This is a genomic window from Tardiphaga sp. 866_E4_N1_4 (assembly GCF_052076075.1).
Lineage (GTDB): Bacteria > Pseudomonadota > Alphaproteobacteria > Rhizobiales > Xanthobacteraceae > Tardiphaga > Tardiphaga robiniae.
This window is the reverse complement of the sequence record NZ_CP197242.1, coordinates 4,367,097-4,424,767: the sequence shown is the minus strand read 5'-3', so window position 1 is coordinate 4,424,767 and position 57,671 is coordinate 4,367,097. Positions and strand designations below refer to the sequence as shown.

The 57,671-nt window shown below is 62.9% G+C and carries 51 protein-coding genes and 1 tRNA gene (2 of these 52 cut by a window edge); 21 read left to right on the top strand and 31 right to left on the bottom strand.

Translation table 11 applies throughout. From position 1 onward, the window contains the following. On the top strand, positions 1–4 hold the final stretch of the coding sequence (locus AB8B20_RS21420; protein WP_120288098.1) for a septation protein A. The gene continues 596 nt to the left of window position 1, outside the view; only the last 4 of its 600 coding nucleotides appear in the window; its start codon lies off the left edge, out of view; its stop codon occupies positions 2–4. Positions 5–171: 167 nt separating this feature from the next. Here the strand turns inward: AB8B20_RS21420 and AB8B20_RS21415 are convergent, their stop codons facing one another. The 13 genes from AB8B20_RS21415 to rimP form a co-directional block, all read right to left on the bottom strand. Further along, entirely contained in the window at positions 172–918 is a 747-nt protein-coding gene (locus AB8B20_RS21415) for a superoxide dismutase (RefSeq protein WP_309941256.1), read from the bottom strand. Between the two features lie 136 nt (positions 919–1,054). Beyond that, complete coding sequence (locus tag AB8B20_RS21410) at positions 1,055–2,299, bottom strand: MFS transporter (RefSeq protein ID WP_439073692.1); 1,245 nt, start codon at positions 2,297–2,299, stop codon at positions 1,055–1,057. Beyond that, positions 2,296–2,625, bottom strand: a complete 330-nt coding sequence (locus AB8B20_RS21405) for a hypothetical protein (RefSeq protein WP_089266447.1) — start codon at positions 2,623–2,625, stop codon at positions 2,296–2,298. The genes AB8B20_RS21410 and AB8B20_RS21405 overlap by 4 nt, the downstream gene beginning before the upstream one ends. A 1-nt stretch (position 2,626) precedes the next feature. Next, on the bottom strand, positions 2,627–3,190 hold the full coding sequence (locus AB8B20_RS21400; protein WP_439073694.1) for an isochorismatase family protein: 564 nt from the start codon (positions 3,188–3,190) through the stop codon (positions 2,627–2,629). Positions 3,191–3,219: 29 nt separating this feature from the next. Further along, positions 3,220–3,672, bottom strand: coding sequence for a MarR family winged helix-turn-helix transcriptional regulator (locus tag AB8B20_RS21395; RefSeq protein WP_093757902.1), 453 nt, complete (start codon positions 3,670–3,672; stop codon positions 3,220–3,222). 170 nt (positions 3,673–3,842) lie between these two features. Further along, entirely contained in the window at positions 3,843–5,990 is a 2,148-nt protein-coding gene (gene pnp, locus AB8B20_RS21390; RefSeq protein ID WP_068734149.1) for a polyribonucleotide nucleotidyltransferase, read from the bottom strand. Positions 5,991–6,298: 308 nt separating this feature from the next. Continuing rightward, positions 6,299–6,568 (bottom strand): 30S ribosomal protein S15, encoded by a 270-nt coding sequence (gene rpsO / locus AB8B20_RS21385; protein ID WP_068734145.1) that lies wholly within the window; start codon positions 6,566–6,568, stop codon positions 6,299–6,301. A 2-nt stretch (positions 6,569–6,570) separates the two neighbouring features. After that, positions 6,571–7,731, bottom strand: a complete 1,161-nt coding sequence (gene truB, locus AB8B20_RS21380) for a tRNA pseudouridine(55) synthase TruB (protein ID WP_093757901.1) — start codon at positions 7,729–7,731, stop codon at positions 6,571–6,573. Then, positions 7,728–8,144, bottom strand: coding sequence for a 30S ribosome-binding factor RbfA (rbfA, locus tag AB8B20_RS21375; RefSeq protein WP_068734171.1), 417 nt, complete (start codon positions 8,142–8,144; stop codon positions 7,728–7,730). The genes truB and rbfA overlap by 4 nt, the downstream gene beginning before the upstream one ends. 168 nt (positions 8,145–8,312) lie before the next feature. Further along, complete coding sequence (infB, locus tag AB8B20_RS21370; RefSeq protein ID WP_439073697.1) at positions 8,313–11,096, bottom strand: translation initiation factor IF-2; 2,784 nt, start codon at positions 11,094–11,096, stop codon at positions 8,313–8,315. Positions 11,097–11,105: 9 nt separating this feature from the next. Next, positions 11,106–11,894, bottom strand: a complete 789-nt coding sequence (locus AB8B20_RS21365) for an RNA-binding protein (RefSeq protein WP_439073698.1) — start codon at positions 11,892–11,894, stop codon at positions 11,106–11,108. A 16-nt stretch (positions 11,895–11,910) separates the two neighbouring features. Continuing rightward, positions 11,911–13,515 (bottom strand): transcription termination factor NusA, encoded by a 1,605-nt coding sequence (gene nusA, locus AB8B20_RS21360; protein ID WP_068734140.1) that lies wholly within the window; start codon positions 13,513–13,515, stop codon positions 11,911–11,913. 3 nt (positions 13,516–13,518) lie between these two features. Beyond that, positions 13,519–14,298 (bottom strand): ribosome maturation factor RimP, encoded by a 780-nt coding sequence (gene rimP, locus AB8B20_RS21355; protein WP_093757899.1) that lies wholly within the window; start codon positions 14,296–14,298, stop codon positions 13,519–13,521. A gap of 362 nt (positions 14,299–14,660) precedes the next feature. On the opposite strand from rimP, the gene AB8B20_RS21350 reads away from it, so the two are divergent. Continuing rightward, positions 14,661–15,764: a DUF2336 domain-containing protein gene (locus AB8B20_RS21350; RefSeq protein WP_089266433.1), complete on the top strand. Its 1,104-nt coding sequence runs from the start codon at positions 14,661–14,663 to the stop codon at positions 15,762–15,764. Here the strand turns inward: AB8B20_RS21350 and AB8B20_RS21345 are convergent. Then, positions 15,741–16,694 carry a LysR family transcriptional regulator gene (locus tag AB8B20_RS21345; RefSeq protein WP_439073701.1) on the bottom strand — a complete coding sequence of 318 codons (954 nt, stop codon included), beginning with the start codon at positions 16,692–16,694 and terminating at the stop codon, positions 15,741–15,743. The genes AB8B20_RS21350 and AB8B20_RS21345 overlap by 24 nt on opposite strands. Positions 16,695–16,812: 118 nt before the next feature. Between AB8B20_RS21345 and AB8B20_RS21340 the strand changes: the two genes are divergently transcribed. Beyond that, positions 16,813–17,814 carry an aldo/keto reductase gene (locus tag AB8B20_RS21340; protein WP_439073703.1) on the top strand — a complete coding sequence of 334 codons (1,002 nt, stop codon included), beginning with the start codon at positions 16,813–16,815 and terminating at the stop codon, positions 17,812–17,814. Between the two features lie 57 nt (positions 17,815–17,871). On the opposite strand, the gene AB8B20_RS21335 is transcribed toward AB8B20_RS21340, so the two are convergent. After that, a complete protein-coding gene (locus AB8B20_RS21335; RefSeq protein WP_439073705.1) occupies positions 17,872–18,672 on the bottom strand; it encodes a HesA/MoeB/ThiF family protein in 801 nt (266 codons plus the stop codon). A 234-nt stretch (positions 18,673–18,906) separates the two neighbouring features. Here AB8B20_RS21335 and AB8B20_RS21330 point away from each other — a divergent pair, with 234 nt between their 5' ends. Further along, complete coding sequence (locus tag AB8B20_RS21330) at positions 18,907–20,268, top strand: serine protease (protein ID WP_439073707.1); 1,362 nt, start codon at positions 18,907–18,909, stop codon at positions 20,266–20,268. A 30-nt stretch (positions 20,269–20,298) separates the two neighbouring features. Here AB8B20_RS21330 and AB8B20_RS21325 read toward each other — a convergent pair whose 3' ends face one another. Together AB8B20_RS21325 and AB8B20_RS21320 are read right to left on the bottom strand one after the other, a co-directional pair. Then, positions 20,299–20,976: a PilZ domain-containing protein gene (locus AB8B20_RS21325; protein ID WP_338117628.1), complete on the bottom strand. Its 678-nt coding sequence runs from the start codon at positions 20,974–20,976 to the stop codon at positions 20,299–20,301. A gap of 165 nt (positions 20,977–21,141) precedes the next feature. Next, positions 21,142–21,939: a class I SAM-dependent methyltransferase gene (locus AB8B20_RS21320; protein ID WP_120287745.1), complete on the bottom strand. Its 798-nt coding sequence runs from the start codon at positions 21,937–21,939 to the stop codon at positions 21,142–21,144. A gap of 182 nt (positions 21,940–22,121) precedes the next feature. Between AB8B20_RS21320 and rutA the strand changes: the two genes are divergently transcribed. Beyond that, positions 22,122–23,222, top strand: coding sequence for a pyrimidine utilization protein A (gene rutA / locus AB8B20_RS21315; protein ID WP_439073709.1), 1,101 nt, complete (start codon positions 22,122–22,124; stop codon positions 23,220–23,222). 48 nt (positions 23,223–23,270) lie between these two features. Here rutA and mutM read toward each other — a convergent pair whose 3' ends face one another. Further along, on the bottom strand, positions 23,271–24,176 hold the full coding sequence (gene mutM, locus AB8B20_RS21310) for a bifunctional DNA-formamidopyrimidine glycosylase/DNA-(apurinic or apyrimidinic site) lyase (RefSeq protein ID WP_439073710.1): 906 nt from the start codon (positions 24,174–24,176) through the stop codon (positions 23,271–23,273). 94 nt (positions 24,177–24,270) lie between these two features. On the opposite strand from mutM, the gene ubiE reads away from it, so the two are divergent. The 11 genes from ubiE (at position 24,271) to trxA (ending at position 41,457) form a co-directional block, all read left to right on the top strand. Then, positions 24,271–25,032: a bifunctional demethylmenaquinone methyltransferase/2-methoxy-6-polyprenyl-1,4-benzoquinol methylase UbiE gene (ubiE, locus tag AB8B20_RS21305; protein WP_120288096.1), complete on the top strand. Its 762-nt coding sequence runs from the start codon at positions 24,271–24,273 to the stop codon at positions 25,030–25,032. Next, positions 25,029–26,597, top strand: coding sequence for a 2-polyprenylphenol 6-hydroxylase (gene ubiB / locus AB8B20_RS21300; RefSeq protein WP_093757889.1), 1,569 nt, complete (start codon positions 25,029–25,031; stop codon positions 26,595–26,597). The genes ubiE and ubiB overlap by 4 nt, the downstream gene beginning before the upstream one ends. Positions 26,598–26,658: 61 nt before the next feature. After that, positions 26,659–28,119: a bifunctional phosphopantothenoylcysteine decarboxylase/phosphopantothenate--cysteine ligase CoaBC gene (gene coaBC, locus AB8B20_RS21295; RefSeq protein WP_439073712.1), complete on the top strand. Its 1,461-nt coding sequence runs from the start codon at positions 26,659–26,661 to the stop codon at positions 28,117–28,119. Then, a complete protein-coding gene (gene dut, locus AB8B20_RS21290; RefSeq protein WP_439073714.1) occupies positions 28,116–28,580 on the top strand; it encodes a dUTP diphosphatase in 465 nt (154 codons plus the stop codon). Before coaBC ends, dut begins: the two co-directional genes overlap by 4 nt. Positions 28,581–28,752: 172 nt before the next feature. Further along, positions 28,753–31,275 carry an ATP-binding protein gene (locus AB8B20_RS21285; RefSeq protein ID WP_439073716.1) on the top strand — a complete coding sequence of 841 codons (2,523 nt, stop codon included), beginning with the start codon at positions 28,753–28,755 and terminating at the stop codon, positions 31,273–31,275. Positions 31,276–31,286: 11 nt separating this feature from the next. Beyond that, on the top strand, positions 31,287–32,810 hold the full coding sequence (tsaE, locus tag AB8B20_RS21280; RefSeq protein ID WP_439074058.1) for a tRNA (adenosine(37)-N6)-threonylcarbamoyltransferase complex ATPase subunit type 1 TsaE: 1,524 nt from the start codon (positions 31,287–31,289) through the stop codon (positions 32,808–32,810). A gap of 274 nt (positions 32,811–33,084) precedes the next feature. Then, positions 33,085–33,402 carry a PilZ domain-containing protein gene (locus AB8B20_RS21275; RefSeq protein WP_068734110.1) on the top strand — a complete coding sequence of 106 codons (318 nt, stop codon included), beginning with the start codon at positions 33,085–33,087 and terminating at the stop codon, positions 33,400–33,402. Positions 33,403–33,561: 159 nt separating this feature from the next. Continuing rightward, a complete protein-coding gene (locus AB8B20_RS21270) occupies positions 33,562–34,284 on the top strand; it encodes a nucleotidyltransferase family protein (protein ID WP_089266886.1) in 723 nt (240 codons plus the stop codon). A 68-nt stretch (positions 34,285–34,352) separates the two neighbouring features. Further along, complete coding sequence (addB, locus tag AB8B20_RS21265; RefSeq protein WP_439073718.1) at positions 34,353–37,547, top strand: double-strand break repair protein AddB; 3,195 nt, start codon at positions 34,353–34,355, stop codon at positions 37,545–37,547. After that, positions 37,544–41,035 (top strand): double-strand break repair helicase AddA, encoded by a 3,492-nt coding sequence (gene addA, locus AB8B20_RS21260; RefSeq protein WP_439073720.1) that lies wholly within the window; start codon positions 37,544–37,546, stop codon positions 41,033–41,035. The genes addB and addA overlap by 4 nt, the downstream gene beginning before the upstream one ends. A 101-nt stretch (positions 41,036–41,136) precedes the next feature. Beyond that, positions 41,137–41,457: a thioredoxin gene (gene trxA / locus AB8B20_RS21255; protein ID WP_068734104.1), complete on the top strand. Its 321-nt coding sequence runs from the start codon at positions 41,137–41,139 to the stop codon at positions 41,455–41,457. 242 nt (positions 41,458–41,699) lie between these two features. Here the strand turns inward: trxA and AB8B20_RS21250 are convergent, their stop codons facing one another. From AB8B20_RS21250 to aroA, 12 genes are all read right to left on the bottom strand, one after another. Continuing rightward, the gene (locus AB8B20_RS21250; protein WP_439074081.1) at positions 41,700–42,440 is read right to left on the bottom strand and encodes a metallophosphoesterase family protein; all 741 of its coding nucleotides are present in this window, start codon (positions 42,438–42,440) and stop codon (positions 41,700–41,702) included. A 57-nt stretch (positions 42,441–42,497) separates the two neighbouring features. Further along, the gene (locus AB8B20_RS21245; RefSeq protein ID WP_439074082.1) at positions 42,498–43,829 is read right to left on the bottom strand and encodes a bifunctional folylpolyglutamate synthase/dihydrofolate synthase; all 1,332 of its coding nucleotides are present in this window, start codon (positions 43,827–43,829) and stop codon (positions 42,498–42,500) included. Then, complete coding sequence (gene accD, locus AB8B20_RS21240; protein WP_439065473.1) at positions 43,826–44,755, bottom strand: acetyl-CoA carboxylase, carboxyltransferase subunit beta; 930 nt, start codon at positions 44,753–44,755, stop codon at positions 43,826–43,828. Before accD ends, AB8B20_RS21245 begins: the two co-directional genes overlap by 4 nt. A 105-nt stretch (positions 44,756–44,860) precedes the next feature. Then, positions 44,861–45,697 carry a tryptophan synthase subunit alpha gene (gene trpA / locus AB8B20_RS21235; protein WP_089266406.1) on the bottom strand — a complete coding sequence of 279 codons (837 nt, stop codon included), beginning with the start codon at positions 45,695–45,697 and terminating at the stop codon, positions 44,861–44,863. Next, positions 45,694–46,911: a tryptophan synthase subunit beta gene (gene trpB / locus AB8B20_RS21230; protein ID WP_093757880.1), complete on the bottom strand. Its 1,218-nt coding sequence runs from the start codon at positions 46,909–46,911 to the stop codon at positions 45,694–45,696. The genes trpA and trpB overlap by 4 nt, the downstream gene beginning before the upstream one ends. Next, positions 46,911–47,567, bottom strand: a complete 657-nt coding sequence (locus AB8B20_RS21225) for a phosphoribosylanthranilate isomerase (RefSeq protein WP_439074083.1) — start codon at positions 47,565–47,567, stop codon at positions 46,911–46,913. The genes trpB and AB8B20_RS21225 overlap by 1 nt, the downstream gene beginning before the upstream one ends. Before the next feature lie 57 nt (positions 47,568–47,624). Then, a complete protein-coding gene (locus AB8B20_RS21220; RefSeq protein ID WP_439074084.1) occupies positions 47,625–48,014 on the bottom strand; it encodes a LapA family protein in 390 nt (129 codons plus the stop codon). An 87-nt stretch (positions 48,015–48,101) separates the two neighbouring features. Beyond that, positions 48,102–48,413 carry an integration host factor subunit beta gene (locus tag AB8B20_RS21215; protein WP_089266402.1) on the bottom strand — a complete coding sequence of 104 codons (312 nt, stop codon included), beginning with the start codon at positions 48,411–48,413 and terminating at the stop codon, positions 48,102–48,104. Between the two features lie 161 nt (positions 48,414–48,574). After that, a complete protein-coding gene (gene sppA, locus AB8B20_RS21210; RefSeq protein WP_120287731.1) occupies positions 48,575–49,555 on the bottom strand; it encodes a signal peptide peptidase SppA in 981 nt (326 codons plus the stop codon). 200 nt (positions 49,556–49,755) lie between these two features. After that, positions 49,756–51,459 carry a 30S ribosomal protein S1 gene (gene rpsA, locus AB8B20_RS21205; RefSeq protein ID WP_068730324.1) on the bottom strand — a complete coding sequence of 568 codons (1,704 nt, stop codon included), beginning with the start codon at positions 51,457–51,459 and terminating at the stop codon, positions 49,756–49,758. A 262-nt stretch (positions 51,460–51,721) separates the two neighbouring features. Next, complete coding sequence (gene cmk, locus AB8B20_RS21200) at positions 51,722–52,360, bottom strand: (d)CMP kinase (protein ID WP_439065469.1); 639 nt, start codon at positions 52,358–52,360, stop codon at positions 51,722–51,724. Between the two features lie 110 nt (positions 52,361–52,470). After that, entirely contained in the window at positions 52,471–53,820 is a 1,350-nt protein-coding gene (gene aroA / locus AB8B20_RS21195; RefSeq protein WP_176454678.1) for a 3-phosphoshikimate 1-carboxyvinyltransferase, read from the bottom strand. A gap of 147 nt (positions 53,821–53,967) precedes the next feature. Between aroA and AB8B20_RS21190 the strand changes: the two genes are divergently transcribed. Both AB8B20_RS21190 and AB8B20_RS21185 read left to right on the top strand, forming a co-directional pair. Continuing rightward, positions 53,968–54,381, top strand: a complete 414-nt coding sequence (locus AB8B20_RS21190) for a TIGR02300 family protein (RefSeq protein WP_068730321.1) — start codon at positions 53,968–53,970, stop codon at positions 54,379–54,381. Positions 54,382–54,462: 81 nt separating this feature from the next. After that, a tRNA-Ala gene (locus tag AB8B20_RS21185) sits at positions 54,463–54,538 on the top strand. Between the two features lie 69 nt (positions 54,539–54,607). Here the strand turns inward: AB8B20_RS21185 and AB8B20_RS21180 are convergent. Then, positions 54,608–55,066, bottom strand: coding sequence for a MarR family winged helix-turn-helix transcriptional regulator (locus AB8B20_RS21180; RefSeq protein ID WP_439074085.1), 459 nt, complete (start codon positions 55,064–55,066; stop codon positions 54,608–54,610). A 161-nt stretch (positions 55,067–55,227) separates the two neighbouring features. On the opposite strand from AB8B20_RS21180, the gene AB8B20_RS21175 reads away from it, so the two are divergent. From AB8B20_RS21175 to ugpB, 3 genes are all read left to right on the top strand, one after another. Then, on the top strand, positions 55,228–55,653 hold the full coding sequence (locus tag AB8B20_RS21175) for an organic hydroperoxide resistance protein (protein WP_089266392.1): 426 nt from the start codon (positions 55,228–55,230) through the stop codon (positions 55,651–55,653). Between the two features lie 222 nt (positions 55,654–55,875). After that, on the top strand, positions 55,876–57,084 hold the full coding sequence (locus tag AB8B20_RS21170) for a CaiB/BaiF CoA transferase family protein (RefSeq protein WP_175369402.1): 1,209 nt from the start codon (positions 55,876–55,878) through the stop codon (positions 57,082–57,084). A 167-nt stretch (positions 57,085–57,251) separates the two neighbouring features. After that, positions 57,252–57,671 carry the start of a sn-glycerol-3-phosphate ABC transporter substrate-binding protein UgpB gene (gene ugpB / locus AB8B20_RS21165; protein ID WP_439074086.1) on the top strand. It continues 894 nt past the right edge of the window, so only the first 420 of its 1,314 coding nucleotides appear in the window; the start codon lies at positions 57,252–57,254; its stop codon lies off the right edge, out of view.

The window sequence follows — 57,671 nt, the reverse complement described above, 5'->3', positions numbered from 1 at the left end:
GTAGAAACGGCTCTTACTTAACCTCGCCCCGCTTGCGGGGAGAGGTCGGGTTGCGAGCGCAGCGAGTAATCCGGGTGAGGGGGAGCCAGTGTTTCACTCGCTAGCTCCCCCTCACCCGTCGCGGACTTCGTCCGCGCCACCCTCTCCCCGCAAGCGGGGAGAAGGAAAACACTACACCGCCAGCGTGCCGGCCTTTGCCGCCGCATAGCGCTCGCCGACCTTGGTCCAGTTGACCGTATTCCACCACGCCTTGAGATAATCAGCGCGACGGTTCTGGTAGGTCAGATAATAAGCATGCTCCCAGACGTCGTTGCCCATCAGCGCGCGCTTGCCGTCCATGATCGGATTGTCCTGATTCGGACGCGTCTCGATCGACAGCTTGCCGTCCTTGTCGACGATCACGAACACCCAGCCAGAACCGAACTGACGGCCGCCGGCGGCGTTGAAATCGGTCTGGAATTTCTCGAGGCCGCCGAGGTCGCGATCGATCGCCGCGAGCACATCGCCTTCCGGCTTGCCGCCATTCGGGCCCATGATCTGCCAGAACATGGTGTGGTTGGCATGGCCGCCGAGATTGTTGCGCACGCCGGTGCGGATCGCGTCAGGCACGCTGTTGAGATTGCCGAGCACCTCGACCAGCGGCTTCTCGCCGATCACCGGGGTATCCTTGGCAAAATTGTTCATGTTGGCAACGTAGGCGGCGTGATGCCTGTCGTGATGGATCTCCATCGTCTTGGCATCGATATGCGGTTCAAACGCCGTGACCGGATAGGTCAGCGGCGGCAGGATGAATGGCGCATTGCCGGCAGTAGGGGTGGCCGGCGCAGCCGCCTGGGCGAAAGCAAGACGGGGCGCGACGGCCGCGGCAGCGATGCCGGTCGCAGCGAGCATGAGATGGCGTCGGGACATCGATGACATGGGGCTTCTCCCTTGAATATGGACTGCTACGTCTGGCAAATACGCACCGCATCTCTGGCAGTTTCGTGTGCGGGCATTGTGACGCAGCGCGACATAGCACATCACAGGTCTGAGATACCGTCTCACATGGGGCGAATCATGATCCACCGGGCCGGACGCTGCGTTGGCCGTCGCGGTGCTTCAGGAGATAATGCAGGCCGACCAGGGCCGCAGCCATTCCCGAGATCGCGCCGATGGCTAGCGCCCAGCGCGGACCGAATCGATCAGCGGCCCAGCCGACAATCGGCGCACCGATCGGCGTACCACCAAGTGCAATGGCCAGCAGGATCGCCATCACGCGACCACGCATGGCCGGCTCGGTCGAGAGCTGCACCAGGCCGCTGGTCGAGGTGGTCACGGTTTGAGCTGCAATACCGATGACAATCAGCGTGAGACCGAACAACCAGTAACTCGGCATCGCGGCGGCGAGGACGAAGCCTGCACCAAACACAGCGGTACCGACGATCAGAAGACCGATGCGCGGCCTGTCGCGCCGCGCTGCCAGCAGCGAACCGATCACCGACCCGATCGCCATGACCGATGTCAGGACGCCATATTGACCGGCGCCGGCATGAAATGCCGTGACCGACATGGTCGAGATGAAAATCGGAAAGTTCAGACCGAAGGTGCCGATCAGGAACAGCATCAGCAAGATGGCTTTCAGGTCCGGCCGTTTCCAGACATAGCGAAAGCCTTCGACCAGACTGCCGCGGCCACCTGCAGCACGCTGCGCCGGATACATCTCATCGGCGCGCAGCAGCATGAGGGAGCCAAGCACCGCCATGAACGAGACCGCATTGAGAATGCACACCCATCCGGAGCCGACATGGGCAATCAGGAGGCCGGCAACCGCCGGACCGATCATCCGCGCCGCATTGAACGAGGTGGAGTTGAGCGCGACGGCATTCGACAGATCCGCCTCGATGACCAGTTCGGAGACGAAGGTCTGCCGTGCCGGAAAATCGAAGGCCGCAACGCAGCCGAGCAGAAACGCAAACACATAGACATGCCAGAGCTGGACGTGACCGCTGATCAGAAGCAGTCCCAGCCCGAGCGCCAGCACTCCCATCGCTACTTGCGTCGCGATCAGCAATTTGCGGCGATCCAGATGATCGGCGGCATAACCCGTGAACGGCAACAGCAGAAGCATCGGCCCGAACTGCAGCGCCATCACGATGCCGACCGCGGTGGCGTTGTTGTCGGTGAGTTGCGTGAGCACCACCCAGTCCTGCGTGGTACGCTGCATCCACGAGCCGATATTCGACACCAGCGCACCACCTGCCCAGACGCGATAGTTGAAACCGCGCAGCGAGCGGAACGTACCGGTGGCCGATATACTCATGAACCGAGCGGTGTGTTGCCGCCGTGAAGGCGCCCGAACAGCCGCGCCGTAAAGATCGCCATCAGCAGAGCGCCAAGACCGAAAGCGGTGACATCGATCGTGGAATGCAGATCGAAATCGCCGACGCGGACGACGAGGAGATAGCCGATCACCAGGTTGACGAAGCCCCAGATCACGTTGACCGTCGAGGACGACAGTCCCTTGCCCGGCGGCTTCGCGAACGGACTTTGAAACGGCCGGCCGGATACGCCGCTCACGAGGTGCGGGATCACATTGATGAGGAAAGCGCCACCGAAGAACCAGGCGAGATAATGAAGCCAAAGCATCTCACGCACTCCGTTTGTCGAGCAGGTTGATGACGTCCTGCGTGGTGCCGGTCTCACCGAGACGGGGGAAGACCTTGGCGATGCTGCAATCATGCGCTTCGGCGCGCATATCCGTCATCGCATCGACGGCGAGCGTGACGTTGAAGCCCGCTTCATAGGCTTGGCGCGCAGTGGCTTCGACACCGGTCCCCGTCGCAACACCGGCGATGACGACTTGCGTGACACCGCGCGACTTCAGTTGCTGTTGGAGATCGGTCGTGGCGAACGCGCCCCAGCTGTGCTTGGTCACGGTGATATCGCGGGGTTGCTGATCGAGTTCGGGGATGAGATCGGTCCAGTCCTCGGCAAGCGGCACCGATCGGCGCGGCTGCTCGGTGCGGCCCGGCGCACCGCCGGCCACGTTGACGAGCACGACCGGCAATTCGCAGGAGCGAAACGCGTCGAGCAGCACACGTGTCTGCTTCACGACGTCCCCGATCGGATGCACCGTCGGCAGCGCGACGATGCCTTGCTGCAGATCGACGACAACAAGTGCCGTGTTCAGATCGAGCGTGGTGAGTGGCATGGGGCTGTCCTTTGAATGCGGTGGCGCGATCAGGCGTCGACGATGCGCTTGAGTAACCCGATACTGCCGGCAAGCTGATCCTGCTCCACGGCGGTCAGGGTTTTCTGGATGGCGTGGAACAGCCAGTCCTCGCGGGCGGCGCGACCGACACGGATCCATTCCTTACAGGCTGGGGTGAGCGCCCAAATGGTCTGGCGACCGTCATTCGGATCCGGGGTGCCGCTGACCAGCCCGGTGGTCTCCAGCGCCGCCACCGTGGCGCCCATGGATTGCGGCCGCACGCCCTCGGCGCGAGCAAGGTGGGTCACCGTCGCCGGGCCGTCGCGATCCAGCCGGCTCAGCACCGCCACCTGGGACATCGTCAGGTCGCCGATGCCGGCCTTTTCACGCAATCTGCGCTTCACCTGACCGATCAGGTCGCGAATCTCGGTCGCCAATGCCAGCGCCCGGGCATCTTCGGGGTTGTCATGATGGTCCGTCATGACCTCGGACTACAGGATACGAAGGAAAACTACAAAGGAAAGCTTCATATCTGCCGATCACATCGCCGTGTCGTTTCAAACCTCGCAGTGATGGCGGCAGGTGTCTTGCCGCACCTAAACAAAAAGGGCGGCCTCACGGCCGCCCTTTCGTAATTCGCAATGTCGCGAAATTACTCCGCTGCAGTCGCGCCTTCGGCGGCCTTCTGCTTGGCTTCGAGATCTTCACCGGTCTCCTGATCGACAGCCTTCATCGACAAACGCGTCTTGCCGCGATCGTCGAAGCCGAGCAGCTTGACCTTGACCTTGTCGCCTTCCTTGACGACGTCGGAGGTCTTCTGCACGCGGCCGCCAGCGAGCTGGCTGATGTGAACCAGACCATCCTTGGCGCCGAAGAAGTTCACGAATGCACCGAACTCCATGACCTTGACCACAGTGCCTTCATAGATCGCGTTGAGCTCCGGATCCGAAGCGATCGACTTGATCCACTTGATCGCAGCCTTGATCGACTCACCATCGGATGAGGCCACCTTCACGGTGCCGTCGTCTTCGATGTTGACCTTGGCGCCGGTCTTTTCGACGATCTCGCGGATCACCTTGCCGCCGGTGCCGATCACTTCACGGATCTTGTCGGTGGCGATCTTGAAGGTTTCGATGCGCGGCGCGTATTCGCCGAGCTCGGCACGGGCGTTGTTGAGCGCCTTCGACATCTCACCGAGAATGTGAATGCGGCCTTCCTTGGCCTGACCCAGAGCGACCTTCATGATCTCTTCGGTGATACCGGCGATCTTGATGTCCATCTGCAGCGAGGTGATGCCGGTATCGGTACCAGCCACCTTGAAGTCCATGTCGCCGAGGTGATCTTCATCACCCAGGATGTCCGACAGAACCGCGTAGCGTGCGCCTTCGAGGATCAGGCCCATGGCGATACCCGCCGTCGGACGCTTCATCGGAACGCCCGCATCCATCAGCGCCAGCGAAGCACCGCAAACCGATGCCATCGACGACGAACCGTTGGACTCGGTGATCTCCGACACCACGCGCACGGTGTACGGGAATTCGTGGTGACCCGGCAGAACCGGATGGATTGCGCGCCAGGCGAGCTTGCCGTGGCCGATTTCGCGACGCTTGGTGCCGCCCATACGACCGGTCTCGCCGACCGAGTAGGGAGGGAAGTTGTAGTGCAGCAGGAACGTCTCTTTGTACGTTCCCGACAGCGAGTCGATGTACTGCTCGTCTTCACCGGTGCCGAGCGTGGTCACGACCAGCGCCTGGGTTTCACCGCGGGTGAACAGCGCCGAACCGTGGGCGCGCGGCAGCACGCCAACTTCGGCGACGATCGGACGAACCGTCGTCAGGTCGCGGCCGTCGATGCGCTTCTTGGTGTCGAGGATGTTCCAGCGAACGATCTTCGATTCCAGTTCCTTGAACACGCCGGCGATGCGGAGCTTGTCGTATTTCGGCTCCTGACCTTCCGGGAAGTAGTGCGCCATCGCCTTCGCCTTGACGGCACCGACGGCGGCGTAGCGGTCCTGCTTCACAGGGATCGCGTAAGCGGCGCGCAGCTCGGCTTCGACGAGACCGAGCATTTCCTTCTCGATTTCGCTGTCATCGATGGTCTTGACCTCGCGCGGCTCCTTCGCGGCCTTCTCGGCGAGCTCGATGATCGCCTTGATGACCGGCTGGAAGTGGCGGTGACCGAACATCACGGCGCCGAGCATCACGTCTTCGTTGAGCTCCTTGGCTTCCGATTCCACCATCAGCACGGCATCGCCGGTGCCGGCGACGACGAGGTCGAGATTGGTGTCGGCCATTTCGTCGAGGGTCGGGTTGAGCACGTATTCATCGTTGATGAAGCCGACGCGGGCCGCACCGATCGGGCCCTGGAACGGGGCGCCGGAAATCGTCAGCGCAGCCGAGGTGGCGACCAGCGCGAGAATGTCCGGATCGTTCTCCATGTCGTGCGACAGCACGGTGACGACGATCTGGGTTTCATTGCGCCAGCCATCGACGAACAGCGGGCGGATCGGGCGATCGATCAGGCGGGAGACCAGCGTCTCCTTCTCGGTCGGACGACCTTCGCGCTTGAAGTAGCCACCGGGAATGCGGCCGGCTGCATAGGTCTTCTCGATGTAGTCGACGGTCAGCGGCAGGAAGTCGATGCCATCCTTGGCAGTCTTCGCGGCGACGACGGTGGCGATAACGACGGTCTCGCCATAGGTGGCGATGACGGCGCCGTCAGCCTGACGGGCAACCTTGCCGGTTTCCAGCTTGAGCGGACGACCGCCCCAATCGATCTCGACGGAGTGAACATTAAACATCTTAGGTTTCTTTCATGGGTTCACGGAGGACGTGACGGCCAAAAACACAAAAGCCATGCGCAAGACGGCAAGAGGCTGCTCGCGATGTCGCGAAATCAGCGTCCGGCGATCCTGCCATGGCTCTGGTATTCTGAATGGCGTCCATCCTTCCGATGGTCGCGGGGATCTTTGGAGGATCGCGCCGCGCGACGGGCACCTTGCCCGTCATCGTCCAGTTGCCGGATTGCTTCTGAACGTTATCGCGAAAGCCGCACATGGCTTCCGCTACAAAAAACGCGCGCAAAGGGTTTTTGCGCGCGTGATTTCGCTTAGCGGCGAATGTTGTGCTTCTCGAGCAGCGCCTTGTAGCGCGCCTCGTCCTTGCGCTTGATGTAGTCAAGCAGCGAACGACGCGTGGAGACTAGCTTCAAAAGACCACGGCGGGAATGGTTGTCCTTGGTGTGGGTCTTGAAGTGTCCGGTCAGGTTGGCAATGCGCTCGGAGAGGATCGCAACCTGGACTTCCGGCGAACCAGTGTCGCCGGTCTTGTTGGCATTGGTCTTGATGACTTCCGCTTTGCGTTCTGCGGTAATCGACATCGTCAGTTACTTTCTTTGCGGGCCGAACTGGCGGTCAGTCCGGTCAGGTTAAACACGCGCTTGGGGATGAGTTCGCCGTTGCCAACTTCAGCGAGGGCCAATAATCGCCCTGCCACCGTGACATAAACTGTGCCGCTACAATCGGGCGCATCCCGTCCGCGCAACAAAACGGCCTGGCCCCGATGGAGCCTTGCCGCATCCGCCCGTGTGACGGCCAGTGCCGGGATGTCGTCCAGCGCGGTCTCAACGGGCAGTAGCGCGTCGGCGAGGCTACCCTCGCCAGACGCGGCTCTATCGCACAAAGCCTCCAACTGTTCCAGCGGAATCATGTCGGCTTCGGCGAAAGGTCCGACCAGGGTACGCCGGAGCGCACTGATATGGCCGTAGCAGCCGAGTAAACGGCCGATATCGCGGGCCAGCGCGCGCACGTAAGTGCCCTTGCCGCACTCGGCTTCGAACACGGCATGGTCGCTATCTGGCTGTTCTGTCAGGACTAATTCGTGAATCACAACCGGTCGGGGAACCAGCGGCACCACCTCGCCGTCGCGGGCGAGATCATAGGCGCGCTCGCCCTGGATCTTGATCGCCGAGTATTGCGGCGGGGTCTGTTCGATATTGCCGGTAAATTGCGGCAGCAGAGCCCTGATCTGGTCGGCCGTTGGCCTATTCGGGCTGGTGAAGGTCGCACGGCCCTCGGTGTCGTCGGTATCGCGTTCCTCGCCCCAAGCGACCGTAAAGCGATAGCGCTTGCGGCCGTCCATCACGAACGGAACCGTCTTGGTGGCTTCGCCGAGCGCGATCGGCAGACCGCCGGACGCCAACGGATCAAGGGTACCGGCATGGCCGGCGCGCTTGGCCTGGAACAGGCGCTTGGCGATCGCGACGGCCTGGGTCGAGGTCATGCCGATCGGCTTGTCGAGGATCACCCAGCCATGAACGTCGCGCTTGTCGCGCCGGACCTGGCCCTGCTGACGCTGCTTGCCGCCCTGATGGCGGGGATCGTTATTGCCGCGATGGCCCTGATGCTGACGCTGGTCATTGCCGCCGCGGTCACCTTGCTGACCGTGGTCGCCGTGCTGCACGGCCGGAGACAGGGTGGGCTCGCCATTGCCCGCTTCATCGAGGCGTGAATCGAGGGCGGCGGCTGGGGTCGTCACAGTCATTCGTTTTCGTCCGAGTCTGGTTTGAGGTCGCGCGCAACGGCAGGCGTGCGCAAAAGTTTGTCGATGCGTTCGGCTTCGTCGAAGCGCTCATCGATGCGGAAGCGGAGATCGGGGGCGTATTTGAGGTTCACGCGATACGCGACCTCGGTTCGCAGGAAGCTCTTGTTCGCCGCGAGCGCCTTCAGCACCGGTTCGGTGTTCTGGCCGCCGAGCGGCATCACATAGACGGTGGCGAGCTTGAGATCGGGCGACATCTTCACCTCGGGCACGGTGATGATGGTGGTCTGCAGAACGGGATCGTGGACCCCACCCTGCGACAGGATATCGGCAATCGCGTGGCGCATCAGCTCGCCAACGCGCAATTGACGCTGCGAGCCGCCCGGCGCGGCAGATTTTTGGTGATGCTTGGGCATCGGTTTCCCTACGAAAACAAAATTCGTCATGGCCGGGTTTGTCCCGGCCATCCACGACTGCTCTTTTGAAATTCAAAGACGTGGATGCCCGGCCATCTAGCGAAGCTAGCTTCGCGCAGGCCGGGCATGACGTCTCGTTTAAATCCGGTCTCTTTGTAAGATTTGGACTTACAGGGAGCGCTGGATGGTCTCTACGCGGTAACACTCGATCACGTCGCCGGCGCGCATGTCGCCGTAGTTCTCGAACGCCATGCCGCATTCCTGGCCTGACGCCACTTCCTTCACTTCGTCCTTGAAGCGCTTCAGTGTCGACAGCTTGCCTTCGTGCACCACGACGTTGTCGCGGATCAGGCGCACATTCGCGCCGCGTTCCACGGTTCCGTCGGTGACGCGGCAACCCGCAACCTTGCCGACCTTCGAGATGTTGAACACTTCGAGGATCTGCGCATTGCCCAGCATGGTTTCGCGCAGTGTGGGCGCGAGCAGACCGGACATGGCTTTCTTCACGTCATCCACGAGATCGTAGATGATGTTGTAGTAGCGGATTTCGATGCCGTTGCGCTTGGCAGCAGCAGCGGCTTCCTTGTTGGCACGAACCGAGAAGCCGATGATGGCGGCGTTGAAGCCTTCCGCCAGCGTGACGTCCGATTCTGAAATGCCGCCGACGCCCGCATGCAGGATGCGCGCAGCGACTTCATCGGTGCCGAGCTTCTCAAGCGAGCCGAGAATCGCTTCAAGCGAACCCTGCACGTCGGCCTTGATGATCAGCGGGAAGTCCTTGCGACCCGAGGTCTTCAGCTGGCTCATCATCTGCTCGAGCGAGCCGCGCATGCCATTGGTGGAGGCCGCGGACTTCTCGCGCTTCTGATGCGCACGGTAGCCGGTGATTTCACGGGCTCGGGCTTCGTTCTCGACCACGGCCATACGATCGCCAGCTTCCGGCGGACCGTTGAAACCGAGCACTTCGACCGGCACGGACGGACCTGCCGCGGTCAGCGTCTCGCCCTGATCGGAGATCAGCGCGCGGACACGGCCCATTTCGGCACCGGCCACGATGATGTCGCCGACCTTCAGGGTGCCGCGCTGAACCAGCACGGTCGCCACCGGACCACGGCCACGATCAAGCTTGGCTTCGATCACGGTACCTTCCGCCGGACGCTCCGAATTGGTCTTCAGGTCGAGAATATCGGCCTGCAGTGCGATCATTTCCAGGAGCTTGTCGAGGTTGGTCTTGTTCTTCGCCGACACTTCGACGTCGACCACGTCGCCGCCGAAGGATTCGACCTGCACGTCATGCTGCAGCAGTTCGGTGCGCACGCGCTCCGCCTTGGCGTCGGGCTTGTCGATCTTGTTGATCGCCACGATCATCGGCACGCCGGCTGCCTTGGCGTGGTTGATGGCTTCGATGGTCTGCGGCATGACGCCGTCATCGGCCGCCACCACCAGGATGACGATATCCGTGACCTTGGCGCCGCGGGCACGCATCGCGGTGAACGCAGCGTGGCCTGGCGTATCGATGAAGGTGATCTTCTTGCCGCTCTCGGGCGACGTGACCTGATACGCGCCGATATGCTGGGTGATGCCGCCGGCTTCGCCGGACACCACATTGGCATGGCGTAGCGCGTCGAGCAGCGAGGTCTTGCCGTGGTCGACGTGACCCATGACGGTCACGACCGGCGAACGCGGCTCGGTATCGGTGGAATCGTCGACCTTGTCGAACAGACCTTCTTCAACGTCCGATTCGGCAACGCGCTTGACGGTGTGGCCCATTTCTTCGGCCACCAGCTGCGCGGTGTCGGCGTCGATGACGTCGTTGATCTTGTGGATCGCGCCCTGCTTCATGAGCAGACGGATCACGTCCACGGCGCGCTCGGCCATACGGTTGGCGAGCTCCTGAATCGTGATCGCTTCCGGGATCGTGACTTCGCGAACCAGCTTTTCCTTCGGCTCGTTCGACTGATGACCCTTCAGACGCTGGGTGCGGCGACGGAACGAGGCGATCGAACGCTCGCGGACGTCGCCGGCCGACAGCGCGGTGACGACGGTGAGACGGCCGCGCTCCTTCTGCGGACCGGGCTTGGCAGTAGGCTTCGGCGCGATCACGGGGCGCGCGGCGCCGCCGGGACCACGGCGAATGACGCGTGGACCTTCATCCTCGTCGGTGCCGTCGGCAGCGACGCCGGGCGCACGCGCAGGCGTAGTTGAGGTGGCGCCGGGACGGGCCGTCGTCGTGGCCGGCTTGGCGGCCTTCGCATCGGCTTCAGCCTGACGGCGCTTGGCCTCGACTTCGGCGCGGCGCTTGGTTTCTTCTTCCTGGCGGTGACGCTCTTCCTCGGCCTTGCGACGGGCTTCGGCAGCTTCACGCTCTTCCTGTTCCTTGAATTCCTTGGTGTTGCGGCGGGCAGCCTCGATCTCGGCGAGGCGACGCTCTTCCTGCTCGCGCACGCGGGCATCGGCCAGCGCGCTGGCGCGGGCATTGCGCTCTTCTTCAGTCAGGGTGCGGAGCACGACGCCCGAACCCGAACGGGCCGGAGGCTGCGGGCGCTGCGGCGCGCGCGACGGCTGCGCTGCGGGAGGCGGAGCGGAGCTGCGTCCTGCGGGAGAAGGGGCAGCGGTGCGGGAAGCCGGTGCGGCCGGTGCAGGCGCAGCAGCGCGCGCAACCGGCGCCGCGGGCGCAGCAGTTGCAGCGGGAGCAGCCGGCGCAGCAGCAACGGGAGCTGGTGCAGCAGTCTCGACAGGTGCGGGAGCAGCAGTTGCTGGCGCGGCGACAGGCGCAGCCGCGGGCGCATCGCCGGGCATACGGCGCTTGCCGCGCTTCTCGACCACCACCTGCTTGGTGCGGCCATGGCTGAAGCTCTGGCGCACAGTGCCCTGCTCGACGCGCGGCTTGAGCGTCAAGGTCTTGCTGGGAACGCTCAGAGTCTTGTCACCAGGCGTTTTCGTATCAACCATTCAGCAGTCCTAATCTTGTTGCGTTGTGCGCGGTCGCACAGTCGTCGAAGTTTCGATCAGCGAGATCGTTGGCGTCAGCGGCTCCGTCTCCGGCGCAGCAGTTGTCAGCGAAGCTTTGGCGCTTGCGTTGATGTCGTCGTCAGCCAGCCGGTATTGGACCAGAGTCTGGCTGCGCGACAGGAACGTTTTGCCCGCCGGGCCCGTAAGCACGGCAGCATGTATCACATTTGACCGCCCCAATGCCAAATCCAATTCATCGGAGCTTAAAACCGTAATGATCGGCAGTTTCGGCGCGTCGTCGCCGGATTCCGCGTCAAATTCCACGCGTTGCCGGGCAACGCTGTCCAGTTTACGGATTCCGTCGGGGGCGCCGTTGGAGGCGTGGAGAAGAACACCGACCGTTCCGCGGCGCAGGGCGTCTTCGACCTTGGTGAAGCCGGAAACCACCTGACCGGCCTTGGCAGTCATGGCCAGCGCCTCGATGACGCCGCGCACCATGAGCTTGTCGGTGTCGTCGGCCAGGGTCGGCGACGCCTTGACCGCTTTCTTGAAGCCCTTGGCAAAAAGATTGCGCTTCGCCGCCTCGGTCACCGCCTTGCGGGAGGCCGTGACCCAGAGGCCGCGGCCGGGAAGCTTGCGCTTCAGATCCGGGATCGCCTCGCCCGTGGGCGCGACGACGAACCGGATCAGATCATCGATCGGGCGCACGCTCCGCGTAACCACGCACATCCGCATCGTCCCGGGCTTGGTGCTCCGGGGGCCGTTGTCCAGATCTGCTTGGTCAGCAATGGCGAGCATGCGCGTGGCATTGTCCTTACGCTTCTTCGGTGGCGTCGAGCGGCGCACCCTTGTCGAGATCGGCCTGGGTGATCCAGCCGGCCACGACGCGGGCCTGCATGATCAGATGCTCGGCGTCTTCGCGCGAAATTTCGCTGGCATCGAGAATGCCCGGGTGCTTGGTCGGCTCGGAGCCTTCCTTGCGTTCGGTCCAGCCCACCAGATCGTCAGTGGCACAGCCGGCAAGATCCTCGACGGTCTTGATGTCGTTTTCGCCGAACTTGACCATCATCTTGAGGGTCACGCCCGGAACGTCCTTCAAAGCGTCTTCCACACCCAATTCCTTACGTTTGCCTTCGAGTTCAGCTTCGAGCTGCTCGAGGTATTCACGTGCGCGGCTCTGCAATTCGGCCGCTGTTTCGTCGTCGAAGCCCTCGATGCCCGACAATTCCTTGGCATCGACCATCGAAAGTTCTTCCACCGAGGTGAAACCTTCCGACGCGAGCAGCTGACCGACGACTTCGTCGACGTTCAGCGCTTCCATGAAGACGCGCGTGGAATTTTCGAAATCGGCCTGGCGACGCTCGGATTCTTCCTGCTCGGTCAGGATGTCGATATCCCAGCCGGTCAGCTGCGAAGCCAGGCGCACATTCTGGCCGCGACGACCGATCGCAAGGGATAGCTGGTTATTGGTGTCGGGAACGACAACCTCGATGCGCTCACGATCTTCATCGATCACGACTTTCGAGACTTCCGCCGGCGCCAGCGCGTTCACCACGAAAGTGGCGATATCCGGCGACCACGGAATGATGTCGATCTTTTCGCCCTGCAGCTCGTTGACCACTGCCTGCACGCGGGAACCACGCATACCGACGCAGGCGCCGACCGGATCCACCGAGGAGTCGCGCGAGATCACACCAATTTTCGCACGCGAACCGGGATCGCGGGCCACGGCCTTGATCTCGACGATACCGTCATAGATTTCAGGCACTTCCTGCGCGAACAGCTTGGCCATGAACTGCGGATGGGTGCGCGACAGGAAGATCTGCGGACCGCGGGTCTCGCGGCGCACGTCGAACACATAGGCGCGAACGCGGTCACCGTTGCGGAACACTTCGCGCGGCAGCATCTCGTCGCGACGCACGATGGCTTCGCTGCGGCCGAGGTCGACGATCACCGAACCGTATTCGACGCGCTTGACGATGCCGTTGACGATCTCGCCGATGCGATCCTTGAATTCCTGGTACTGCCGGTCACGCTCGGCTTCGCGCACCTTCTGCACGATAACCTGCTTGGCGGACTGCGCGGCGATACGGCCGTATTCCAGCGGCGGCAGCGTGTCGGCGATAGTGTCGCCGATCTGCGCACCCGGATTGGCGCGCTGCGCGTCAAACAGCGAGGTCTGGAAAGACGAATTCTCGACGTCCTCGACCACCAGCATGTGGCGGGTCAGAGAGAGCTGGCCGGTCTTGGGATGAATCTCGGCATGCACATCGGTCTCGGAACCGTAACGCGCGCGGGCCGCTTTCGCGATCGCCTCTTCCATCGCCTGGATGACGATGTTGCGGTCGATCGATTTTTCGCGCGCGACGGCGTCGGCGATCTGCAGCAGTTCGAGTTTATTGGCGCTGACAGCGGCCATAGCTCATTCTCCTTCGATGGGATCGATTTCGCCTCGGCGCGCACGGTCGGCGGCCAGACGATGTTCTTTGGTATTCTTCGGCAAAGGCTTCTTGGTAGCTTTCGCGACCTTGAGTTTCGGCTTCGGCGCAAAGCTCTTTTTCGGATCGCTGCGCTTGGCATGCGGTGCCGGCGGCGGCGCGAGACCGAGCTCCCGCTTGAGATCAAGCTCGGCGTGCTTGCCGCGGCGCATGGACTCGGCGATCAGCTCGTCGGTCAACACCAGGCTGGCATTGGAGATATCTTCCAGCGGCAACCGCGTGATGGGGTCTTCGCCGTCGCGGGCGCCTTCCCGATCGATCAGGACGACGTCACCTTCGATAGCGCCGAGCAGGCCACGGAAGCGTTTACGGCCGCCGACGGCGACAGCCATCTCGATCTTAACCAGATAGCCATGATAGCGCTCGAAATCGGAGCGTCGGACCAGCGGACGATCGATGCCGGGCGAGGAAATTTCGAGGCGATAGGCGCGCTGGATCGGATCGGCGACGTCCATCACCGGCGACAGCGCGTGTGAGATCGCCTCGCAGTCCTCGACCAGCATGGTGCCATCCGGCCGCTCCGCCATGATCTGCACGGTGCAGCCGAGCTCGCCGGAAATTTTGATCCGCACCAGCCGGTAACCGAGGTTTTCAAGCACGGGCGTGGCGACTGCCGATACCCGCGCCGCAGCACCCGGCTCGATCACCAGGCGCGGCTCGGAAAGCAGCTCGGTATCAACGGTTTCTGGGTTTTGGTCGGTCATGTCCAGGATCGAAGTATTCCGGTTGGAGGATGTCTGAATACGCGTGCAGCCTGCAGAAGTGTATCGCGTCGGGCTTTCGGCCCTTTTTGACCCGGGCGAGCCCCGCCGGATTATCGGCCAAGGTCCGTTCAGGTAATAAAAAAGAGCGGGTCCCGAGGGGCCCACTCTCAAACGCGATCGTATGAGAACCTAATAAGTTGTGGGCGATATAGCCCTTTTCCGGCGCCCCGGCAAGGCCGCAGTGGCTGCCCCGCAATATTTCTGCAACCCGCGGTAGCCCAATCCTGCGGACTAACCGTTCCTTCATCAACCCCATCTAGGGTGCCCCAGCCTTTCCGTATGGTGGTGTTGAGTATTTTTTGATGGCTGAGGCGAAATCGCTCATTCCCGGGCTGGAGAACATCGTCAGAGATGGCGATCCCAAGCGGCGCGGCGAGGCGGTGCGTAAGATTTCCGAGCTTTTCCTAAGGGGCGCATCCCGTTTTCAACCGGCACATGTCGATCTGTTCGACGGCGTTCTGACGAGTCTGGTTCCACAAACCGAGGTCGAAGCACGCACCGAGCTGGCCGAACGGCTGTCCGATCTCGTCAACGCACCGCCGCAACTGGTGGCCTTGCTCGTCCGCGATGACGAGATCCTGATCGCCGGGCCGCTGTTGCGCCGCTCACCCTTGATCGACGAACCGACACTGGTCGACATCGCCAAGGCCCAAGGCCAGTCGCATCTGCTGGCGATCTCCGATCGCTCGACGCTGACCCCGCGCATTACCGACGTGATCGTCCGCCGCGGCGACCGCGATGTGATCCGCCGCGTGGCCGGCAACGCCGGTGCGGCTTTCTCGCAGCTCGGCTATACCGGCCTCATTCGCCGCGCCAGCGATGATGGCGCCCTCGCCGTCACGGTCGGGCAACGCGACGATCTCGCGCCGGAACAGCTCAAACACCTGTTGGCGCAGTCGGTGGAGGTGGTTCGCCGCCGGCTGTTCGATGCCGCCGCCCCCCAACTGCGCAACGCGATCAACCGCGCGATGCAAGACATCACCGGTACGCCGACGCATCTGGCCGTCACCCGCGACTTCGCCACCGCGCAGCGTGCCATTCGCAAGCTCCACCAGGCCGACGAGCTGGACGAAGGCGCTTTGTTGCGCTTTGCCCGCGCCCATCAATATGAGGAAACCGCCGCCGCCCTCGCCGCTCTGTCGGGCGTGCGGATCGGGACCATCGACCAGCTCCTCAAGGGCGACCGCGACGATCCGATGCTGATCCTCGGCAAATCGATCGGGATTTCCTGGGCCACCGTCCGCGCCCTGATGACGCTGCGTCTTGGCCCCGGCCGTTCGCCTGCCGCCGCCGATGTCGAGGAAGCCCGGCAGAATTTCGAGCGCCTGGTGCCCGCCACGGCACAGCGCGTGCTGACCTTCTGGCAGACCCGCGAGACCGCCTCAGCGATCCCCCTGCCGCTCTGATCCACTGGGATTCTCCGGGGCCGCAGCCCGCCGCTCCCGTTTGCGCCACTCCGCCACAAAACTTACGAACGCCGCCAAAGCCGGCGGCGGCTGCCGGCGGCTTGGATAATACAGGAACGGCCCCGGGAATGGCGGCAGCCAGTCCTCCAGCACGCTGACCAACCTCCCGGTCGCGAGGTCGTCCCGCACATAGCCCTCAAACACCGCGTAAAAGCCAAGTCCGTCCCGGGCTGCTTCCAGCCCGAGCCGGGAATAGCTCGCCAGCAGAGGCCCGCGGGGCGGTATCCGGACCACCTGGCCGTCCTTTTCGAACTCCCATTCCGGGATAGAACCGTTGTCGAAACGCGTTCTGATGCAGCAATGCTGCAGCAATTGCTGCGGTGCAATAGGTCGCCCATGCTGCGCAATATATTGCGAAGAAGCCACCATCACGAAGCGTTGCGGTGGCCCCAGCGAGACCGCGATCATGTCCTGCGCCAGATCCTCGCCATAACGAATGCCGGCGTCGAAACCCTTGGCGACGATGTCGATCAATGACGTCTCGGCAACGATCTCAAGTTCAACCTGCGGATATTCCTGCAAAAATGGTGTAACCATCGGCGCCACCACGATATCGATGGCTGGTGCTGGACCGTTGATCCTGAGGCGGCCAGACGGCACATCACCGAAATCGCGAACTTGCTGCAACGCAGCATGGACATCGCCCATAGCCGGAGCGATTTTGCGTTGCAGCAATTCTCCAGCCTCGGTGAGCGCCACACTCCGTGTTGTGCGATGCAGCAAACGAACGCCGAGGCGCTCTTCCATGTCACGCAGTCGCTGGCTCAGGCTGGACACCGAGACATGGGTCTCCACCGCCGCCCGCCGGAAATTCCGGGTCCGTGCAACTGCCAGAAAGGCCGCCAGATCGCGCAGATCGAGATCGCTCATTGTTCGACAGAGTGAACAAGCCTTTCGGGATTGTCCAGCTTATCGGATCAATGGAGCGGGCTCATATCGGGGCAGCAGCGGCAAAGGATCGGTCCGGCCGCCTTCTGGGAGAACCACCATGAAACACCTTCAACTCGGAAAGACTGGCCCGACAGTGGGCGCGCTCGGCCTCGGCTGCATGGGCATGTCGGATGTCTACGGCCCGGCCGACCGAGGTGAAAGCATCGCCACCATCCACGCCGCGCTGGAGGCCGGCGTCACCCTGATCGACACCGGCGACTTCTACGCCATGGGCCACAACGAACTCCTGATCGCCGAAGCCCTGCGCGGCCGCAACCACGATAACCTGCAGCTTTCGGTCAAATTCGGCGGTATGCGCGATCCCGCCGGTGCCTTCATGGGCTTCGACAACCGCCCGATAGCGATCAAGAATTTCGTGGCCTATTCGCTGGTGCGGCTCGGCGTCGAGGTCATCGACATCTACCGCCCCGCGCGGCTCGACCCCAATGTACCCATCGAGGACACCGTTGGAGCCATCGCCGATCTGATCAAGGCCGGCTACGTCAAACATATCGGCCTGTCCGAAGTCGGCTCCGAGACCATCCGCCGTGCCCACAAGGTGCATCCGATCACCGACCTGCAGATCGAATATTCGCTGATCTCGCGCGGCATCGAGGACGACATCCTGCCGACCTGCCGCGAACTTGGCATCGGCATCACGGCCTACGGCGTGCTGTCGCGCGGCCTGATCGGTGGCCACTTCACCAAGAACGGGATGAACGCGAGGGACTATCGCAGCCACAGCCCACGCTTCAGCGCTGCGAATATCGATCAGAATCTGGCGCTGGTCGACAAAATCCGCGCTGTCGCCGATGACATCGGCGCCTCGGTCGCGCAGGTCGCGATTGCCTGGGTGGCCGCGCAGGGCCAGGACATCCTGCCCGTGGTCGGCGCCCGGCGACGGGATCGGCTCACTGAAGCGCTGGGATCGCTGGAGGTGAAACTCACGCCCGCGCATCTCAGGGCTTTGGCAGAGGCGATCCCGGCCGATGCGGCAGCCGGCGGCCGTTATCCAGACGAGCATCTCGCGCATATGGACAGTGAAAAGAAGCGGGCGTGAGACGACACAGGCCAATGGCATCCCTCCCCCCCTTGCGGGAGGGATTAAGAAAGCGCCTCACAAATATGCGCTCAAATCCCTGATGCTCGGCGCATCCCCGTTGAGCGGATTCGCCGGATCGCGCCCGTAACGCAGCGTCTCGAAGCGCATGTTGCGGGCGTCGATCATCAGCAGACGCCCGACCAGCCCTTCACCAAAGCCCACGATCTCGCGGATCGCTTCCAGCGCCATCATCGAGCCAACCATGCCGGCCAGCGCGCCCATGACGCCGGCTTCCTGGCAGCTCGGCACCGTGCCCGGCGGCGGCGCTTCGGGGAACAGGCAGCGATAGGTCGGGTTCAATGCGCCCGACGCGTTGGCCTCATGGGCACGGATCGTGGTCAGCGACGCATCGAAAGTGCCGAGCGCCGCGGAGATCAACGGCTTCTTTGCGAGATAGCAGGCATCCGACAGCAGATAGCGCGTGGTGAAATTGTCGGAACCATCGAGCACGATGTCGTAGCCCGACAACAGCGCCATCGCATTCGCTGCATTGAGCCTGACGGCATGGCCGATAAATCTGACATGCGGATTGAGCGCATGGATCTTTGCCGCGGCGCTGTCGGTCTTCAACGCGCCGATATCCGGCGTTGCGTGAATGACCTGCCGCTGCAGGTTCGACAGCGACACCGTGTCGTCATCGACCACACCGAGCGTGCCGATGCCCGCGGCCGCCAGATACATCAGCGCCGGTGCGCCCAGCCCGCCGGCGCCGATCACCAGCACCTTCGCGCTCTGCAGCGCAGTCTGGCCGGGACCGCCGACTTCGCGGAGCACAATGTGACGCGCATAGCGCTCGAGTTCATCGGCATTCAGCATCGCAATAGTCGCTCCAAACTCCGACCCTCATGGTGAGGAGCGCGCTTCTTGCGCGCGTCTCGAACCATGAGATGAACAGCTCATCCTTCGAGACGGCGCTGAAGAAGCGCCTCCTCAGGATGAAGCCACAGATCAGGTCCCGCATTGTCGTGAACCCTTCCCGCGCTGTCACCGACCCACGAGATGTGCTTAATTCCACCGAAATCAATCACCAGCTTCAAGACCGGACATGTCATGAGATCGATGCTTTCAGCAACATTGATGATCGTGGCAGCCTCTGCGGCTCACGCACAGGTGCAGGCGACGCCTCCCGCGGTGCAGGGCGTCAAACCCAAACCCGTCACCACCACACCGATCCGCCCGGCGCTGCAGACACCTGCCGACACCGCCAATGCCATGGCGCAGGCCGAGCGGCTCGGCATTCAATCGGATCTGGCGTGGACCGGGCAGTATAACGGCGCCATTACCGGCGAGGTCTCGGATCGCATGGTCAATGCGATCAAGACGTTCCAGAAGGACAACGGCGCCAAGCAAACGGGCGTGCTGAACCCGCAGGAGCGCGATCTGCTGCGCGCCGCAGCGAGGAAACTTCAGGACAATGTCGGCTGGAAAATGGTCACCGACATGGTGACCGGCGCACGGCTTGGCATTCCCGGCAAGCTGGTGCCGCAGCAGGCCTCCGACGCGAACGGCAGCAAGTGGTCGTCCTCCACCGGCACGATCCAGATCACGCTGGCGCGCCGCAAGGAGGAAACACCGTCCACAGCGAAACTCGCCGAGACGGAGCGCAAGGAGCCTGGACGCAAGATCGACTATCAGGTGGTGAAGCCGGATTTCTTCGTGCTGTCCGGGTTGCAGAACCAGAAGAAGTTTTACATCCGCGGCCAGTTCAAGGACTCCGAGGTCCGCATCCTCTCGATCTTCTACGATCAGGCCACCGAAGGCACGATGGAGCCGGTGGTGATCGCGATGTCGTCTGCCTTCAACGCATTCCCCGCAGGGGCGCAGGCGGTGGGTCCGCCGCCGCGCAAGAAGGTCGAATATGCCAGCGGCATCGTGGTGAGCGATGACGGCGCCATCGTCACCGATCGCCAGGCAGTCGATGGCTGCATGTCCATTGTCGTCGCTGGTTACGGCAATGCCGACAAAGTCGCCGAAGATAAAGTGCGCGATCTCGCACTGCTGCGCATCTATGGCGCGCGCGAGCTGAAGCCGCTGTCGCTTGGCGCTGGCGCAGCGAAGCCCAATCTCGATCTCGTAGGGATTGCCGATCCGCAAAACCAGGGCGGCGGCGCAGCCGTCACCAGCGTGAAGGCGTCCACCACGCCGGTCGGCACCGGCAGCGAACTGGCCCTCTCACCCGCACCGGGGTTCGGTTTTTCCGGCGCAGCCGCCATCGACAGCGACGGCAAATTTGCGGGCCTCGCGCAGTTGAAGCCACTGCTCGTTGCCGGCCCGCCGAATGCGGCACCGCTGGCGGCGCTGGTGCCCGCGGAACTCGTGCTGAATTTCGTGAAAGCGAATGGCGTGAACGCGAACGGCAGCTCGGCCGATGCCAAGGCTGCGATGGTGCGCGTGATCTGCGTGCGGAAGTAGCTGTCGGGCTCCGAAGCCCGCAGACGTTTGCTAGTCCACTTCCTCGTACATCGAATCCATCTGCGCCGCGAACGGCGTCGCGCGCGGCGGCGGCGCTGCGGGCGCGCGGATGATCCGGCGTTCGAGCTGTTCGCGGTTCTGCTGCTCGACGAATTTCACTGCGAATCCGCCCTGGAGATGGCGCACCACGCGGCCGACGCAGGCGCCGACGGCGAGCGGCGTTCCGACCTCCGGCTGCACATCGGCCGAGATCGCGGCGCCGGACACGGACATGTCGATGACGAAGCAGTTCTTCATACTGCCGTCGGCGAAGGTCAGCATGGAATGCGGACTCGCGGGAATGAGGCGCGCCTGCTTGCGTTCTTCCCGCACCGTGGGGTCTTTCTGGAATTTCTCCAGCCAGGTCAGCTTGTCGGAGAGCTTCTGACGCATCGGCGGCGTCATGTTGAGTTCGAGCAGGAAGCTGCCGGAGATGGTGTCACTGATGCGGCCTTCGAGCTGACCGAAGTCGCCGAAATAAGGCGTGATGCGATCGCCGATCCGACCGACCACCGGCACATCGACAATCATCCGGAACGGCGAGACGCGGCTGGTCCGGCAGGCAAAGCTGCGCGGATTGCCTTCGGAATCCAGCCAATTCGACAGCGTATATTGCCCGCTGACAACGACGTTGACAGCCCGCTGCTTGAGGAATTTTTCGACGGACACAGGTTCATCCTCTACGGTACATTTCCACCACCATAGAAAACCCAACCACGCCAGCATTTGCGCCCGCCTTGGTTATTGCGTTACTTATATACCCCCTCAAGTTGAGGAAATATTACCGGCAAAATCCCGGCGATTGGCGCTATGGAGGCCAGAGGCTTCTCTGCCTCAGCCGGGCACCCGCCCCTTGATGGCATTGGCGCGGGCACTGCAGGTGATACGGCCGGTTGCATCCTCCGAAAGTCCCGTCCGGACGCGCGATTTGAGCTGCACAATCTCCTCCGGCGTCATCGCCGTCAGAGCTGCCTTCACCGATGGCCCTGCGGACGAGGCCGACCAGAAGTCGTCGAAATCGGTGAAGGCACGGGTGACATCGATCACGCGGGTTTCGACGTCCACCAGGCCGGCGGAGGTCCACAGCGACTGCATCACGTCGAGGCGCGATGCATCCACGCTCGGCGGAAGCGACGGCATCTGGCCCATCTTCAGCAATTCACCAAGGATCGGCTGCAGCGGGAAGCCGCCACCATCCATATCCCACGCATAGGCGGCCACCGTGCCGCCGGGTGACACGACACGCACCATCTCCGCAACGCCCTTCGACGGCTCCGGCACGAAGAAGATCACCAGCGCCATCACGGCGACATCGAAGGACTTGTCGGAAAACGGCAGTGCCATTGCGTCGCCCAGATGAAACGCCGCCATCGCAGCACCCGGCCGCGTCCGCGCATAAGCAAGCTGCGGCTCCGAGGGATCGATGCCGTCGATCACCGACGGCGCATGGCGCTCGGCGATCAGCTGCGTGAAGGCGCCGTTGCCGCAGCCGACATCGACCCAGGCAAGACCCGGCTTTGGCGCCACCCAATCCAGAAAGACCTCGCCGGCGCTGCGGCTCCAGACGCCCATCATCCGCTCATAGGACGCGCCGTCATTGAAGCGGATGGAGGGAGACGATGCGTCGGTCATGGGGAGTCCTCAATACGGTGTTGGCAGCAGATCATGGCCGGAAATGCCGGGCGCGCAACTACGTTGCCTTCACGGTGGGATCGGCGCGATGCGCACACATCGGCACGGTTGTTGCTTGGTTTATCGCAAGCAGAACAGTTCGCGACGTCCCGAGGCGTCACCCTGTTACAGAGGAGAGCGAGATGAAGGTCGGCGTATTCATTCCAATCGGGAACAATGGCTGGTTGCTCTCTGAAAATGCCCCGCAATACATGCCGACTTTCGACCTCAACAAGGAGGTGACGCTAAAGGCCGAACATTACGGACTCGATTTTGTGCTCTCGATGATCAAATTGCGTGGCTTCGGTGGGAAAACCGAATTCTGGGATCACAATCTGGAATCCTTCACCCTGATGGCCGGGTTGGCCGCAGTGACCAAGCGAATAAAACTGTTCGCCACGGCAGCGACGCTCGTGATGCCTCCCGCGATTGCCGCACGCATGGCTGTGACCATCGATTCGATTTCACATGGCCGCTTCGGCCTCAATCTCATCACCGGCTGGCAACGTCCCGAATATTCGCAGATGGGGCTTTGGCCGGGCGATGAATATTTCGCACGCCGTTACGAATATCTTTCGGAATATGTCGAGATCCTTCGCGAGCTTTGGCAGACCGGCGCCTCGGATCGCAAAGGCGAATTCTTCCAGATGGAAGACTGCCGCGTTAGCCCGCGGCCGCAAGCCGATATGAAGATCATTTGCGCCGGCCAGAGCGGCGCCGGAATGGCCTTCTCCGCAAAATACGCCGACTACAATTTCTGCTTCGGCAAGGGCATCAACACCCCGACCGATTTTGCGCCCGCCGCCGAACGGCTGATCGAGGCTACGCGGGATACCGGCCGCTACGTCACGACCTATGTCCTGTTCATGGTGATCGCGGCCGAGACCGACGAAGCCGCGTTCGCAAAGTGGGAGCATTACAAAGCCGGCGTGGATCACGAAGCGGTCGCCTGGCTCGGCGTCCAGGGCGCGGCGGATACCAAATCCGGCAAGGACACCAATATCCGCCAGATGGCCGACCCGACATCAGCCGTGAATATCAATATGGGAACATTCGTCGGCTCTTTCGCAAATGTCGCCCGCATGCTCGACGACGTCGCCAATGTGCCGGGAACCGAGGGCGTATTGCTCACCTTCGACGATTTCGTCCAGGGCGTCGAAGACTTCGGGCAACACATTCAGCCACTGATGACTTCGCGTAAGGGAGTTGCAGAGGCCGCAGCCGCCGCATTGAAAGACATGTGAGGATCGATACTCAACAACGACGTGCCGGCAAGGCCGCCCGACGCGGTGTCACCTCTGACACTTTGGACACCAGAAGGTCGACCGCCCGTTCTGCACGAAACGTTTCACGATCCCCGAACACCCATCGGTCTGGCACGGCTCGCCTTCGCGGTCATAGACCTGAAACGAGTGCTGGAAGTAACCGAGCTCGCCATCGGTCTGCCGGTGATCGCGCAGCGACGAGCCGCCGGCCTTGATGGCCTGGTTCAGCACCTCATGGATCGCCGAGACCAGTCGTTTCGAATGATCGGTCGGCTCGCCCTTCTTGGTCGCCAGTGTCGCGGCCAGCCGCCGCGGCGACAGATGCGAGCGAAACAGCGCCTCGCAGACATAGATATTGCCGAGCCCGGCGACGACGCGCTGATCCAGGAGCGCGGCCTTGAGGCTGGTCTTCTTGCCTGCGGTGGCGCCGGCCAGCATCGCCGCATCGAAGGCATTGCCCAGCGGCTCGGGGCCGATGTCCTTCAGGAACGGCTCGTTATCGATCTCGCTGCGCGCAAAGATCTTCATGAAGCCGAAACGGCGGGGATCGTTGTAGATCACTGACGGGCCCGACGACATATGGAAGACGACGTGATCATGGGCCCGCTCGTCGCTGCGCGGATGATGGAAGGCGCCTGGCATCACATTTTCTTCATCACCTGCGACAGCAGCGGGCGCATCGGACACCACCCGGAACGAACCGGACATGCCCAGATGCATCAGCAGCACGTCGCCGGAATCCAGATCCGCCAGCAGATATTTGGCGCGGCGGCCGAGACTGGTGATCATTCGGCCCTGCAACCTCCCGGCAAAATCCGGCTGAAACGGAAAACGCAGGTCTTTTCGCCGCAGCTCCAGACGGGTGATCTTCGACCCCTCCATAGCCGGCTGCAGGCCGCGGCGGACGGTCTCGACTTCGGGTAATTCAGGCATGATTCACGTCATTCACCTTGAGATGGGGACGTGATAGCCCCTATGCGGCAGGCGCGCTATGGTCCGCCGCATTGAGGCTTTTGAGATGAAAACGATGGATCAGCCGGGCGAAACCACCCATTTCGGCTTCAGGGACGTCCCCGTAGGCGACAAGCAGACGCTGGTGAACGATGTGTTCCACAGCGTGGCCCGGCGCTACGACCTGATGAACGATCTGATGTCCGGCGGCATGCATCGCGTCTGGAAGGACGTGATGATCAACGCGCTCAACCCGCCGCGCTCGGACGCGCCTTTCGCCCTGCTCGACGTTGCCGGCGGCACCGGCGACATTTCCTTCCGCGCTGCCAAGGCGTCGGGCCTCGGCTTCTCGGCGACGGTCTGCGACATCAACACCGGCATGCTCGATGTCGGCCGCGAGCGCGCCATTACCCATCATCTCGAACATCAGGTCTCCTTCGTCGAGGGCAATGCAGAAGAGTTGCCATTCGCCGACAAGAGTTATGACGCCTATACGATCGCCTTCGGCATCCGCAACGTGCCGCGCATCGACCGCGCGCTCGCTGAGGCCTATCGCGTGCTGAAGCCGGGCAGCCGTTTTCTCTGTCTCGAATTCTCGACCGTGGATGTGCCCGGCCTCGACAAGATCTATGACCTGTTTTCGTTCAAGGTCATCCCGCCGCTCGGCAAGGCCGTCACCGGCGATTCCGAATCCTATCAGTATCTCGTCGAATCGATCCGCAAGTTTCCGAAGCCGCCGATCTTTGCCGACATGATCCGCGAGGCCGGCTTCTCCCGCGTGAAATACGAACTCCTCTCGGGCGGCATCGTCGCGCTGCATTCGGGCTGGCGTTTGTGATCTCTGCACTCAATCATATGGCGCGGCTGGCCCGCGCCGGCTTCGTGTTTGCGCGCGAAGGCGTGTTCGGCGTCGTCGATCCCTCGTTGGTGCCGCCGCCGGGACAACTCGCGCTGCGCATGGCGCGGCTCATTGAGCGGCCCGGCGCCAAATCCGGCGCGCGGCTGTCGCGCGCGCTGACGCGGCTGGGACCTGCCTATCTCAAGCTCGGACAATTTCTCGCAACACGGCCCGACGTGGTCGGCGTCGCCATGGCGCGCGATCTCGAAAGCCTGCAGGACCGGCTGCCGCCGTTCTCCCTGACCGAAGCCGAAGGTGTCGTCGCCGCTTCGCTGGAACGCCCTGTGGCGCAGCTCTATGCGAGCTTCAGCCCGCCGGTCGCTGCGGCATCCATCGCACAGGTGCATCGCGCCGAGATCGACAAGGATGGTGTCCGCAAGGTCTACGCCGTGAAAGTGTTGCGCCCGAATGTCGCCGCGCAATTCCGCCGCGACCTCGGCGATTTCGCTTACGTCGCCCACAAGGCCGAAGAGCATTTTTCCGAAGCGCGGCGCCTGCGCTTGATCGAGATCATCACCACCATGTCGCGCTCGGTGGCGATGGAAATGGATCTTCGGCTCGAAGCCGCAGCACTCTCCGAGATGGCGGAGAACACCCGCAACGATTCGGATTTCCGCGTGCCGGAAGTGGACTGGGATCGTACCTCGCACAATGTGCTGACGATGGAATGGATCGACGGCATCGCGCTGAACGATCACAAGGGCCTGGAAGAATCCAACGTCGATCTGCCGGACCTTGGCCGCAAGGTGATCCAGAGCTTCCTGCGCCACGCGCTGCGCGACGGCTTCTTCCATGCCGACATGCACCCCGGCAATCTGTTCCTCGATCCTGACGGCCGCCTCGTCGCCGTCGACTTCGGCATCATGGGCCGACTCGGTCTGAAGGAGCGCCGCTTCCTTGCGGAGATTCTGCTGGGCTTCATCACCCGCAACTATCGCCGCGTCGCCGAAGTCCACTTCGAGGCCGGCTATGTGCCCGGCCACCATTCGGTCGAAAATTTTGCGCAGGCGATCCGTGCCATCGGCGAGCCGATTCACAATCGCACGGCCGAAGAGATCTCGATGGCCAAGCTGCTGACGCTGCTGCTTGAGGTCACCGGCCTCTTTGATATGCGCACGCGGCCGGAATTGATCCTGCTGCAGAAGACCATGGTCGTGGTCGAAGGTGTCGCACGAAGCTTCGATCCCAAGCTCGACATCTGGAAGGTCGCCGATCCCGTTGTCCGCGAATGGATCGAGCGCAATCTCGGCCCATTGGGCAAGATTCAGGGTGCACTCGCCGGCGCCGGCGAACTCGGCAAGGTCGCCGGCAGTCTGCCGGCCCTGGCAACACGGGCGCTGACGGTGCTGGAACAGTTGGAGACCATGACCCGCGACGGCGTCAGGCTCGACGACGCGACCATTGCCGCCATCGCGCGGGCACGGGCCAAGCAGCTCCGCTGGCGCACGGTTGGCGTCTGGGTGATCGCCCTGTCGTTTCTGGGACTGCTGCTCTCGATTCGCTAAGACTGATTGCAATGCTGGCACTTTGTGCTAGCGTTGCTGTCAAAATAGCGCGAGACGCCTCATGGCCAGCCTGACGATCCGCAAGCTCGACGACGCCATTCGCGACGAATTGCGACTGCGTGCTGCCCGCAACGGACGGTCGGTCGAGGACGAGGTGCGGGTCATTTTGCGTGAGGCCTCGCAAGACGGCCTCACGACTGACGCAAGATTTCCGCAAGACGCGCCAAACCCGGAAAACCCACCCAAGCCCTTGAAAAACATCGGCGATCAGCTCCGCGTCACGCTGATCATCGGCGGCGGAATCGCAGCCTATAAAGCGCTCGATCTGATCCGCCGCTTGAAGGAACGCGGCATCCATGTCCGCGTGGTGCTGACCCGCGCCGCACAGCAATTCGTCACGCCGCTGGCCGCCAGCGCGCTGTCCAACGAGCGCGCCTACACGGACCTGTTCGATGCGCAGAGCGAATTCGATGCCGGGCATATTCGCCTGGCGCGTGAATGCGATCTGATCGTGGTTGCGCCGGCAACCGCCGACCTGATGGCGAAGATGGCCAATGGCCTTGCCGATGATCTGGCGTCCGCTGTTCTGCTCGCATCCGACAAACCGATCCTGATTGCGCCGGCGATGAATCCACTGATGTGGAATAACGCCGCGACGCGCCGCAACGTCGCGCAATTGCAGCGTGACGGCGTAAGAATGATCGGGCCGAATGCCGGCGAGATGGCCGAACGCAACGAAGCCGGCATCGGCCGCATGGCGGAACCGACCGAGATCGCGATTGCCGCTCACACATTCCTGCGGCCACCCATGCCGAAGCCACTGGCCGGCAAGCGCGTGCTGATCACTGCGGGCCCGACGCATGAGCCGATTGATCCGGTGCGCTACATCGCCAATCGCTCGTCCGGCAAACAGGGCTATGCGATTGCCGCCGCGGCACGGGCAGCAGGCGCCGAGGTCATTCTCGTCTCGGGCCCGGTCGATCTCGACGAGGTGCCGGGCGTGTCGATGACGCATGTCGAATCCGCGCGCGAGATGCTCGCCGCGGTTCAAGCCGTACTGCCAGTGGACATCGCGATCTTTGCGGCAGCCGTTGCCGACTGGCGCGTCGTCAATGAAGGCGCCCAGAAGCTGAAGAAGACCGCCAGCCACGCGATGCCGCAGCTCGAGCTCACGGAAAATCCCGACATCCTCGCGACGATCTCGAAACTCCCCGAACATCGTCCACCGCTGGTGATCGGTTTTGCCGCCGAGACCGAACACCTGATCGACAACGCCAAAGCCAAGATCGCGCGCAAGGGCTGCGACTGGATCGTCGCCAATGACGTCTCGCCCGCGACCGGCATCATGGGCGGCGACGACAATACCGTGCATCTGCTCACGCGCAGCAAAGACAGCACCGATATCGCCGTTGATTCGTGGGCACCGATGAGCAAGGAACAGGTCGCGACGACCCTGGTCGCGCGAATCGCCGACGCGGTGACATCAAATAAATCGACGCAATCCACGAAAGACCAATCATGAGCGCTGCCATCCCCGTTCAGGTCGACGTCCAGCAGCTCCCGCATGGCGCTGGCCTCGCGCTACCGGCCTATCAGACCGCGCATGCTGCCGGCCTTGATCTGCTCGCCGCGGTTCCCGAAGACCAACCGATGATTCTCGCCCGCGGCAAATATGCGCTGGTGCCGACCGCGCTGACCATCGCGCTGCCGCCGGGCTATGAGGCGCAGGTGCGCCCACGCTCCGGCCTTGCCGCCAAGCACGGCATCACCGTGCTGAATTCACCAGGCACCATCGACGCCGATTACCGCGGCGAGATCGGCGTGCTGCTGATCAATCACGGCCCCGCGGATTTCACGATCAAACGCGGCGAGCGAATCGCCCAGATGGTGATCGCGCCGGTCACGCATGCGGAACTCGTGGTGGTCACGGCGCTCAGCGAAACCGAACGCGGCAGCGGCGGCTTCGGATCCACCGGCCGCTAGCGCGTATTTCGTCACATCGCGCAGCATTTGAATCAAAAGCGCCTGCATTTTTTAACCGGGGACTCTGCGTTCACGGTCTGGACTCTTACCCGGCGACTCCCGAAGCGGATATTGTCGAACGATTCGCGATCGGGAGGGGCTGGTCGGGAAGACGTGCGGTTTGGGGCGAATGATGTCAGGCGTGATCGCGGCGATGCGTCGGACCTTGCTGTCGTGCACTTCTATGGTGCGCGACGGGCTTGTCGGCATCAGTGCGTCTGCACTTCTGGCCACCTCCTCGGCGTCGGCCGCTGACGCACCCTTCATTACCCAGACGCTCGCCAAGCTGCTCGATCTCGATCGCCAGGAAATCGCCGCGCTGACGACCGCCACAGCGGTGCTCGGCTTCTCCGTCGTTTCCGCCATCCTGTTGATGCACAATCGTATTCGCTCGGCCAAGACCGAGGCAAAGCTGCGCGCGGAGCTGCATACGCTGCAGGTCGAATCCGACCGCTTTCGCGCCCTGCTGTTCACTGAGCCGCAGGTTCTGATCGCCTGGGCCGCAGGCGAAACCCGTCCCGATATCTCCGGCGACACCGCATTGATGATGTCGCAGGACCCACAGCAGCATCAGCCGCAGCGCATTCTCGCGTTCGGAACATGGCTGCCGCCGGAACCCGCGCTGCGGATGGATCATGCCGTCGACGCACTGCTCGATGCCGGCGAAGGTTTCCTGCTCAATCTGACGACCTCCAGTGGCCGCGCCATCGAGGCGATGGGCCGCGCCATCGGCGGCCAGGCCATTGTCCGGATTCGCGAATTGAGCGGTTTGCGCCGCGAGCTTGCCGAAGTCTCGCTGCGTCACAAGGAACTTGCGGAAGAAGCCGAAATTCTCCGCGGCTTCGCCAATGCCGCGCCATGGCCGATCTGGGCCAAGCAGGCCGATGGCCGATTGAGCTTCGTCAATGCGGCCTATGCGCGTGCGACTGAAGCGGCTGATACGGGCGATGCGGTCGGTCGCAATCTGGAACTGCTGGACAGCGACGACCGCAGCAGCCTGGCGCGTGCGCTGAACGACAACCAGCCCTTTGCCGCGCGCGTGCCGATCGTGATTTCCGGCGAGCGCCGCATCTTCGACGTCCACGCCGCCAAGGTCGCCAGCGGCAGCGCCGGCATGGCGATCGACGCCAGCGAAGCTGCCGCGCTATCAGCCGCCTTGGTGCGGATGGCCGAGGCGCATCGCCGCACGCTCGACCAGCTGTCATCGGGCGTCGCCGTATTCGACGGCCAGCGCCGCCTTGCCTTCTACAACGACTCCTATCGCCGGCTGTGGGATCTCGACCGCACCTTCCTCGACGGCAATCCCGACGATTCCAGTGTGCTCGACCGTCTCCGTGCTGCGCGAAAACTGCCGGAGCAGCCCGACTTCCGCGCCTGGAAGGCCAAGCTGCACGAAGCCTATCGTGCCGTCGAAGCCCATAAGGATGTCTGGTATCTGCCGGATGGCCGCGCGCTCTCGATCGTCACCACGCCGAATCCCGAAGGCGGCGTCACCTATCTGTTCGACGATGTGACCGAGAGCCTCGAACTGGCGCGGCGCTTCGATGGCCTGATCCGCGTGCAGCGCGAGACGCTCGACAATCTGGCCGAGGCCGTCGCGGTGTTTGGCAGCAACGGCCGCGCGCAACTGTTCAATCCAGCTTTCGCCAAGATGTGGAAGCTGTCGGACGAAGCGCTGGAGCAGCGTCCGCATATCGAAATGGTCGAAACTTGGTGCCGGCCATTGTTCGACGACACTCCGACATGGCAGGCGATCCGCAGCGCCATTACCGGGATCGACAATCGCAAGTCTGTTCCGCTCAAGCTCGAGCGCAAGGACGGCAGTGTGCTGGCCTGCATGACCATGCCGCTGCCTGATGGCGCGACCATGCTCACCTTCCAGGACATTTCGGACGCCGAGAATGTCGAGCGCGCGCTGCGCGAGCGCAACGAGGCGCTCGAGACCGCCGACCAGATGAAGGTCGACTTCGTCCACCACGTCTCCTACGAGCTGCGCTCGCCGCTGACCACCATCATCGGCTTCGCGCATCTGCTCAGCGATCCCGTGACCGGCCCGCTGATGCCGAAGCAGGCCGAATATCTCGATTACATCACCACCTCGACCGGCGCGTTGCTGGCGATCATCAATAACATCCTGGATCTCGCCACCATCGATGCCGGCGCGATGACGCTGAATCTCGGCCCGATCGATATCCGCAAGACCATCTCTGCGGCGGCCGAAGGCATTCAGGATCGCCTGGTGCGCGACCGCATCGCACTGCAGATCGACGTTGATCCCGCCATCGGCAGCTTTACCGGCGACGAAAGCCGCGTCGTGCAGGTGCTGTATAATCTGCTCGCCAATGCCGTCGGCTTCTCGCCGCATGATGCCGCAATCACGCTGACCGCGCGACGATCCGAACATACCATCACCTTCACCGTCACTGATCGCGGCCCGGGCATTCCGCCCGAGGTGAAGGACAAGGTGTTCGACTGGTTCGAGAGCCACGCCAATGGCTCGCGTCATCGCGGCGCCGGGCTCGGCCTGTCGCTGGTGCGCTCCTTCGTCGAGCTGCACGGCGGCAAGGTCCGCGTCGATTCCGCAGTTGGCAAGGGCACCACCGTCAGCTGCGACTTCCCCATCGACCAGACCGCGCATCGCAACGCCGCCGAATGACCGAACCCATCATAAACGAGCCCTGCACATTTTCGCTGGCGCTCGCAAATGAGACGGCCACTGCGCAATTGATGGCCGACCTCGCTCTGCTGATCGGCCCCGGCGATGTCATCACCCTCTCGGGCGATCTCGGCGCCGGCAAGACGGCCGCGGCACGCGCGATGATCCGCTATCTCGCCAGCGATTCTGAACTCGAAGTGCCGAGCCCGACCTTCACGCTGGCGCAGAACTATGACCTGCCGTCGTTTCCTCTCATCCATGCCGATCTCTATCGTATCAACGACGCGAGCGAACTCGAGGAGATCGGCCTATCGCCGTTGCCGGACGACGTGGTGGCGCTGATCGAATGGCCGGAGCGCGCCGATGGTACGCTGCCGCCGGATCGTATCGATATTGCGCTCAGCCATCGTCCGGCACTGGGCTCCGTGGCGCGTGCCGCGGAGATCACCGGTCACGGCAAGGCCGCATCGGTCGTTCTGCGCCTGAAAGCACTGCGTGAATTTCTCGAAGAAGCGCGCTATCTCGACGCTATCAGACAGCGCATGGCGGGCGATGCGTCGACGCGCTCCTATGCGCGGTTGATCCGCGGTGATGACGTCTTCATCCTGATGAATGCGCCGAAGCGGCCGGATGGTGCGCCGGTCTATGACGGCAAGTCCTACAGCGCAGCGGTGCATCTGGCGGAGGACGTCAGACCGTTCGTCGCCATTGCGAACGGTTTGCGCGCGCAGGGGATCTCCGCGCCGGCGATTCATCACGCCGATCTCGATGCGGGTTTCCTGATCACCGAAGATTTCGGCACGGTGCCGGTGACCGAAGGCGAGCCACCTGCGCCGATCGTCGAGCGCTATCAGGCCGCAACCGATATGCTCGCAATGCTGCACGGCAAGACGCTGCCGGAGACGCTGCCGCTGTTGCCGCATGTCGATTACGCCATTCCCGTCTTCGACACGGATGCATTGCTGGTCGAGATCGGCCTGATGCCGGAATGGTATCTGCCGGACCGCGACGCGCCGCTCGCAGATGACGCACGCACTAAATTTGTCACGATGTGGCGCGAGCTGCTGGCGAAACTCGCTGCGGCGCCAAAGACCTGGGTACTGCGCGACTTCCATTCGCCGAATATCATCTGGCTCGACGATCGCGAGGGCATCAACAAGGTCGGCGTAATCGATTTCCAGGACACGGTGCTCGGCCCCGCCGCCTATGATCTCGTCTCGCTGCTGCAGGACGCGCGGATCGACGTGCCCGAGCATCTGGAGCTGACCATGCTGACGCGCTATATCAAGGCGCGACGCGCGGCCGATTCCGCTTTCGATGCCGCGGCCTTTGCCGAGCTCTATGCGATCATGTCGGCACAGCGAAACACACGACTGCTCGGTACATTCGCGCGGCTCAACCGCCGCGACGGCAAGCCGCATTATCTCAAGCACCAGCCGCGGATCTGGACCTATCTCAACCGCTCGCTGGCGCATCCGACGCTGGCGCCGTTCCAACAGTGGTATGCGGCGCATGTACCACCGCCCCGCGGTTAGAGGCCCTTCCTTCCGAGACGAATTACGACCTCTGCGTCGTCATTGCGAGGAGCCCTTGCGACGAAGCAATCCAGCCCTCGCTTGTTGCCTTCTGGATTGCTTCGATCGGCAAAATCGCAAGAGCAATTTTGCCGGCTCGCAATGACGGAGCCGTTGGTCCCGCTGATCGACTCACGCTCTAACACTTCCTTAACTACTTATTAGTCGCACACACTCTATCCTGCGTTTGAGCCCTGCACGTGCGGGGCTTGGCGTACTGGACAAGGGACGTGTCATGACGGAGCGGCGTGCCGGAGATCGGGTCGTTTTCGAGCGCGGCTTTCCTGCGCACATGATGGGCATCGACGGCACCTGGCGTCGCTCCTGCATCATGGAAGATATTTCCGAGACCGGCGCCAAGCTCACCGTCGATGGTTCTGTCGAAGGATTGAACCTGAAGGAATTCTTCCTTTTGCTCTCATCAACCGGACTTGCCTATCGCCGCTGCGAACTCGGCTGGGTCAACGGCGACCAGATTGGTGTGAATTTTCTCAAACCCAACGACAAAAAGAAAAAGACGAAACGTTCCGAAACGCAGGAGGCAGAAACGTGACTGTGCAGGCGGGTGTAATTGTCGCATCCGCGTCATCTCGGCCCATTATGGCTCGATAGGTTCATGCATGCGACACGCCGCCGTGCTACCATCATTTCAGCTCAAAAATTCAAGAACGATTCCATCAAGGCCCATCATTCTACCAAGGCCAATGTCGCTATGTCCGTAAAACCCACCAAAGCAATGGTTCTCGCCGCCGGCCTCGGCCTGCGCATGCGACCGCTCACCGATAATCTGCCGAAGCCGCTGGTCCCTGTTGCAGGACAGCCGCTGCTGGATCACGTGCTCGACAAGCTCGCCGCTGCAGGCGTGACCGAAGCCGTCGTCAATGTGCATTACCTGCCCGACCAGATCATCGATCATGTCGCGACGCGCACCAAACCGAAGATCACGATTTCCGATGAGCGCGATCAGGTGCTCGGCACCGGCGGAGCCGTCGTCAAGGCGCTGCCGCTGCTGGGCTCCGAGCCGTTCTATCATCTCAATGCCGACACGATGTGGATCGACGGCGTGCAGCCGAATCTCGCGCGTCTTGCGGAGGCCTTCGATCCCGCACGTATGGACATCCTGCTGCTGATGGCGCCGACCGCCAACAGCATCGGCTACGCCGGATGCGGTGACTACGCGATGCTCACCGATGGTGCGCTGCGTCGCCGCAAGGAGAATCAGGTCGTGCCGTTCGTCTATGCCGGTGTCGCGATCCTGTCACCGGCGCTGTTCAAGGATGCGCCATCCGGTGAATTTTCGCTGACCAAGCTGTTCGACAAGGCCAATGAGCAGGAGCGCCTGTTCGGGCTGCGCATGGAAGGCGTCTGGATGCATGTCGGCACGCCCGACGCCGTCCGCGCCGCGGAAGATGCGTTCCTCGCCAGCGTCGCCTGAGTTTCCTACGACTCCCGTCGCCTTTCCAGCCATGCCATGATGCACCCTGATCACGAATCAGGGTGTTCATGCGCGTCTTCAACATTCCGTCCTCTGCGCCGTTCCTGCGCACGCTGATCACCGCGCTTGTCGACGGTGATCTCGTCGAGGGATTTTCCGCGCGCAAAGCGCCGGAAAGACTGGCTGAAGTCACCCTGTATCTGCCGACACGCCGCGCCGGACGCATGGCGCAGGAGATATTCCTCGACGTCCTCGGCACCGATGCCGTGCTGTTGCCGCGTATCGTTCCGCTCGGCGATGTCGACGAGGAAGAACTGGCCTTTGCGCAAGCGGCCTCGCCCGAGACGCTCGAAAGGCTGGACGCTCCTGCGGCACTCGACGGTTTGCAGCGTCGTCTGCTGCTGGCGCAACTGATCGCCGCCTGGGCCAAACAACTTACACCCAGCGATCCCACGCAGACGCCGCTGGTGGTCGGCGGCCCGGCCTCGACGCTAGCACTCGCCGACGACCTCGCGCGGCTGATGGACGACATGGCGACTCGCAAGGTCGACTGGAGCGCGCTGGACGGGCTGGTGCCTGATGCGCTCGATCAATACTGGCAGTTGACGCTAAGCTTCCTCAAGGTTGCCCGCGAATGGTGGCCAGCCGAACTAAAGGAACGGCAGCGCATCGAGCCTGCGGTGCGCCGTGACCTGCTGATCGATGCTGAAGCTTCGCGCTTGAAGGCACACAAAGGCGGTCCGATCATCGCCGCCGGCTCGACGGGCTCGATGCCGACCACCGCGAAATTCCTGCGCGAAGTCGCGCAGCTGCCGCAGGGTGCTGTCGTCCTCCCCGGCCTCGATACCGACCTCGACGACATCGCATGGAATCTCATCGGCGGCACCAAGGATGCACTCGGCCGGACCGAATCCTCGGCATCGAACCATCCGCAATTCGCGCTGCATGCGCTGCTGGAGCGCTTCGGCATCACGCGCCGCGATGTGACGAAGCTCGGCACGCCGTCGCCGCAGGGCCGCGAACTCTTGGCCTCGGAGGCGATGCGGCCATCCAATGCCACGGCGCAGTGGCATACGCGCCTCGCTCAGCCGGCCGTCGAACAGAAAATCGCGGCCGGCATGCAGAACCTTGCTGTGATCGCCGCCGCAAATTCGGAAATGGAAGCGCTGGCCATCGCGATCGCCATGCGCGAAGCCCATGAATTCAAGAAGTCCGCCGCGCTGGTGACGCCCGACCGCGCACTGGCGCGCCGGGTGATGGCCGCGCTGGGCCGCTGGAATCTCGTCTTCGACGATTCCGGCGGCGATGCGCTGACCGAGACCTCGGCCGGCATCTTCGCGCGCCTCGTCGCCGAGGCCGCAGCGGAGCAGCTCGAACCGGCGACATTGCTGGCGCTGCTGAAACATCCGCTGTTTCGTCTGGGCGCGGCGCCGAACGCCTGGAAAGACGCGATCGAGACGCTCGAACTCGCGCTGCTGCGCGGCACGCGGCCGACGCCCGGCACCGCCGGACTGGCGCAGGACTTCACGCGCTTCCGCGACGAGCTCGGAAAGCTCCGGCGCCGCGAAGCGTCGATGCTGCATGGCGCGGAGCCGCGCGCAAAACTCGACGACGACCGTCTTGACCGCGCGGAAGAACTGATCGCCGGATTGCGCACCGCGCTGGCGCCGCTGGAAGGCATCCACCCCATCAGGCCGATCGATTTCGCTGAAGTTGCCTTGCGGCATCGTGAGGCGATCAAGCTCTTGTCGCGCGACGACAGGGGCAACGATATCGCGCTTGTGGGGCGCGAAGGAACAGCGCTCACCAAGGCGTTCGACGATCTCGTCGTCATGGAGACTGTCGCGACCGAGAGCGGCGACGAGGAGCGGCTGCGCCCCAGCGGGCTGATGATGCAGCTCCGCGATTATCCCGATGTGTTTCAGACCGCCTTCGCTGACCGTATCGTGCGCCGGCCCGAAGTCGCCAATGCCAGCTTGCGCATCTACGGCCAGCTCGAAGCGCGGCTGACGCAATCGGACCGCGTGATCCTCGGCGGCCTCGTCGAAGGCATCTGGCCGCCCTCGCCGCGCATCGATCCCTGGCTGAGCCGCCCGATGCGGCATCAGCTCGGGCTCGATCTTCCGGAACGCCGTATCGGCCTCACCGCGCATGACTTCGTGCAATTGCTCGGCACCGAGGACGTCATCCTGAGCCACGCCGCGAAAGTCGGCGGCGCGCCGGCCGTCGCGTCGCGCTTTCTGCACCGGCTCGAAGCTGTTGCCGGCGAGAACCGCTGGGACGCCGCGCTGGCCGCGGGCGAGCACTATGTTCGCTATGCCGAAGAGCTCGATAGACCCGAGACCGTCACGCCGATTGCCCAGCCGGAGCCGCGCCCGCCACGCGCCGCACGTCCGCTCAGGCTGTCGGTCACCGCCATCGAGGACTGGCTGCGCGATCCCTATACGATCTATGCCAAATATATTCTGGGTCTGGCGCCGCTCGATCCCGTCGACATGCCGCTGTCTGCGGCCGACCGGGGATCGGCGATCCATGCGTCGCTCGGCGACTTCACCATGGAATACAGCAAGGCGCTGCCTGACGATCCCGCGCGTGAGCTGCGCAGGATCGGCGATCGACATTTTGCGCCCCTGATGGCGCGACCTGAGGCGCGCGCATTGTGGTGGCCGCGTTTCCTGCGCATCGCGTCCTGGTTTGGCGCCTGGGAGATCGACCGCCGCATCAATGTCGCCAGCATCGACGCGGAAGTGCGCGGCGAGATCAAGATCCCGCTCGATCACAGCCGCGTCTTCCATCTCTCGGCGCGTGCCGACCGTATCGAACATCGCAGCGACCGCACTTTCGCCCTGCTCGACTACAAGACCGGCCAACCGCCCACCGGCAAGCAGGTGCGCATGGGCTTGTCGCCGCAGCTCACGCTGGAAGCCGCGATCCTGCGCGAGGGCGGTTTTACCGGGATCGCCGCAGGATCGTCCGTCAGCGAACTGGTCTATGTCCGGCTCAGCGGCAACAACCCGCCCGGCGAAGAGCGGCTGCTCGAACTGAAGATCGAGCGCAAGGACGAGCCGCAACTGCCCGATGATGCCGCCATCGAAGCACGCGCCAAGCTGGAAGCGCTGATCCGCAGTTTCGAGGACGAAACCACCGCCTATACATCGCTGAGCCTGTCCATGTGGTCAAACCGCTATGGCAGCTATGACGATCTGGCGCGGATCAAGGAATGGTCCGCCAATGGCGGCACTGGCGGCGGAGGCGAGTCATGAGTGGCCCGCGCAACATCCCGCCCGCCGCGAGTGCCAAGCAGCAGCTCGCATCGGATCCCGCCTCGTCGGTATTCGTCTCGGCGAATGCCGGTTCCGGCAAGACCTATGTGCTGGTCAACCGCGTGATCCGGCTACTGCTCGACGGTGTGCCGCCCGAAAAGATCCTCTGCGTCACCTTCACCAAGGCCGCAGCGGCGAATATGGCGGAGCGCGTCTTCACGCGGCTCGGCCATTGGGTCACGCTGGATGACGCCGCGCTCGACGCGGAAATCAAAAATGCCGGCGTTCCCGCGTCGAACAGCAGATTGCGGTCGCGGGCGCGCGAATTGTTCGCCAGTGCACTGGAGACGCCGGGTGGTCTGAAAGTCCAGACCATCCACGCGCTGTGTACGCGACTGCTGCAGCAGTTTCCGTTCGAGGCCAATGTGCCGGCGCGATTCAGCGTGCTTGACGACCGCGACCAGAACGAAATGATGGAGCGCGCCAGTCTGCAGGTGCTGCTGCACGCGGCGGCGGCGCCTGACAGCGCCGAAGGCCGCGCACTGACCACCGCGATGACATCGGCGGCCGACGTGACGTTCCGCGACGTGGTGCGCGAGGCGAGTCTGTCCCGCGATCAGTTCCTGGCCTGGATCGAGCGCGCCGGCTCGACAGATGCCGCGATGGCGCAGCTGTCGGCAACCCTGGGCGTGACAGCCGGCGATACCAGAGACAGTGTCGAGCTGGAGATCATCGACGGGCCGCATCTGCCGCGGGAACGCTGGATTCCCGCCGCCGAAATCTTCAAGACCGGCAGCAAGACCGACAACGATCAGGCAGCGCGGCTGCGTGAGGCTTTGGCGTTGTCGGGCACCGAACAGGTCGAGAAATACCTCGAACTGTTCCTGACCAAAGATCACTCACTGCGGAAATCGCTAGCAACCAAGAAGATCGCCGACAGCCGGCCGGATCTGCTGGCGGCTTTGCAGCGCGAAGGCGACCGTGTCATCCCGCTGCTGGAACGCCGCCGCGCTGTCGCCATGCGCGAGCGCACCCAGTCGCTGCTGGTGATCGCCAGCCAGGTCGCGGAGAATTATCGCCGCGAGAAAAACGAACGCGGCCTTTTGGATTACGACGACCTGATCGCGCGCACGCTGGAGATGCTCGATCGGGTGTCGTCGAGCTGGGTGCATTTCAAGCTCGATCGCGGCGTCGATCACGTGCTGATCGACGAGGCGCAGGATACCTCGCCGCGGCAATGGGACATCATCACCCATCTGATCTCGGAATTCACCTCCGGCGAAGGTGCGCGCGACGGGCTCAAGCGCACGATCTTCGCCGTCGGCGACGAGAAGCAATCGATCTTCTCGTTCCAGGGCGCAGCACCGCGCGAATTCGATCTGCGGCGCAAGGCGCTCCAAAGCCGCTTCAAGGACGCCGGAATGAAATTCGATCCCATCGCGTTCAGCCATTCTTTCCGGTCGGGCTCAGCCATTCTGCGATCGGTCGACCACGTGTTTCGCGAGGAAGCGATCTTCCGCAGTATCCACGCCGTCGAGAACGGCTATCCGATTCATGAAACGCTGGACGATGCCGGTCCCAGCCTGATCGATTTGTGGGAGCTGGAGCAGCCTGACGACCGGCCAAGCATCGAAGGCTGGCAGGCGCCGTTCGACAAGCGCTCCGAGACCAGCCCTGAAGTGAAACTCGCCCGCCGCGTGCAGACCGAGATCAAAGACTTGATCGCGGCGAAGACGGAGACCGGGCCCATCGGCAAGCGTCGCGCGCTGCGCTATGGCGACATGCTGGTGCTGGTGCGCCGCCGCGGCAAGGCCTTCGACGCCATCATCCAGGCGCTGAAACATGCCGGCATTCCCGTCGCCGGCGCCGACCGGCTGAAGCTCACCGAACATATCGCCATCATCGACCTGATGAACCTGGCCGACGCGCTACTGCTGCCGCAGGACGACCTAGCATTGGCGACCGTATTGAAGAGCCCGCTATTCGGCCTCGATGACGATGACCTGTTCAAGCTGGCCTATGAGCGCACGGGATCGCTGCGCGACGCACTCGGCGAAAAGGCGGTGAGCGATCCCAAGCTCGGCGGCGCTTTCAAGCGGCTCATCGCTTGCGAGAAGCGCTTTGCCAGCGAGACGCCTTTTGCGTTCTATGCGTGGCTGCTCGGCGGTGATCACGGCCGCGCGCGCATCCTGCGTCGGCTCGGCCATGAGGCCAATGACGCGCTCGACGAATTTCTCGAACTCGCGCTGGGCTATGAGCGCAAGGCGCCGGCCTCGCTGCAGGGCTTCGTCGCCTGGCTGCGCGCCGCCGACACGGAAGTGAAGCGCGACATGGAGATCACCCGCGACGAAGTTCGCGTGATGACCGTGCATGGCGCCAAAGGCCTGGAAGCACCGGTCGTATTCCTGGTCGATACCACATCGTCGCCGGCGGATTCGCAGCGACTCAATTTGATCCATCTCCCGCAGGGCAACGCCGCACCGAACAGCCCGGGCGTCGTGGTCTGGGCCGGCAAGAAGGCGGACGATCCGCCAGCAGTCGCCGCGGCGCGCGCCGATATGATCCGCGATACCGAGGACGAATATCGCCGGCTGCTTTATGTGGCGATGACGCGCGCGGCCGATCGCCTGATCGTTGGCGGCTGCATGCCCGGCAACCGCAACGAGGTGCGGCCGCTGTCCTGGTACGACCTGATCCAGAAGGGCCTGGAGAATTCCGGGCTGCAGATGCAGAGCGTGCCGCCGCCGGACGGCCTGGTGAAACGCTATACACGGGTGGAAGACGTCGTACCCGTGCCGGGCACTGCAACGCCTGTCGCTACGGCAGCGCCGATCATGCTGCCGGCGTGGCTCCGCGACAAGGTCGGCGACCAGCCGCACCGCGAAAGCCTGCTGCGGCCATCGGATGCCGACGATGACGACGGGCGCGGCCAGCGTACCGGTGAATCCGAGCGGCTGCGCCAACTGGCCTTGCAGCGCGGCAACCTTGTGCACCGGCTGCTGCAATCGCTGCCCGACATCGCCGCCGAAAAGCGTCGCGAGACCGCGCTGAATTTCCTCGCTCGCAACGCCAATGACTGGACCGATCTCGACCGCGTGGCGCTGGCCACGCAGGTGCTGTCGCTGATTGGCGATCCGCGCCTCGCGGAACTGTTTGCCCCCGGCAGTCGCGCCGAGGTGGCGGTGGCCGGACGACTGACGCGGAAGGACGGGTCGCCCGTGCTGGTGTCGGGCCAGATCGACCGGCTGGTCCTGACCAAAACGGAGATCCGGATCGTCGATTACAAGACCAACCACAACCCGCCGCGCAGACTGATCGAGGCGCCCAAGGCCTATATCCGGCAGCTGGCGCTGTATCGCGGCGTGCTCGCCAAGTTATACCCAGACCGGCCGATCCGGGCCGCCCTGCTCTGGACGGAAACGCTTGAAATGATGGAGATTTCCGGTGCTGCGCTGGACGCGGAGCTGGCCGCCATCATCTCACTGTGACCAACCTTGACCCGGCAAGGGGGCGTTCATAGGTTGGATGCATCATTCCAGCGCGCGAATCTTCCAGCGCGCCCTTCATTGAACAGGACGAGGATACGACGATGGCCGTTGGCAAGGTGACAGACGCCGATTTCGAAGCAGAAGTGCTCAAGGCGACCGGGCCGGTCGTGATCGACTTCTGGGCCGAATGGTGCGGCCCGTGCCGCATGATCGCGCCGGCGCTCGACGAAATCTCCGCTGCCATGGGTGAAAAGGTCACCATCCTGAAGCTCAATGTCGACGAGAACCCGAAGACCGCCTCCAAGTATGGCGTGATGTCGATCCCGACGCTGATGATCTTCAAGGGCGGCGAAATGGCCTCACGTCAGGTCGGTGCGGCGCCGAAGGCGAAGCTGCAGCAGTGGATCAGCGCCGCGGTCTGATCGCGCTCTTTATTCGAGAATTTACGGCCGGTGATTTTCACCGGCCGTTTTTGTTTTGTGTACCTAACCTCGCCCCGCTTGCGGGGAGAAGTCGACTTTCACATGCGGAGCATGTGGAAGGCGGGTGAGGGGGAGCCAGTGTTTCACTCGCTGGCTCCCCCTCACCCGCCGCGGACTTCGTCCGCGCCACCCTCTCCCCGCAAGCGGGGCGAGGGAAGCGACGCCGACCGTTTTTCTTTACATCAGCGAATCCACCCGGTCGCCAGCGCGCTCGCCCATTCGGGTCGCTGGTTCTCCAACGCCAGTTCGGCCATCGCGGCGTGATCATACGGCACCTGACGGAACGTCACCTGCCATCGCTCGCCCGCCTTCTCGATAATTGCGTAGCAGGCATCCGGCGTGCCGACTTCCAGCGTGTGCGGATAGGGCGTGACGTCGCGATAGCCGGGGCCACCGACGCTGCCGGGATTGACGATCATGCGGCCGTCGCGAAGCCTGACGGCACGCGCGATGTGGGTGTGTGCGCAGAGAATCAGCGATTGCGTGATACCCCCCGCCTTCTCCTCGATGGCTTCGATCGGGGCCATATGCACGATGCCTTCGGGCGTCACCGCTTCCATCCAGTAGGTGTTGTCGTCATCGGGCGTCGCGTGAACGAGATAGACCTCACCCTGATAAATCGTGCTGAAGGGCAACGCGCGCAGCCACTCCATCTGCGCGGGCTCGAGCTGGCTGTGGGCCAGCCGATCGGACGGCCACATGTCGTCAAGCTTGTAGTCGGTGATGTAGCGATCATGATTGCCGCGGACATTAGTGGCATTGAGGCCCATCATGATGTCCACCGCACGGCGCGCATCGAGCGCACCGCTGGCCATATCACCAAGATTGACGATGTCGGTGATGCCTTGGGTACGGATATCGGCGACAACCGCCTCAAGGGCAAAGTGATTGCCGTGAACGTCGGCAATGGCAGCGAAGCGCATCGAACCTCCCTAAAATCAAGCAAAGATCAATCAGAGATCATTTGTATCGATGCGATTCTATGCAGGTAGCGTGCCGTTCTCGGCAAGCACATGGCCGGCCAGATAGAGCGAGCCTGCGATCAGGATCCGCGGCGGCACCTCATAGGCAAGCCTGGTGAGAGATTGCAGCGCATCGGCGACGCTCGGCGCCGTCTCGACGCGCATGCCGAGACTCCGCGCGGCGTCGGCCAACGCATCCGGCGCCATGACGCCGTCGCGGCCGGGGATTTTCACGGCGATGATATGGCGGGTCTGGCCGGCGAAATTCGCCAGAAAGCCCGTCGCATCCTTGTTGGCCATCATGCCGGCGATCACCACCAGCGGCCGCGGCACGCGCTCTTCGAGATCGCCGAGCGCCGCCGCAATGACGCGCCCGCCATCGGCATTGTGACCGCCGTCGAGCCAGACTTCGGAATCGGCGGGCGCCGCCGCGACAAGCTTGCCCGACGTCAGCCGCTGCATCCGCGCCGGCCATTCGGCGCGCGCCACACCGGTTTCATAGGCGGCAGGATCGATCTTGAAGATATCCAGCGCGCGCAGCGTCGCAATCGCCAGACCCGCATTGCCGAACTGATGGCGTCCGAACAGCCGCGGCGCGGCAATATCCATCAACCCGCGATCATCCTGATACACGAGGCGGCCGCGCTCGATATTGACGTGCCATTCCTGCCCGGCGCTCACGAGCGGCGCATGCATCTTGCGCGCCTGCAGCTCGATCACCTCGGTTGCTTCAGGCGCTTGCTCGGCGGTGATCACCGACACGCGGCGTTTGATGATGCCGGCTTTCTCGCTGGCGATTTTCGCAAGCGTATCGCCGAGAAAATCGGTGTGATCGATTGCGATGGGTGTCAGCACGCAGCCGGCGGGCGTTTCGATCACATTGGTCGCATCGAGGCGGCCACCGAGACCGACTTCGAGCAGTACGACATCGGCGGGATGCTTCGCGAACAGATCGAACGCGACGGCGGTCTCGGCCTCGAACAACGTGATCGGTGCGCCGGCATTGACTGTCTCGACATGGGCGAACGCGTCACGCAATGCGTCGTCACTCACCAAGGTGCTGGCAAGGCGAATGCTCTCATTCATGCGGACGAGATGCGGTGAGGTGTAGACGTGAACGCGCAGGCCTGCGGCCTCACAGATCGCCCGCAGATAGGCGATGGTCGAGCCCTTGCCGTTGGTGCCGGCAACATGGATCACCGGGGGCAGCTTGCGCTCGGGATTGCCGAGCTGCGCCATGAGCCGCTGCATGCGGTCCAGCGACAGATCGATGGCGTTCGGATGCAGCTTGGAGAGCCGCGCCAGAATCTCGCCGAGGTCGGGCGACGATGGCGGCGCGGAGGTGCTCACGCGTGAGCGGCCGGCACCGCGTCCGGAGCCACGAGGATCTCGGCCGGAATGCTCTCCGCGCGCGGCGGGCTCGCAATGGCCGGAGACTTCGTCAGCAGGCGACACAGGCGCGCCAGCGTCGGCTTCAGATCGTGGCGATGCACGACCATGTCGATCATGCCGTGGTCACGCAGATATTCAGCGCGCTGGAAACCTTCCGGCAGCTTTTCGCGAATGGTCTGTTCGATCACGCGCGCACCGGCAAAGCCGATCAGCGCGCCGGGCTCGGCGATCTGCACGTCGCCCAGCATGGCATAGGACGCGGTGACGCCGCCGGTGGTCGGGTTGGTCAGCACGACAATGTAAGGCAGCTTGGCCTCGCGCAGCATCTGTACGCCAACAGTCGTGCGCGGCAGCTGCATCAGCGACAGGATGCCCTCCTGCATGCGCGCGCCGCCAGAAGCGGCGAACACGATGAATGGCGATTTCTTCTCGACGGCGAGTTCAAGCCCCCGCACCAGCGCTTCACCTGCAGCCATGCCGAGCGAGCCGCCCATGAAATCGAAATCCTGTACGGCGACGACGACGCCGGAGCCTTCCATCTTGCCGTAACCGACCTTGACCGAGTCGTTCATGCCGGTCTTGGTGCGCGCATCCTTGATGCGGTCGACATATTTGCGCTCGTCGCGAAACTTCAGCGGATCCGCGATCACCTCGGGCAGCGCGACGTCGTACCAGGTCTCGTTGTCGAAGATCGACTTCATGCGGGCGGTGGCACCCATGCGCATGTGATAGTTCGAGCCGGGAATGACGAACTGATTGCTCTCAACGTCCTTGTAGAACACGAGCTGTCCGGTATCCGGGCACTTGATCCAAAGATTCTCGGGCGTCTCACGACGCAGGATGTTGCGGATTTTCGGCCGGACGACGTTGGTGAGCCAGTTCATATGTGTCTCCGCGTCGCTGAGATGATGCGTCGCTCTGATATCTATATGGCGGCCGGGACGGAGCCCGGCAACCGTTGTTCCCGGTTGATGGAGGCCAATTGTGGCTTATTCCGCAGCCTGTTTGGCCCCATGAACGCCCTGGGCGAGGGCTGCAGCCAGATCGGCGACCGCGCTGACGGTCCTGGCCGTGGCCTTGCCATCGGCGTCCAGCGAGCCTTTCAGCGCATCGATCAGCGCGGTGCCGACCACGGCGCCATTGGCATGCCGGGCGATGTCATGCGCGGCTTCCGGCGTCCGGATGCCAAAACCGACGCAGACCGGGAGCTTCGTATGACGCTTGATCCGCGCCACAGCCGTGCTCACGGCGGATGAATCCGCGCTGGCCGAGCCAGTGATGCCGGTGACCGAGACGTAATAGACGAAGCCCGAGGTGTTCGCGAGCACCGCCGGGAGGCGCTTGTCATCGGTGGTCGGCGTGGCCAGGCGGATGAAGTTCAATCCGGCTTTGATTGCCGGCAGGCAGAGCTCAGCGTCTTCTTCCGGCGGCAAATCGACGATGATCAGACCATCGACGCCGGCAGCCTTTGCGTCGGGCAGGAATTTATCGACGCCGTAGATATAGATCGGATTGTAGTAGCCCATCAGCACGATCGGCGTCTTGTTGTCGGAGCTGCGGAAGTCGCGCACGAGCTGCAGCGTCTTCTTCAGCGTCATGCCGGCCTGCAGCGCGCGCAGGCCCGCGGCCTGGATCGACGGGCCGTCAGCCATCGGATCGGTGAAGGGCATGCCGATCTCGATGATATCGGCGCCGGCCTTCGGCAGCGCCTTGACGATTTCCAGCGCAGTGGCGGGATCGGGATCGCCGGCCATCACGAAAGTCACGAAAGCCGCGCGGCCTTCGGCTTTGAGTTCGGCGAAACGGGTATCGATGCGGGTGGTCACGACTGCCTGCCCTTCAGGATATCGCCGACCTGCGGGACGTCTTTGTCGCCGCGGCCGGAGAGGTTGACGACCATCAGGTGATCCTTCGGCAGCGTTGGCGCGAGTTCGCTCACCTTCGCGAGGGCATGCGCCGGCTCCAGTGCCGGGATGATGCCTTCGAGTTTCGACAGCAGCTGAAATGCGGTGAGCGCTTCTTCATCCGTCGCCGACAGATACTTCACGCGGCCGATCGTATGCAGCCACGAATGTTCGGGGCCGATGCCAGGATAATCGAGGCCCGCGGAGATCGAATGGCCCTCCTGGATCTGGCCGTCTTCATCCATCAAGAGATAGGTACGGTTGCCATGCAGCACGCCGGGACGGCCGCCAGCAATCGATGCGGCGTGCAGGTTGGTGAGCCCGTGGCCCGCCGCTTCGACGCCGTAGATATCAACCGATGGATCGTCGAGAAACGGATGGAAGAGCCCCATCGCATTGGAGCCGCCGCCTATGCAGGCGATCAGCGAATCCGGCAGGCGACCTTCGATCTCCTGCATCTGCACACGAGTTTCCTCGCCGATGATCGACTGGAAGTCGCGCACCATCATCGGATAGGGATGCGGGCCGGCGACGGTGCCGATGCAATAGAACGTGTTATGCACATTGGTGACCCAGTCGCGTAGCGCCTCGTTCATCGCATCCTTCAGCGTGCGCGCACCAACCTGCACCGGCACCACCTTGGCGCCGAGCATTTCCATGCGGATCACATTGGGCTGCTGACGCGCGACGTCCACGGCACCCATATAGACGATGCATTCGAGACCGAAGCGGGCGCAGAGCGTCGCCGTCGCCACGCCATGCTGGCCGGCGCCGGTCTCGGCAATGATGCGCTTCTTGCCCATGCGGCGCGCAACCATGATCTGGCCGAGCACGTTGTTCACCTTGTGCGAGCCGGTGTGATTCAACTCCTCGCGCTTCAGATAGATTTTTGCGCCGCCGAGATGCTCGGTGAGACGTTCCGCGAAATAGAGCGGCGACGGGCGGCCGACATAGGCCTTGAGATAACCATCCATCTCCTTGCGGAAGGCGGGATCGGCCTTGGCGTCCTCATAGGCCTTCTGCAGGTCGAGGATCAGCGGCATCAGCGTCTCGGCGACGAAGCGGCCGCCGAAAATGCCGAAGTGACCGGTGTCGTCGGGACCGGACCGATAGGAATTGGGAATGGCTTGAGTCATCAGATCGTCAACTCTTCCGTTGCGCGCGCGGCGCGGATGAAAGCGCGGATCATGTCGGGATCCTTGATGCCCGGCGCGCTTTCCACGCCGGACGAAATATCGACACCGCCTGCCCGCGTGATGCGCAGGGCCTCGGCGACATTGGCGGCAGTGAGGCCGCCCGATACCATGAAGGGCAGCTTCAGATCGAGGCCTTCGAGCAGATGCCAGTCGAAGACCGCGCCGAGACCACCCGGACGCGTTGCATCCTTCGGCGGTTTGGCATCGAACAGGATGCGATCGCAGACCGCGGCATAGCCGGGCAATGCAGCGAGATCGGCCCGGGTCTCGACGGCGAGCGCTTTCATCACAGGAAGGCCGAACTTCTGTTTGATATCGCGTACCCGCGCCACACTCTCCTTGCCATGGAGCTGCAGGATATCGGGCTTCAAGGCATCGATACTGTTTTCAAGATCCGCGTCATCGGCATCGACCGACAGTGCGACCTTCACGGCACGGCCCTTCGCCTGCCTGCCCAAAGCCCGCGCAACGTCGAGCGTGACGTGACGCGGCGACGGCGGAAAGAACACGAAGCCGACCATATCCGCGCCGCCGACCAGAGCCGCATCGAGCGTCTCGGGAGTGGACAGGCCGCAAATTTTGACGATCAGAGACATGCTTCAAATGGCCGCTGGCAATACCGGGAATAGCAGGAAAAGCCTATGCGCGGGGTTCTACAACGTCGCGCCGGACTTGTCTCGCTCACCGGCCATATAGGAGGAACCCGGCGCCGGAAGCCGCTGCACACCGTTCCGTGACGTGGTCGCGGTATGGGCGCGCAGATCGGCCAGTTCTGCACGGGCCCGCCTGATATCGGCCTCATGCTGACGTGCTGCGCGGCGCCAGTGCCCTTGCCTGAACCAGGTCGCCATTCCCCCTGCGATGACGCCCAGGATGGCCGACAGGATGATCACAACGAATAGCGGCAACGTGGCACCGACCGCGGGATCGCTGCTGTTGAACGGATCGAAGGAGACCGTGACCATATGACGGTTGGCGACGGCGAACACGACGAAGACGATCGCGAGGGGGATGATCACCAGGGCTGAGAAGAATTTGCGCATCAACGTCTCTCGCGAAGGCGATGCGGGCGCGCATGCCGCTAATTGGCTCAGACCTGTCGGCCCGAATACGCGCTACCTCAAAGTTCCTTATGACGCCGCGCTGGCTTCCGGCGCACCATTCTCACGGTTAAGCCGCTCGCGCATTTCCTTGCCGGTCTTGAAGAACGGAACACTCTTCTGGTCTACCGGAACATGCTCGCCAGTCCGCGGATTGCGGCCTGCGCGGGCGGGGCGATGCTTCACCGAGAATGCACCGAAGCCGCGAAGTTCGACACGGTCACCGCGTGCCAGCGCAGCCACGATCTCATCGAGAATCGCATTCACGATGTTCTCAACATCCCGCTGGTAGAGGTGCGGGTTATGCTCAGCGATGCGTTGAACGAGTTCGGATTTGATCATCGAGACGTTGGACTCTGAACGGGAGGATGCATTTCCGTGAAAATGCCTTGAACTGTCAAGACGCTAAATGAATTCGGGCACCTTCGAAAATGCGTGACAAATGCCCGAAACCGTTGTTGCAGCCTTCCTTGCAGTGCGGAAAGAACAGGACGAGCAGTTCCCTAGTTGGTGGTGGCCGGCCGCCACAGCGCCAGCATGCCATCGAGACCGAAGCCGTCCATGGCCTGCGCGAGGCCCGCCTGCTCGACCTGCCGCGCGATCGCGTTGAGACCCACTGCATCGAGTGTGATCGTCGCAGCAGCGCGCAGGAAGGTGAAATCGCTGAATTTAGGCGTCAGCTTGAAGTCGCGAACCGGCAGGTCGCTCTTGATCTTCTTCTCGGCTACCAGCCACGCCACGGCGGCTTTCTCGTCGCCAAGCTGATCAATCAGCTTGAGGTCCACGGCCTGGCGCCCCGTAAAAACACGGCCATCGGCGACTTTCTGTAGTTGCGCGTCATCCATGGCGCGGCGGCTCTGCACAAGCCCACGGAACCAGCCATAGGAGTCCTTCACCAGCGATTCCAGCGCTGCCCGCGCCTCCGGGCTGGTCGGCTCGAAACCATTGGGCGCCGCCTTCAGGGGCGAGGATTTGACCTGCTCGACCTCGACACCGACGGTCTTCATCAACCCCGTGAAATTGGGAAACTGGAACAGAACACCGATGGAGCCGACCAGCGAACTCTGCTGCGCAACGATATGGTCGGATGCAAGTGCCGCGATGTAGCCGCCCGATGCGGCCAGGCCCTCGACGACAACGACCATCGGTTTCTTGGCCTTGAGGCGCATCAGCGCGTCATAGAGCTGCTCGGAGCCAGCCGTGGTGCCGCCCGGCGAATTGATATGTACCACCACCGCTGCCGCGGATGACTTCTCCAGCCGCTCCAGCGCCTCGACGCGATCATTGTTGCTCTGGATCAGGCCTTCGATCTTGATGCGCGCAATCGCCCCCGACGACGACAGCGCCTCGGAGCCCGACCGTGTCACGACGACGCCGACGACGACCACCGCAGCGACCGCGGCCAGCACCGCTGCCACGCGCCAGAACGTCAGCTTGCGACGTATCCTGCGGCGATCGACGATCACATCGGAATCAAGCGACATCGGAAATCTCCTAAGCCCTCGGCGAGAGCTGCGTCTGGCGGATGCTGCATCTGTCGTCCGGGCAGCGTTTACTTGAGGTATCTCAAATACATCAATTGCGAGGCAATATGAAGAAAACATGGTCGAAACAACAAAAAGGGCCCCGGTGAAACCGGGGCCCCAATTGGTAGCAACAAGTGAGTCGAAACTTACTTGCGCGCTTACTTGTCGGTGCTCTGCTTGAGCGCCTTGCCGAGAATGTCGCCAAGGGTCGCGCCCGAATCCGACGATCCGTACTGCGCGATGGCTTCCTTCTCTTCTGCCACTTCGAGAGCCTTGATCGACACCTGGACCTTGCGGGCCTTCTTGTCGAACTGGATCACGCGGGCATCGACCTTCTCGCCGACGGCGAAACGCTCAGCGCGCTGATCCGAACGCTCACGCGCCAGTTCCGAACGCTTGATGAAGGTCGTGAAGTCGGTGCCGGCGATCTGAACGTCGATGCCGGATTCCTTCACTTCGATCACTTCGCAAGTCACGACAGCGCCCTTCTTGACGTCGCCCGGCTCTGCGAAGGGATCGCCTTCGAGCTGCTTGACGCCGAGCGAGATGCGCTCCTTCTCGACATCCACGTCGAGGACGATGGCCTTGACCATGTCGCCCTTCTTGAAGTTGTCGATGACCTGCTCGCCCGGCTGCTTCCAGTCGAGGTCGGAGAGATGGACCATGCCGTCCACGTCGCCTTCGAGACCCAGGAACAGACCGAACTCGGTCTTGTTCTTGACTTCGCCTTCGACGGTCGAACCGACCGGGAATTTCTCGACGAACACTTCCCACGGATTGCGCATGGTCTGCTTGAGACCGAGCGAAATGCGGCGCTTGACGCTGTCGACTTCGAGAACCTGCACTTCGACTTCCTGCGAGGTCGAAACGATCTTGCCGGGGTGCATGTTCTTCTTGGTCCACGACATCTCCGACACGTGGATCAGGCCTTCGATGCCCGGCTCCAGTTCGACGAATGCGCCGTAGTCGGTGATGTTGGTGACGCGACCCGAGAAGCGTGCGTTCAGCGGGTACTTCGCCTCGATGCCCTGCCACGGATCGTCGAGCAGCTGCTTCATGCCGAGCGAGATACGGTGGGTCTCGTGGTTGATCTTGATGATCTTGACCTTGACCGTCTGACCGATGGTGAGCACTTCGGTCGGATGGTTGACGCGGCGCCACGCGATATCGGTGACGTGCAGCAGGCCGTCGATACCGCCGAGGTCAACGAACGCACCGTAATCGGTGATGTTCTTGACGACGCCGTCGATGACCTGACCCTCTTCGAGGTTCTGGACCAGTTCCTGACGCTGTTCGGCGCGGGTCTCTTCGAGAACCGTGCGACGCGACACGACGATATTGCCGCGGCGGCGATCCATCTTGAGGATCTGGAACGGTTGCGAGTTGTTCATCAGCGGGGCGACGTCGCGGATCGGACGAATGTCCACCTGCGAACGCGGCAGGAAGGCCACTGCGCCGTCGAGATCGACGGTGAAGCCACCCTTGACCTGGTTGAAGATGACGCCGTGAACCTTCTCGTTGTTGTTGAAGGCCTTCTCGAGCTTGCCCCAGCTCTCTTCGCGGCGGGCCTTGTCGCGCGACAGAACGGCTTCGCCCAGTGCGTTTTCGATCCGGTCGAGGAACACTTCGACTTCGTCGCCGACCTTGAGTTCGCTGTCACGGCCGGGACCGGCGAATTCGCGCAGTGCCACACGGCCTTCAGTCTTCAGGCCGACGTCGATGACGGCCATGTCCTTTTCAATCGCAACCACGATGCCCTTGATAACAGAGCTTTCCTGAAGGTTGCCGCCCGCGAAGGACTCGTCGAGCATTGCCGCGAAATCATCGCGGGAAGGATTATACGAAGAAGCAGTCGAAGCCATTTGTTCTCCAGATGCGGGTATCGCCGGCCGTTCGGGTTAATGGGCGTCTCAAATGTGAAGTGTCAGGGGTCCGCAACCTCTAACGACCGCCTTGCAGGAGGATGCAAGAACGGGCCGGCAGCATGCCTTCACGATCGAAACGTGGGTAGGGTCTTGATGGTGTCCGGAGCCTGAAGCGCGTATCGCAGCTCGAGATCGGGAGCGGGCTTTCCTCCAATGACGGCAACGGTTTTGTCTGACGTCTTTCGGAAAGAAAGAAAAATCAGACCCGTTGCCGGCCCGCTCGGACGGCCTCGACAATGTCGATGGCGGCCCGGACGCCGCCTTCTATATCCAAATTGGAGTTATCCAGCAAGTATGCATCCGTGGCCGGCTTCAGAGGCGCAATCAGGCGGTTCTGGTCGCGTTCGTCGCGCCTGATGATATCCGCCAGCACGGCGGCCTCATCGGCCACCTCGCCCCGTCCGAGAGCCTCCAGGGTGCGCCGGCGGGCGCGGACCCTGGCATCGGCGACGACGAAGATCTTCACGTCGGCATGGGGGCAGATCACGGTTCCAATGTCCCGGCCGTCGAGCACCGCACCCGGCGGATCCTCAGCAAAACGCCGCTGGAAGTTCAAAAGGACCTCCCGCACCCGGGGGATGGCCGAGACCACAGACGCCGCATCACCGACTTCCTGGGTCTTCAGCGCCGGATTGCCGAATTTCTCGGGATCGAGCTCACTGGCGACAGCCACGGCCTGCGCCTCATCGGTCAGGTCCGCGCCAAGATCGAGCATCGCCTTGGCGACCGCGCGATAAATCACGCCGGTATCGAGGTGCCGGTAACCGTAATGGTGCGCAAGCCGTTTGCCCAGCGTGCCTTTTCCGGATGCAGCGGGACCGTCGATAGCAATAATCATGCGTTGCGCGTGCTCGTCTTGTCACGATGAATGGCGGTGGATCGGGAGTCAGGCTCGCGCGACCTGCGCGGGCTTAGCATCCGTCTCCGGAAATATCCACGCCGGCAACCTCAGGAGAAATCAGCACCCAGCCGACGCATCATCGGGATGAAATCGGGGAAGCTGGTGGCGATGAATGTCGTGTCATCGATGGTCACCGGTCTGTCGGAAGCGAGGCCCATGGCCAGCGCCGACATGGCGATGCGGTGATCCATATGGGTGGCAACGAGGCCGCCACCGGCAACACGGCCATTGCCGTGCACGATGAGGTCGTCGCCAACGATCTCGACATTGACGCCGTTGACCCGCAGCATCGCCGCAGTGGCTTCCAGACGGTCGGATTCCTTCACACGCAGCTCCTGCAACCCGCGCATGATGGTCGTGCCCTCTGCGAAAGCCGCAGCCACCGCCAGCACCAGATATTCATCGATCATCGACGGCGCGCGCTCCGGCGGCACTTCGACGCCGTGCAGCTTCGACGCTGTGATCCGGAACTGCGCCATCGGTTCGCCGGCATCGCCGCGGATATCGCTTTCCTCGATGGATGCGCCCATCTCGCGCAACGTCGTGAACAGCCCGGTGCGCAGCGGATTGGTCATCACATCGGTGAGCACGATCTCGGAGCCCGGCACGATCAATGCCGCAACCATCGGGAATGCTGCGGAGGACGGATCTGCCGGCACCACGACATCGGCACCCTTCAATTCGGGCTGGCCAGTGAGCGTGATCTTGCGGCCGTGCGCGCCTTCTTTTTCGGAAGTAATCTCGGCGCCAAAATGCTTGAGCATCAGCTCGGTGTGATCCCGGCTGGCCTCGGTCTCGATGACCGTGGTGGTGCCAGGGGCCGACAGGCCGGCCAGCAGCACGGCCGACTTGATCTGGGCGGAGGCTACCGGGGTACGATAGACGATCGGCAGCGGATCACGCGCGCCTTTGAGCGTCAGCGGCAGACGCCCGCCGTCCTCGCTCGCGGTGACCTTGGCGCCCATCAGCTCCAACGGATCAACGATCCTGCGCATCGGTCGGCTGCGCAGCGACGCGTCGCCATCGAATGTCGCCTCGATCGGACAGCCCGCGACAGCCCCCATCACCAGCCGGCACCCGGTACCCGAATTGCCGAAATCCAGCGGCGCCTTGGGCGCGGCGAAGCCGGCAACGCCGACGCCGTTGACCTTCCACGCAAAATCGCCTGTTCGTTCGACCTTGGCGCCCAGCGCCTGCATCGATTTGGCGGTATTCAGGACGTCCTCGCCCTCCAGCAGCCCCGTGATCCGGGTCTCGCCGACCGCCAAGGCACCCAGAATAAGAGCCCGATGCGAGATCGACTTGTCACCGGGCACGCGGGCGCTACCGCGCAGGGCGCCGGATTTTCGCGCTGTCAGCGGGGTCGGCTGGGCGGCGGCTGTGTCTGATTGGGTCAAGATTGTGTTCCTTCGCGCAGGCGGCTCGTAGCATATGAGCCACGCTGCGTCACGCAGCGGTCATTCTCACGCAAACCGCTATTGACAGGGGCGCGTCAACTAGCCAAGTGAAGCACCGTTTTTCAAAAAATCCCCAGGACCCTTCACGTGGCCAAATCCGATCTCGGAACCAAACGCATTTGCCCCACGACGGGCAAGAAGTTCTACGACCTCAACAAGAGCCCGGTGATTTCGCCTTATACGGGCGAGGTTGTGCCGATTGCGCCGATTGCGCCGCCGCGGACCCGCGCGGATGCAGCCGCACGCGCAGCTGCAGCATCTGCCGCCGCGGAAACTCCGGAAGCCGCCGAGAGCGAAGAATTGGTCTCGCTGGAGGAAGCTGACGCCGAGGAGAATACCGGCAAGAAGGCTGCCGTGCTGGAATCCGAGGACGATATCGAAGTCGATGACACCATCGATGACGATGAAGACGATGATTCGACCTTCATTGCCGACGAAGAAGAAGGCGATGAGGACGTGACCGACATCATCGGCGACGTCTCGGGCGACGAAGAAAGTTAAGCTCAGAAGAGACTTGAGATCACTCCTGATATGTGATCTTGGTTTGCCGCGCGACGCCCCACCCAGTGCGTCGCAGGTATTGGGGCCATAGCTCAGCTGGGAGAGCGCTTGCATGGCATGCAAGAGGTCGGCGGTTCGATCCCGCCTGGCTCCACCATCCTTCGCTCGCTTCGCGAGCTTCGGCTCGGCGAGCCGCATCAACCCATCCTCGTAGAGAATGACCGCGCTAATCCCCGAGCGCTGCGTTCAGCCGATCACGTAGCGCCACGAGTTCATTTTTCATCGCGGTCATTTCGCCCACCGTGCAGGCTGACGCCGCGAGGATTCCCTGTGGTACGGCCTTGGCTTTTTCACGCAGCGCCTGACCTTGCGCCGTCAATGCGATCAGCATCTGCCGCTCGTCTTCGATGCTGCGGGTGCGGTTGATCAGGCCGGCCGCTTCCAGCCGCTTCAACAGCGGCGTCAGCGTGCCGGAATCCAGAAACAGCCGCTCGCCGATGTCCTTCACAGGCACATTGTCCTGCTCCCACAGCACCAGCATCGCCAGATATTGCGGATAGGTCAGCTTCAATCGGTCCAGCAACGGCTTGTAGACGCGGTTGAACGCGTGGCCGGTCGAATAGACGGCAAAGCAGAGCTGGTTATCGAGCTGCAGCAGCGGAACAGCTGCGGGTTTCTTGGCCATGATTATCTCCGGAGCTTATTTGGCCACAGCTGACGCCAGACCCCAACCCCTTCACGATCAGTTGAGCACAATTCGATTGCGTTGCGCATTTTATGTATTGTTCACAATCTAATTGTGCGCAATTATAATGGGGCAAGACACAAACAACGAGGAGACCCACCATGTCTGTCAACGTGCTCTACAAGACCAGCGCCAAGGCAACCGGCGGCCGCGATGGCCATGCCGCAACCCTCGATGGCGCGCTCGACGTCAAGCTCACCACGCCGAAGGAACTCGGCGGCGCAGGCGGCGCCGGCAACAATCCCGAGCAGCTGTTCGCGGCCGGCTATGCTGCCTGTTTCATCGGCGCGATGAAGTTCGTGGGCTCGCAGGGCGGCCCCAAGGTGCCCGCCGATGTGTCGGTCACCTCCACCGTGGGCATCGGTCCGCGCTCGGCCGGTGGTTTCGGCCTCGATGTCGAACTTGCGGTCTCCTTGCCGGGTCTGGCGCGCGCAGAAGCTGAAGCGCTGGTCGAGAAAGCGCATCAGGTCTGCCCGTATTCCAACGCCACACGCGGCAATATTGACGTCCGCACTGTGATCGTCTGAGTCACAGCGTCGCAAACGAATTAACTCTCGATACGAACGGGCTCGGCCATCGGCCGAGCCCGTTCGCGTTCGTCTGGCGGTTGCGCCATACCCTCGCTCTGGCCATAGCCGCTGCCCAGACAAGGCCATTGCTGACCAGCCGGAAGCCCGCTAGCTCTGACAGCCCTTACATGCTCTCTGGCATAAAAATATCCCAACGGCACTTGAGAGAAGGCTGATTGAATGAGCTTGCCCATAGCTCCCGGCGCGATTGCCGGCCTGCGCGTGATCGATCTGTCGCGCGTTCTTGGCGGACCCTATTGCACCCAGATCCTGGCCGACCACGGCGCTGACGTCGTCAAGGTCGAGCCGCCCGCCGGCGACGAGACGCGCGACTGGGGCCCCCCCTTCCACGACGACGATGCGGCCTATTTCATCGGCACCAACCGCAACAAACGTTCGATCGGTCTCGACCTCGCCTCCGAGGGCGGTCGTACTGTGCTGATGCGGATGCTCGAAAATGCCGACGTGATGATCGAGAACTTCAAGCCCGGCACGCTCGACAAATGGGGCATCGGCAATGATTTCCTGCGCGAGAAATTCCCGCAGCTGATCCATTGCCGCATCTCCGGCTTCGGCGGCGATGGTCCGCATGGCGGCCACCCCGGCTATGACGCGATCATCCAGTCGATGGTCGGCCTGATGGCATCGACCGGCTCGCAGGACAGCGGCCCGACCCGCATCGGCGTCGCGCTCGTCGACATGGCGACCGGTCTCTATGCCTGCGTCGGCATCCTGATGGCGCTCGCCGAGCGCGCCAAATCGGGTCTCGGTCAATTCGTCGAGGCGACATTGTACGAAACCGGCCTCGCGATCATGCATCCGCATACCGCGAACTATTTCTACAATGGCGGTAAGCCGCCGGCGCTGACCGGCAACGAGCATCCGAACCTGGTGCCCTATGCCGTGTTCGCTGCCCGCGACGGCAACATCTTCATGGGCGTCGGCAATGACGGCACCTTCCGCAAGCTGTGCCGCGAACTCGGCAAGCCGGAACTCGGCACGGACGTGCGCTTCGCACGCAACCGTGACCGCGTGCAGAATCGCGATGCGCTGCGTGCCGAGTTGGAAGCGATCCTGAAGGATCACGACAGCGCGCCGCTGTGCGAGCGTCTGCTTGGCGCCGGCCTCCCCGCCGGCCCGGTGCAGTCGATCGACAAGGCGCTCGCCAATGCCCACACGAAGCATCGCGGCGATATCATCGAAAAGGACTGGTACAAGGGCGTCGCCTCGCCGGTCCGCTTCGACCGCACCAAAGCGAGCCTGCGCCACGTGCCGCCGAAGTTCAACGAGCACTTCAACGAGATCCTCACCGAGTTCGGCTACTCCGGTGATGAGATCAAGGAGCTGGTCGCCAAGGGAACCGTGAGCGGCTCCGAACGCAAGCGATAAGAACAATACGGGGCTGCGCGATCCGCAGCCCCATTCGTCTTCGACTTTTTGCGGCTTCCCAACGCCGCCATTTCCCGCCTAGCATCCGCGCTGTCAAAATGTCGCATGCACGTCATCCGGCGCAGCTTTGTTGCAACGAGACGATGACGGCTAACGGGAGAAACTGAATGATCCGCCCCCAATTCGCACTCGCCACTCTGTTCGCATGCACGCTGGCGCTCGCTTCGCCCGCGCAGGCGGCGACCGAGATCCAGTGGTGGCACGCGATGACCGGCGGCAACAACGACATCGTCAACAAGCTCGCGGCTGACTTCAATGCCAGCCAACCGGACTACAAGGTGGTCCCGACCTTCAAGGGCAGCTATCCCGACACCATGAATGCCGGCATCGCAGCATTCCGCGCCGGCACCGCACCGCACATCCTGCAGGTCTTCGAGGTCGGTACCGCGACCATGATGAGCGCCAAGGGCGCCGTCAAACCTGTCTACCAGCTGATGAAGGACGCGGGCGAGCCGTTCGATCCGAACAACTACCTGCCCGCGATCACCGGCTACTACTCGACATCGAAGGGCGAAATGCTGTCGTTT

Excerpts from the sequence above, each read along its gene's own strand:
- AB8B20_RS21415 (WP_309941256.1), bottom strand. The coding sequence starts at position 918 with ATGTCATCGATGTCCCGACGCCATCTCATGCTCGCTGCGACCGGCATC.
- AB8B20_RS21410 (WP_439073692.1), bottom strand. The coding sequence starts at position 2,299 with ATGAGTATATCGGCCACCGGTACGTTCCGCTCGCTGCGCGGTTTCAAC.
- AB8B20_RS21405 (WP_089266447.1), bottom strand. The coding sequence starts at position 2,625 with ATGCTTTGGCTTCATTATCTCGCCTGGTTCTTCGGTGGCGCTTTCCTC.
- AB8B20_RS21400 (WP_439073694.1), bottom strand. The coding sequence starts at position 3,190 with ATGCCACTCACCACGCTCGATCTGAACACGGCACTTGTTGTCGTCGAT.
- AB8B20_RS21395 (WP_093757902.1), bottom strand. The coding sequence starts at position 3,672 with ATGACGGACCATCATGACAACCCCGAAGATGCCCGGGCGCTGGCATTG.
- pnp (WP_068734149.1), bottom strand. The coding sequence starts at position 5,990 with ATGTTTAATGTTCACTCCGTCGAGATCGATTGGGGCGGTCGTCCGCTC.
- rpsO (WP_068734145.1), bottom strand. The coding sequence starts at position 6,568 with ATGTCGATTACCGCAGAACGCAAAGCGGAAGTCATCAAGACCAATGCC.
- truB (WP_093757901.1), bottom strand. The coding sequence starts at position 7,731 with ATGACTGTGACGACCCCAGCCGCCGCCCTCGATTCACGCCTCGATGAA.
- rbfA (WP_068734171.1), bottom strand. The coding sequence starts at position 8,144 with ATGCCCAAGCATCACCAAAAATCTGCCGCGCCGGGCGGCTCGCAGCGT.
- infB (WP_439073697.1), bottom strand. The coding sequence starts at position 11,096 with ATGGTTGATACGAAAACGCCTGGTGACAAGACTCTGAGCGTTCCCAGC.
- AB8B20_RS21365 (WP_439073698.1), bottom strand. The coding sequence starts at position 11,894 with ATGCTCGCCATTGCTGACCAAGCAGATCTGGACAACGGCCCCCGGAGC.
- nusA (WP_068734140.1), bottom strand. The coding sequence starts at position 13,515 with ATGGCCGCTGTCAGCGCCAATAAACTCGAACTGCTGCAGATCGCCGAC.
- rimP (WP_093757899.1), bottom strand. The coding sequence starts at position 14,298 with ATGACCGACCAAAACCCAGAAACCGTTGATACCGAGCTGCTTTCCGAG.
- AB8B20_RS21350 (WP_089266433.1), top strand. The coding sequence starts at position 14,661 with ATGGCTGAGGCGAAATCGCTCATTCCCGGGCTGGAGAACATCGTCAGA.
- AB8B20_RS21345 (WP_439073701.1), bottom strand. The coding sequence starts at position 16,694 with ATGAGCGATCTCGATCTGCGCGATCTGGCGGCCTTTCTGGCAGTTGCA.
- AB8B20_RS21340 (WP_439073703.1), top strand. The coding sequence starts at position 16,813 with ATGAAACACCTTCAACTCGGAAAGACTGGCCCGACAGTGGGCGCGCTC.
- AB8B20_RS21335 (WP_439073705.1), bottom strand. The coding sequence starts at position 18,672 with ATGCTGAATGCCGATGAACTCGAGCGCTATGCGCGTCACATTGTGCTC.
- AB8B20_RS21330 (WP_439073707.1), top strand. The coding sequence starts at position 18,907 with ATGAGATCGATGCTTTCAGCAACATTGATGATCGTGGCAGCCTCTGCG.
- AB8B20_RS21320 (WP_120287745.1), bottom strand. The coding sequence starts at position 21,939 with ATGACCGACGCATCGTCTCCCTCCATCCGCTTCAATGACGGCGCGTCC.
- rutA (WP_439073709.1), top strand. The coding sequence starts at position 22,122 with ATGAAGGTCGGCGTATTCATTCCAATCGGGAACAATGGCTGGTTGCTC.
- mutM (WP_439073710.1), bottom strand. The coding sequence starts at position 24,176 with ATGCCTGAATTACCCGAAGTCGAGACCGTCCGCCGCGGCCTGCAGCCG.
- ubiE (WP_120288096.1), top strand. The coding sequence starts at position 24,271 with ATGGATCAGCCGGGCGAAACCACCCATTTCGGCTTCAGGGACGTCCCC.
- coaBC (WP_439073712.1), top strand. The coding sequence starts at position 26,659 with ATGGCCAGCCTGACGATCCGCAAGCTCGACGACGCCATTCGCGACGAA.
- dut (WP_439073714.1), top strand. The coding sequence starts at position 28,116 with ATGAGCGCTGCCATCCCCGTTCAGGTCGACGTCCAGCAGCTCCCGCAT.
- AB8B20_RS21285 (WP_439073716.1), top strand. The coding sequence starts at position 28,753 with ATGTCAGGCGTGATCGCGGCGATGCGTCGGACCTTGCTGTCGTGCACT.
- AB8B20_RS21275 (WP_068734110.1), top strand. The coding sequence starts at position 33,085 with ATGACGGAGCGGCGTGCCGGAGATCGGGTCGTTTTCGAGCGCGGCTTT.
- AB8B20_RS21270 (WP_089266886.1), top strand. The coding sequence starts at position 33,562 with ATGTCCGTAAAACCCACCAAAGCAATGGTTCTCGCCGCCGGCCTCGGC.
- addB (WP_439073718.1), top strand. The coding sequence starts at position 34,353 with ATGCGCGTCTTCAACATTCCGTCCTCTGCGCCGTTCCTGCGCACGCTG.
- addA (WP_439073720.1), top strand. The coding sequence starts at position 37,544 with ATGAGTGGCCCGCGCAACATCCCGCCCGCCGCGAGTGCCAAGCAGCAG.
- trxA (WP_068734104.1), top strand. The coding sequence starts at position 41,137 with ATGGCCGTTGGCAAGGTGACAGACGCCGATTTCGAAGCAGAAGTGCTC.
- AB8B20_RS21250 (WP_439074081.1), bottom strand. The coding sequence starts at position 42,440 with ATGCGCTTCGCTGCCATTGCCGACGTTCACGGCAATCACTTTGCCCTT.
- accD (WP_439065473.1), bottom strand. The coding sequence starts at position 44,755 with ATGAACTGGCTCACCAACGTCGTCCGGCCGAAAATCCGCAACATCCTG.
- trpB (WP_093757880.1), bottom strand. The coding sequence starts at position 46,911 with ATGACTCAAGCCATTCCCAATTCCTATCGGTCCGGTCCCGACGACACC.
- AB8B20_RS21225 (WP_439074083.1), bottom strand. The coding sequence starts at position 47,567 with ATGTCTCTGATCGTCAAAATTTGCGGCCTGTCCACTCCCGAGACGCTC.
- AB8B20_RS21220 (WP_439074084.1), bottom strand. The coding sequence starts at position 48,014 with ATGCGCAAATTCTTCTCAGCCCTGGTGATCATCCCCCTCGCGATCGTC.
- AB8B20_RS21215 (WP_089266402.1), bottom strand. The coding sequence starts at position 48,413 with ATGATCAAATCCGAACTCGTTCAACGCATCGCTGAGCATAACCCGCAC.
- sppA (WP_120287731.1), bottom strand. The coding sequence starts at position 49,555 with ATGTCGCTTGATTCCGATGTGATCGTCGATCGCCGCAGGATACGTCGC.
- rpsA (WP_068730324.1), bottom strand. The coding sequence starts at position 51,459 with ATGGCTTCGACTGCTTCTTCGTATAATCCTTCCCGCGATGATTTCGCG.
- cmk (WP_439065469.1), bottom strand. The coding sequence starts at position 52,360 with ATGATTATTGCTATCGACGGTCCCGCTGCATCCGGAAAAGGCACGCTG.
- AB8B20_RS21180 (WP_439074085.1), bottom strand. The coding sequence starts at position 55,066 with ATGGCCAAGAAACCCGCAGCTGTTCCGCTGCTGCAGCTCGATAACCAG.
- AB8B20_RS21175 (WP_089266392.1), top strand. The coding sequence starts at position 55,228 with ATGTCTGTCAACGTGCTCTACAAGACCAGCGCCAAGGCAACCGGCGGC.
- AB8B20_RS21170 (WP_175369402.1), top strand. The coding sequence starts at position 55,876 with ATGAGCTTGCCCATAGCTCCCGGCGCGATTGCCGGCCTGCGCGTGATC.